The sequence below is a fragment of the Burkholderia sp. genome (assembly GCF_018375725.1).
In the GTDB taxonomy this organism is placed as follows: domain Bacteria; phylum Pseudomonadota; class Gammaproteobacteria; order Burkholderiales; family Burkholderiaceae; genus Burkholderia.
Window position 1 is genome coordinate 1 of the sequence record NZ_JAHACR010000003.1, and the last position, 57,671, is coordinate 57,671.

A 57,671-nucleotide genomic window follows, 5' to 3' on the forward strand; every position below is an offset into this window, starting at 1 on the left:
GTTCCTTCTTCTCGAATTCGAAGCCGATCTTGCCGTCCGTCTGCTTCACCAGATACGCCTTGAAGCTGCGGCCGGTGCGCGCCGACTTGAAGCCGGGCAGCAGGTCGGTGCGGCCGTCGGCGAGCAGCTTGCCCATCTGCTCGCGCGTGATTTCCTGCTGAAGGATCACCTTGCCCGAGCGGAAGTCGCAGGTCTTCGGGTTTGCGACCGAATGCTCGCAGACATAGCTCATCCCATGCTCGAATACGCGGCCCTTGCATTTCGGGCATGCGCCGACCGGCTCCTGCGCGGAAAAGTCCGGCGCTTCGCCTTCCTCGCCGCCCTGATCCTGACCGAAGTCGAATTCGAGCTTGTAGTTCTTCGTCTCGTCGTCGAAGGACAGCTTGAGGATGGCCGAGAACGGCCGGCCCATCTTGCTGCGGAAACCGGACAGCGGGCCGATTTCCTTCTTCTGCAGCAGTTCCTCGACTTCCGGGATTTCGAACTGACGGCTGCCCGGGATCTTCGAGATCGAGAACTCGCACTTCGTGCACGCAAAGCGGCGATAGTTTTCCTTCACCTGGCCGCCGCAGTTCGGGCACGGCGTCTCCAGCGACGCGTAATCGCCGGGGATCGTGTCCGAATCGTATTCTTTCGCGCGCTTGACGATCTGCTGCGTCATGCGGGCGATTTCCTGCATGAAGGTATCGCGTGCGAGGTTGCCGCGTTCCATCTGCGACAACTTGTATTCCCATTCGCCGGTCAGTTCGGGTGCGGTCAGTTCCTTCACGCCGAGCCCGCGCAGCAGGGTCATCAGCTGGAATGCCTTCGCGGTCGGGATCAGCTCGCGGCCCTCCCGGAGCAGATATTTCTCGCCGAGCAGCCCTTCGATGATCGCCGCGCGCGTGGCCGGCGTGCCGAGCCCCTTCGCGGCCATCGCCTCCCGCAGTTCGTCGTCCTCGACCAGCTTGCCGGCGCCTTCCATCGCGGACAGCAGCGTCGCCTCCGAATAGCGCGCGGGCGGCTTGGTCGTGAGCGCGTGGGCGGCGATCTCGTCGGTCTTGACCTTCTCGTCCTTCTGCACCGGCACGAGGTTCGCGTCCGCGCCTTCGGCATCGCGGCCGTACACCTGCAGCCAGCCCGGCTCGACGAGCACCTTGCCCTCGGTCTTGAAGTGATGGCCGGCCACTTCGGTGATCCGGGTCGTCACCTTGTATTCCGCGGCCGGGAAGAACACGGCGAGGAAGCGCTTCACGACGAGGTCGTACAGCTTCTGCTCCGGCTCGGACAGCGATTTCGGCGCCTGCAGCGTCGGGATGATGGCGAAGTGGTCGCTGATCTTCGAATTGTCGAAGATGCGCTTGTTCGGCTTCACCCAGCCCTTGTCGAGCACCTGCTTTGCGTGCGGCAGGTAGTTGTTGCTCTCCTTGAGCATCTCGAGCGTCGACTTCACGGTGCCGATGTAGTCTTCCGGCAGCGCGCGCGCGTCGGTACGCGGGTAGGTCAGCACCTTGTGCTTTTCATACAGCGCCTGCGCCAGGCCCAGCGTGTTCTTCGCGGAGAAGCCGAAGCGGCTGTTCGCTTCGCGCTGCAGGCTCGTCAGGTCGAACAACAGCGGCGACAGTTGCGTCGACGGCTTCGATTCCTCGGTGACCGTGCCGATCTGGTCGCGGCAGGCCGCGACGATCGTTTCCGCAGCCGGCAGGCTCCACAGACGCGAATCGCGCTTTTCGGGATCGAACTCGTCGCGCTTGAATTTGGGGTCGAACCATCGGCCTTCGTAGAATCCGGCCGCGCACGCGAATTCCGCCTTCACTTCCCAGTAGTCGCGCGGAACGAAACGGCGGATTTTTTCTTCACGTTCGACGACGATCGACAAAGTTGGCGTCTGAACGCGACCAACCGTCGTCAGGAAAAAGCCGCCGCCCTTGCTGTTGAAGGCCGTCATCGCGCGGGTGCCGTTGATCCCGACGAGCCAGTCCGATTCCGAGCGGCAGCGCGCGGCATCGGCGAGCGGCTGCATGTCCGCGTCGCTGCGCAGGTGCGCGAAGCCGTCACGGATCGCCTGCGGGGTCATCGACTGCAGCCAGAGGCGCGAAACGGGCTGCTTCGCCTTCGCGTGCTGCGCGATCAGGCGGAAGATCAGCTCGCCTTCGCGTCCCGCGTCGCACGCGTTGATCAGGCGGTCGACGTCCTTGCGCTTCATCAGCTTGGTGAGCACCTTGAGGCGCGATTCGCTTTTTGCGATCGGATTCAGGTCGAAATGCGGCGGAATGACGGGCAGATGCGCGAAGCTCCATTTGCCGCGCTTGACCTCGTATTCTTCCGGTGCGGCGATTTCCAGCAGGTGGCCGACAGCCGACGAAAGGACGTACTCGTCGCTTTCATAGTATTCGTCATGCTTGGTAAAGCCGCCCAAAGCGCGCGCGATGTCGTTCGCGACAGAAGGCTTTTCCGCAATGATCAGTGCTTTGGACATGACAGATATGTGTTGGTAGACCGGGTTCGCCGGTTTGGGATCCCTTTTACGACGGCTTTATAGCACACGGCGCCGGGACGGCGGGGCGGCGTGTAAAAAGCGGCCCATCATAGTGGGGGGCCGCAGCGGGGGCAAGCGCCCGGCGCGGCCGCCTGCACAAGTTACTGGAAATGCCCGCACCGCGGCAGCCGGCTCAGGCTTCGACGTCCAGCAGGTTGCGCAATTTCGGCGCATGCGTCGCGCCCGGCACGGCGGACAGGTCGGCCAGCATGCGCTCGACGATCGCCGCGTGCGGCAGCACGGTGCCGAAGAAGCGCGCCGCGTTGGCGTCCTCGATCAGGATCGTGGGGAAATTCTCGACGTCGAGGTCGTCGAGGCGATCTGCATGCGTCTCGATGTCGATCCAGACGAAGCAAGCATCGGGGTGTGCATCGGCAAGCTGGTCGAAGGCTGAGCGGTAGGTGCGGCACGTGCCGCACCATTCGGCGCACAGACAGGCGACGAGCAGCGCATCGGGATGGCGGATGCGTTCGGCGATCCGATCCGCATCCGTGTCGAGATTCAGCGCGGGCATGGTGTTCCTTGCATGTCGGCAGGCGGCGCGGCCGCCCCTATGCGCCGGAATGTAGCACGCCGTGTGCATCGCGCGCTGGCTGCGGCGCGGATGGCGTGTCGAGCCTGGCGAAGCGCCCGCCCGGCAGGCTGGCGATGCGGCCGGCCAGTTCGAGCGCGAGGAGCGCTCCGTGCAGTGCCTCGTCGGACAGGCCGGCGCGCTCGGCCAGCCATTCGTATGTGACGGGGCCATATCCCAGTGCGGCGATGACGGATTGTTCCGCGGCTGTATCGGCCGATGGCGGGCCTGCGTCGGCGTTCCCGGTTTCCGTCATGCCGGCCGGCCGTTCGATTGCGCCAAACTCATCGAGAATATCCTCCGGCGTCGTGGTGAGCTTCGCGCCGTCGCGGATCAGTGCGTGACAGCCTTGCGCGAGCGGCGCATGAATCGAGCCGGGAATCGCGAATACGTCGCGTCCCATTTCATTCGCGAGACGCGCGGTGATCAGCGACCCGGAGCGTGGCGCCGCCTCGACGACCAGCACGCCGCTCGCCAGGGCGGCGATCAGCCGGTTGCGCTGCGGGAAATGCGCGGCACGCGCCGGCGTGCCGAGCGGCCATTCCGACACGATCGCGCCGCGCGCGGCGATCTGGTGTGCAAGTGCACGATGCCGGGCCGGATAAACGAGGTCGGCGCCGGTGCCGATTACGGCGATCGTGCCCGCCCGGCCGTCGAGTCCGCCCTGATGCGCGGCGCCGTCGATGCCGAGCGCGAGGCCGGAGACGATCGCGAAACCGGCGTCGGCCAGATGACGGGCGAAGCGTGTCGCGTCGGCAAGGCCTTGCGGTGTTCCGTGGCGGCTGCCGACGATGGCGATGCCGTGCGTGTGCAGCAGCGCCATGCGGCCTTTTACATATAGCAACGGCGGCGGATCGTGAAGATGGAGCAGCCTTGGCGGGTAGACAGGGTCGCCGAGCGTGACGATGTGGTTGCCGGGTTCGGCGTGCCACGCGAGCGCCGTGTCCGTGCGCGCGTCCAGGTCGGCCTGCACGCTGCGCACGGCTTGCGCGGCAGCGGGGCTGCTCGCGGCGGCGATCGCGTCGTCCGGCGCTGCCAGGAGCGCGGACGGTGAGCCGAACGTGTCGAGCAGGACGCGCAGCACGGCGGTCGGCAGGCCCGCCGTGCCTGCGAGCTGAAGCCATGCGCGCAGTTCGCTGCGGGTCAGCGTACGCGGCGACATGAGGCATCCGTCGAACGCGACGGGCAGCGAGGCATGCGTCGCCATGTTAAAATTTTCATCATCCGAAATAAACTTGACGTGGCCGCGCGCGCAAGCGCGCAGCCGGTTGCTGGAGGCCGGTCCGCGGGCGTTGATTCCCCGCGCATCCGCCTCATCTTCATTGCATCCTGGCGGCTGCGCCAGTCGGCCGGATGGCCGATGCGCGGCAAGCCGATTCACCGATTACCGAACGCCATGGCTTCGCTCAACATTCTTCATTACCCCGACAAGCGTCTTCACAAAGTCGCCCAGCCGGTCGACAAGGTCGACGATCGCATCCGCAAGCTCGTCGCCGATATGGCCGAGACCATGTATGCCGCGCCGGGCATCGGTCTCGCCGCGACGCAGGTCGACGTGCACGAGCGCGTGATCGTGATCGACATTTCCGAGGAAAAGAACGACCTGCGCGCGTTCATCAATCCGGAAATTGTCTGGTCGAGCGACGCAAAGCAGGTGTACGAAGAGGGCTGCCTGTCGGTGCCGGGCATCTACGACGAAGTCGAGCGCCCCGACCGGGTGCGCGTGCGTGCGCTCAACGAGAAGGGCGAGCAATTCGAGCTGGACTGCGAAGGTCTGCTGGCCGTCTGCATCCAGCACGAGATGGATCACTTGATGGGCCGCGTATTCGTCGAATACCTGTCGCCGCTCAAGCAGAGCCGCATCAAGACGAAAATGAAGAAACTCGAACGCGCGATGTGACGCGCGCTCACCCTGCCCGACCGTTTTCATGACACATTCGTTGCGCGTCATTTTTGCCGGTACGCCGGAATTCGCCGCGGCGGCGCTCGCCGCGATCCATCAGGCCGGGTTTCCGGTGCCGCTCGTCCTCACCCAGCCGGATCGTCCTGCAGGGCGCGGGATGAAGCTGCAGGCGAGCGCCGTCAAGCGCTACGCCGTCGAACACGGTTTGCCGGTCGCGCAGCCGCCGTCGCTGCGTCGTGAAGGCAAATACCCTGCCGAGGCGGCGGAAGCGATCGAGCAGCTGCGCGCGACGCCACACGACGTGATGGTGGTGGCCGCGTACGGCCTGCTGCTGCCGCAGGAGGTGCTCGACATCCCGCGCGACGGCTGCATCAACATCCACGCATCGCTGCTGCCGCGCTGGCGCGGCGCCGCGCCGATTCACCGCGCGATCGAGGCGGGCGACGCCGAGACGGGCGTCACGCTGATGCAGATGGACGCCGGGCTCGACACCGGCGCGATGCTGCACGAGGCGCGGATCCCGATCGCGCCCGCTGATACGACCGCGACGCTGCACGACAAGCTCGCCGCGGATGGCGCGCGGCTCATCGTCGATGCGCTGATTCAACTCGAGCGCACCGGCAACCTGCCGGCGACGCCGCAGCCCGCCGAGGGCGTGACGTACGCGGAGAAGATCGGCAAGCACGAAGCCGCGCTCGACTGGCGCAAGTCCGCCGACGCGCTCGCGCGCCAGGTGCGTGCGTTCGATCCGTTTCCGGGCGGCGTCGCGATGCTCGACGGTGCCGCCATCAAACTGTGGGCGGCCGAGCCGGCGGCCGCGCGCGGCGATGCGGCGCCCGGCACGATCATCGAAGCGGGGGCGGATGGCGTTGTCGTTGCGTGCGGCACTGGGGCGCTGCGCGTGACGCAACTGCAGAAGCCGGGCGGCAAGCGCTTGCCGGTGCGCGAATTCCTGGCCGGGTCGCCGCTCGCGGCCGGCCAGCGCTTCGCGTTGCCCGACGCGTCCTGACCGTCAGTAGACGCGTTCGGCCGATGACACGCAATCGGCCGAACGGCCAGGTCGCGTGGCGCGGCGGGCACGCGTAGAATTTCCCAGCGCTCAACCGGTTCCGAGGTTCCCATGCTTGGCATCACGCATTTCGGTTTCTTTCTCGTTGCGGTTTTCCTGCTGAACGTCACGCCGGGGCCGGATACCGCCTATATCGTCGGCCGCAGCATTGCGCAGGGGCGCGGGGCGGGGCTGATGTCCGCGCTCGGGATATCGGCCGGCTGTTGCGTGCATGCGCTCGCGTGCGCATTCGGGCTGACGGCGCTGCTCGCCGCATCGGCCACGGCATTCACCGTGATCAAGCTGGCCGGCGCCGCGTACCTGATCTATCTCGGTGTACGGATGATCGTCGCGAAGCAGTCCGCCGGAGCGGACGCCGCGCAGGCGGTGCCGTGCGCCACGGCGGCCAAGCCGTTGTACCAGCTGTTCCTGCAGGGCTTCTGGACGAATGTGCTGAATCCGAAGGTCGTGCTGTTCTTCGTGTCGTTCTTCCCGCAGTTCGTGTCGGCCGACAGTCCGCACAAGGTGCTTGCGTTCCTGGCGCTTGGCACGGTGTTCGTCGTGATGAGCACGATCTGGAACAGCATGGTCGCGTGGGTCGCCGGCAGCGTGACCCGGCACTTTGCAGGCAAGCCGGGCATCAGGAAATGGCTCGATCGGAGTGTCGGCGGCGCGTTCGTCGGGCTCGGCCTCAAGCTGGCGACGTCGCAGCGCTGAGATTGAATTTTTCCGACACGCACTTATCTAACAGTTCGCTTACAATTTTCCGCCGTGCCCGGTGAGGTGTGGTGGAATCCCCAGACGGATAAGGAGTGGGTATGTTCAATTGGGTCAAAACGGCGATGCTGATGGCCGCGATCACGGCCCTGTTCATCGTGATCGGCGGCATGATCGGCGGATCGCGTGGCATGACGATCGCGCTGCTGTTCGCGCTCGGCATGAATTTCTTTTCGTACTGGTTCTCGGACAAGATGGTGCTGCGCATGTACAACGCGCAGGAAATCGACGAGAGCACCGCGCCGCAGTTCTACCGAATGGTGCGCGACCTGGCGACGCGTGCGAACCTGCCGATGCCGCGCGTCTACCTGATCAACGAGGACGCACCGAACGCATTCGCGACCGGCCGCAACCCGGAGCACGCGGCCGTCGCTGCGACGACCGGCATCCTGCGCATCCTGTCGGAGCGCGAAATGCGCGGCGTCATGGCGCACGAGCTGTCGCACGTGAAGCATCGCGACATCCTGATCTCGACGATCACCGCGACGATGGCCGGCGCGATCTCGGCGCTCGCGAATTTCGCGATGTTCTTCGGCGGCCGCGACGAGAACGGTCGTCCGACCAACCCGATCGCCGGCATCGCGGTTGCGCTGCTTGCGCCGATCGCCGGCGCGCTGATCCAGATGGCGATTTCGCGGGCACGCGAGTTCGAGGCGGATCGCGGCGGTGCGCAGATTTCCGGCGATCCGCAGGCGCTGGCATCGGCACTCGACAAGATTCACCGCTACGCGGCGGGCATTCCGTTCCCGGCGGCCGAGGAGCATCCCGCCACCGCGCAGATGATGATCATGAACCCATTGCACGGTGGCGGCCTGCAGAACCTGTTCTCGACGCACCCGGCCACCGAGGAACGTATCGCGCGCCTGATGGAAATGGCGCGTACCGGCCGCTTCGAGTAAGTACGACACGCGTCCCTTGCGCGCGACCTTCGTTGCGTCGCGCGTTCGAATCGCCCCGCATGCTCCGCGCTGCGGGGCGATTCGTTTCCGCATCTCGAAAGAGGCTGCCGGGTCACACGCTACAATGCTCGGTTTGGGATTGAGGCGGCCGCGCGGTCGCCCCGGCTCCCGCTGCCCGCCGACGCCTCGCACCGATGACACGAACCCGTTCTCCCGCCAAATCTTCTTCCGCTCGTCCGGGCCGCCTGTCCGCGCTGCACCTCGCGCCCGATTCGCTTGCGTTCGCGCTCGATGCGGCCGCCCAGGCGGTCGATGCGGTCAAGCGCGGCACCGCGCTGCCGGCTGCGCTGGCCACGGTGTTCGCGGGCATGGCGTCCGGCGCGCAGAGTACGGCGCGCGGTGCCACGCAGGATGTCGCATACCGGACGATGCGCCGTCTTGGCAGCGCGGACTGGCTGATTGGCCGGCTCGTCAGCAAGGCGCCGCCCGCGCATATTCATGCGCTGCTCGCTTGCGCGATCGCGCTGCTGCTTGATCAGGCGGCCGACGCCGCGTATCCGCCGTTCACCGTCGTCGATCAGGCCGTGACCGCAATCGGCGCGCGGCGTGAGTTCATGTTCGCGAAAGGGATGGTCAATGCGGTGCTGCGGCGTTTCCTGCGCGAGCGGGACACGCTCGTCGCGGCGATGCAGGACGATCCGGTCGCGCACTGGAACTACCGCGCATGGTGGATCGATGCCGTGAAGCACGCGTGGCCGGATCATTGGCAGGCCATGCTCGCGGCGGGCGACCGGCCGGGCCCGCTGACGTTGCGCGTCAATGCACGACGCTCGACAGTCGACGCCTATCTCGAGACGCTGCGCTCGCACGGGATCGACGCGACGGCGATCGGTACGCATGCGGTGCGACTTGCCGCGCCGCTGCCGGTCGATCGCATTCCCGGCTTCGCGGAGGGTGTGGTGTCCGTTCAGGATGCGGGCGCGCAGCTTGCCGCGCAGTGGCTCGGCGCGCGCGACGGCATGCGCGTCCTCGATGCGTGCGCGGCGCCCGGCGGCAAGACCGGGCACATCCTCGAACTGGCCGACGTGGATGTCGTTGCGCTCGAAAGCGATGCGGCACGCGCTGCGCGCATCGGCGAAAACCTTGCGCGTTTGTCACTGGCCGCGGACGTGCGCGTCGGCGACGCCGGTGCGCCTGCTCAGTGGCACGACGGCCAGCTGTTCGATCGCATCCTTGCCGACGTGCCGTGCTCGGCGTCCGGCATCGTGCGCCGTCATCCCGACATCCGCTGGCTGCGCCGCGCGACCGACATTCCGGCGCTCGTCGAGGAACAGCGTCGCATCCTGTCGGCGCTGTGGCCGCTCGTGAAACCGGGCGGCGAACTGCTCTACGTCACCTGCTCGATCTTCCCGGAGGAAGGCGAGCTGCAGGCGCGCTGGTTTGAAGCGGCCTGTGAAGATGCGGTACGATTGGACGCGCCCGGCCAGCTGGTGCCGCATGCTGTCCCGGGCGGGCCGACGGGGAGCGCGAGCGCGGGCTTGCCTGAACAGAACACCGATCACGACGGATTTTTCTACGCGCGGTTTCAGAAACGGTGACGATCAAACACCTTTTTCCACTCCGGCTCGCGACCGTACTCATGGTCGCGCTGACGCTGTGCCTGGCCTTTGCGATGCCGGCGCGCGCCGAATCGATCGCCGTGCAGCGCGCGTCGCTGCAAGCCGACGGCAACGGCTGGAGCCTCGATGCGCGCTTCGACTTCGAGCTGAACAACAGCCTCGAGGACGCGGTCAACAAAGGCGTGCCGCTTTACTTCACGACCGACTTCGAGTTGAGCCGCGCACGCTGGTACTGGTTCGACGAGCAACCGGTGTCCGTGTCGCAGACGATTCGCCTGTCGTTCCAGCCGCTCACGCGCGAGTACCGCGTGTCCACGGGCGGCTTGCAGCTCGGCTTCGGCACGCTGAAGGACGCGCTCTCGGTCATCAAGCACATCACGTCGTGGCACGTGATCGACAAGAACCAGGTGCGCCCGGGCGAGGCATACACGGCCTCGGTGCGCATGCAGCTCGATACGGCGCTGATGCCGAAGCCGTTCCAGGTCGACGCGGTCAACAACCGCGACTGGACGCTCGCGTCGGACTGGAAGCGCTTTACCTTCACGGTGGCCGAACGTGCTAAATAAAGTGCGCCGCGCGACCAGCGGGAAGAGCCTCCTCGTGCGCGTGATCGTGTTGACGGTCGCGCTGACCGCGCTGCTGCTGCTCGTGCTGCTGGCGGCCGCGAGCGCGAACACCGAGTTTTTCGATCGCTACTACTCGTGGCTGTACGCGATGAATATCGTCGTCGCCCTGGTGTTCCTGCTCGTCGTGCTCGGCCTGATCGGCATGATCCTGGTGCGCCTGCGCAAGGGCAAGTTCGGCACACGGCTGCTTGCCAAGCTGGCGATATTCTTCGCGCTCGTCGGCGTGGTGCCGGGCGGCATCATCTACATCGTTTCGTACCAGTTCGTGTCGCGCAGTATCGAGTCGTGGTTCGACGTGAACGTGGAAACCGCGTTGACCGCGGGCCTCAACCTCGGCCGCGGGATGCTCGACGCGTCGCTGTCTGACTTGCAGACGAAGGCGCGCCTGATGGCCGACCAGCTCGCGAGCGCCGATACCAATACGAACGGCACGACGCTGACGCTCCTGCGTCTGCGCGACCAGTTCGGCGTGCAGGATGCGACGATCGTGGAGCCGTCGCGCAGCACGTCGGGCGCCGCGCCCGATCTGCGCATCGTCGCGCAGGCGTCGGGCAATTTCGCCGGACTGATTCCCGACGATATGCCGAGTTCGCTGATGCTCAGCCAGGCGCGCGAACATGGCGCGTACGCGGCGATCGAAGGCGAGGTGGACGGCGATCCGCATGCGCACGGGGCGAAAGGCGCGCTGCGCCTGCGCGTCGTGCGGCGCATCCCCGACGCAAGCACCTCGCTGCTGCAGCCGGCCGAGCGCTACCTGCAGCTGACGCAACCAGTGTCGCCGACGCTTGCGCACAACGCGGACGCCGTGCAGCGCGCCTATCGCGAGTACCAGGAGAAAGCGCTCGGCCGCACGGGCCTGCGCAAGATGTATATCGGCACGCTGACGCTCGCGCTGTTCCTGGCGACCTTCATCGCGATGATGCTTGCGCTCGCGCTCGGCCAGCAGCTTGCGCGGCCGCTGTTCCTGCTCGCGCAGGGGACGAAGGAGGTCGCGGAGGGCGACTACACGCCGAAGCGCGAGATCAAGACGCGCGACGAGCTCGGCTTCCTCACGCAGTCGTTCAACGCGATGACGCGTCAGTTATCCGAAGCGCGTCTCGCCGTCGAGAAGAACCGCATCGCGCTCGAGCATTCGAAGGCGTATCTCGAGAGCATCCTCGCGAACCTGACGGCCGGCGTGTTCGTGCTCGACCGCCAGTTCCGGCTGACGACCGCCAACCGCGGCGCCGAGCGGATCTTCCGCCAGCCGTTCAATGCGCTGATCGGCACGGCGCTCGACCGGATCGGCGTCGTGGCGGAATTCGGCGCGATGGTGCGCAAGGCGTTCGCCGATAGCGAGGCGGCGTCCGACAGCGGGGATCATGGCCACTGGCAGCTGCAGTTCGCGGTCGACGTGCCCGGCGAGGCCGATCCGTTGACGCTGCTCGTGCGCGGTACGCGTCTCGTGTCGACAGTCGAAGGACAGGCCGCGGATATGCAGACGTCCGGCTATGTCGTCGTGTTCGACGACATTTCCGACGTGATTTCCGCCCAGCGTTCGGTGGCGTGGGGCGAAGTCGCGCGCCGGCTCGCGCACGAGATCAAGAATCCGCTCACGCCGATCCAGCTGTCGGCCGAGCGCCTGCAGATGAAGCTGTCGGACAAGCTCGCGCCGTCGGATGCGGATGTGCTCAAGCGCGGCGCGACCATGATCGTCAACCAGGTCGCGGCGATGAAGCGAATGGTCGACGATTTTCGCGAATACGCGCGCACGCCGCCTGCCGTGCTCGGCAATCTCCAGTTAAACGAACTGGTCAGCGAAGTGCTCGGGCTGTACGGCGTCGGCGAGGGCAAGAGTCCGATCGTCGCCGAGCTCGCGCCGCTGCCGGTCATCCGCGGCGATGCGACGCAACTGCGTCAGGTAATTCACAACCTGCTGCAGAATGCGCAGGATTCGGTCGCGGATGTCGAGCATCCGCGTGTGTTGATCGAAACCAAGACAGTAGAATATGGCGATCCCGACGCCGAGGGCAAAACGCGCGTCGCGGTGCGTCTTACTGTATCCGACAACGGTCCGGGCTTCCCGGCGCGGATCCTCACCCGTGCATTCGAGCCTTATGTCACGACGAAGGCGAAAGGCACCGGCCTCGGGCTGGCTACGGTAAAGAAGATCGTCGACGAGCACGGCGCGCGGATCGATCTGCGCAATCGCATGCACGGCGAGGCCGTCGAGGGTGCGCAGGTGTCGATCGTGTTCCTGCAGATGGCGAGCGATGCGCCGGGCGATGAGAGCGGCGCGCAGGGCGCAACGGCACCCGCAAAGACAAAAGCAAGTGTGCAGACAAAGGCAGCGTAAATGGCAACCATCCTGGTGGTAGATGATGAAATGGGCATCCGGGAATTGCTCTCGGAGATCCTCAGTGACGAAGGTCATGTCGTCGAGGTGGCGGAGAATGCGCAGGCCGCGCGGGAGTACCGACTCAATCAGGCGCCCGATCTCGTGCTGCTCGATATCTGGATGCCCGATACCGACGGCGTGACGCTGCTCAAGGAGTGGGCGTCGCAGGGGCAACTCACGATGCCCGTGATCATGATGTCCGGGCACGCGACGATCGACACGGCGGTCGAGGCGACGAAGATCGGCGCGCTCGACTTCCTCGAGAAGCCGATCGCCCTGCAGAAACTGCTGAAGGCGGTCGAGCACGGACTCGCGCGCGGCGCGGCGCCGGTGCCGGTGAATGTGTCGGCGAAGCCGGCGGCGGGTGGTCCGATGACGGTCGCGTCCGCGGTGGCGCTGCCGGCGCTCGGTGACGAGATGGTCGCCGACCTCGGCTTCACGGGACAGGCCGCCGCCATTCCGTTCGACATCCCGTTGCGGGAGGCGCGCGACGCGTTCGAGCGCGCGTACTTCGAGTATCACCTCGCGCGGGAGAATGGCAGCATGACGCGCGTCGCGGAGAAGACGGGTCTCGAGCGCACGCATCTGTATCGCAAGCTCAAGCAGCTCGGTGTCGAACTGGGCAAGAAGCCGCCGGAAGGCGTTGCGTAAAAAATTTTACGAAAACGCTTGAGTGGTTCAGAAAACCTCGATATAATTTGTTTCTTCGTTGGCCCGGTAGCTCAGTTGGTAGAGCAGCGGATTGAAAATCCGCGTGTCGATGGTTCGATTCCGTCCCAGGCCACCAGCCGTATCCAACCCCAAGAATCGTCAGGTTCTTGGGGTTTTTCGTTTGTGGCGGACATGGCCGTGCCGCGGTGGCAGTCGCAGCGGCATGATAAAATCCGAGCCCGCTCAATGACTTAGCCGTTGGATGGCTGGCGCGGCGAATGCATCCGTTGCGCAAGCGGTGCTGGCGCCGCGCCGATGTCGCGCGACGGATGGGATGACCGTCCCGCTGTCTTCGCGGCGAGCATCGCTGCCGGCGCGGCCCATCCATACGACGCATGCCGGCACGTGTCGGGCCGCCGGGCCGAATCGGCCGCCCCGGTCGCAGCGCGACGCGAGCCTACTATTCACGGAGTATCACGGTGATTCGGACAGACGCTAAAGATGGCGCGCTCGTGTTGTTTTCCGGCGGGCAGGACTCGGCCACGTGCGTGGCGTGGGCGCTCGAACGCTACAGGACAGTCGAGACCCTCGGCTTCGACTACGGCCAGCGCCACCGTGTCGAACTGGAGTGCCGCGACAGTGTGCGCGATGCGCTGAAGCACCAGTTTCCCGCCTGGGCCGACCGGCTCGGCGACGATCACATGATCGACCTGTCGGTGCTCGGCGCGATCAGCGACACGGCGATGACGCGCGCGATCGAGATCGAGACATCGGCGAACGGCTTGCCGAACACGTTTGTGCCGGGCCGCAACCTGCTGTTCATGACGATCGCCGCGGCGATCGCCTACCGCCGCGGGTTGCGCGTGCTGGTCGGCGGGATGTGCGAGACCGATTTCTCGGGTTATCCGGATTGCCGCGACGATACGATGAAGGCGTTGCAGGTTGCGCTGAACCTCGGCATGGATACGCGCATCGTGCTCGAGACGCCGCTGATGTGGCTCGACAAGGCCGACACCTGGCGTCTCGCGGAGCAACTGGGCGGCACGAAGCTCGTCGAGCTGATCCGCGTCGAGACGCACACGTGCTATGTCGGCGAGCGTGCCGAATTGCACGACTGGGGTTTCGGCTGCGGCGAATGCCCGGCCTGCAAGCTGCGCAAGCGCGGCTACGAGGCGTACCGGAAGGGCGAGCAGGTGACCGAAGCGCCGCTGTGACGCATTTGCGCCAGCGGCGCACAATGGATGAATTGATCGACAACGAGCGGCAACTGCCGGACGAAGGACGATGACTTACGCGGTCAAGGAAATTTTCTACACGTTGCAGGGCGAGGGCGCGAACGCCGGTCGTCCGGCCGTGTTCTGCCGGTTCGCCGGCTGCAATCTGTGGTCGGGCCGCGAAGAAGACCGCGCCGAAGCGGTGTGCCGCTTCTGCGATACCGATTTCGTCGGCACCGACGGCGAGAACGGCGGCAAATACAAGGACGCCGATGCGCTCGTCGCGAAGATCGCCAGCCTGTGGCCGGACGGCGAGGCGCATCGCTTCGTCGTCTGCACGGGCGGCGAGCCGATGCTGCAGATCGACGAGCCGCTCGTCGATGCGCTGCACGCGGCCGGCTTCGAGATCGCGATCGAGACCAACGGCTCGCTGCCGGTGCTCGAGTCGATCGACTGGGTCTGCGTGAGTCCGAAGGCCGACGCGCCGCTCGTCGTCACGAAAGGCAACGAACTGAAGGTCGTGGTTCCGCAGGACAACCAGCGCCTCGCCGACTATGCGCAGCTCGACTTCGAGTATTTCCTCGTCCAGCCGATGGACGGCCCGTCGCGCGATTTCAACACGAAGCTCGCGATCGACTGGTGCAAGCGTCATCCGCAGTGGCGCCTGTCGATGCAAACCCACAAATATCTGAACATTCCCTGAGCTCCGGCTCCTGACATCGTGCTGATTACCCGAAAACTCGAATTCGACGCGGGCCACCGCATCCCCGATCACCGCAGCCAGTGCCGGAACCTGCACGGGCACCGCTACGTGCTCGAGATCACGTTGCGGGGCGATCTCGTCGATACCGAGGGCGCGCCCGATCGCGGCATGGTCATGGATTTCGCCGACGTGAAGGCGCTGGCGGTCGAGCATCTGGTCAGCAAGTGGGATCACGCGTTTCTCGTCTATGCGCGCGACGAGGTCGTGCGCGGGTTCCTCGAGAAGATGGCCGATCACAAGACCGTCGTGCTCGACCGGATTCCGACCGTCGAAAATCTCGCGGCGATCGCGTTCGATATCCTCGCGAACGTCTACGATGCGCATTACGGCGTCAATCTGCGCCTCGAGCGCGTGCGGCTGTACGAGACCCCGAACTGCTGGGCCGACGTCGAACGCTGAGTCTTTCCGTGGCGGCTGCCGGCTCGCCGCCACGTTCTGCTGTTTCCCGCCGCTTTCCGTCGCCGCATTCGCGCCACGCCATGCGCAACGTCGCGCTATGATCGTTTCATCGCGACGCGAAACGCCTGCCCGCCGGACATCCGCCGCGCGCTGTCCTGTCTGTTGCTTGTCCTTTTCGTCTGCCTATCCGCCAGGAGGCCGTTTCGATGAGCACGCTCACCAATTCCCTCAAACAACGTCTGCACGACGGTAGCGAGCCGCTGTATGGCCTGTGGCTGACGCTCGCGAGCGACGCCGCCGCGGAAGCGCTCGCGCACGCCGGCTACGACTGGCTCTGCATCGACATGGAGCATGCGCCGAACGACAGCCACGACGTCGCGTCGCAATTGCGGGCGATCGCTGCCGCGCATCTGCCGAGCGAGCCGGTCGTGCGCGTGCCGGCGCGCGAGCCGTGGCTGGTGAAGCGGGCGCTCGATGCGGGCGCGCGCACGCTGATGTTTCCGGGCATCGAATCGGCCGACGAAGCGGCGCATGCGGTCCGGCTCACGCGCTACCCGTCGCCGGAATCGCCGGACGGACAGCGCGGCGTCGCGGGCATGGTGCGTGCGGCGGCGTTCGGAATGCGGCGCGACTACGTGCTGAGCGCGAACGCGCAGATCGCGGTCGTCGTGCAGATCGAGTCGGCGCGCGGAGTCGATCAGGTCGAACGGATCGCCGCGACGCCGGGCATCGACTGCCTGTTCGTCGGTCCGGCCGATCTCGCGGCGAGTCTCGGCCATCTGGGCGACGCACGGCATCCGGATGTCGAGGCTGCCATGGCGCGCGTGCTGGCGGCGGGCCTGCAGGCGGGCGTCGCGGTCGGTATCTTCGCGGGCGATACGGCGCTCGCACGGCAGTATCGCGACGCCGGCTATCGGATGATCGCGCTGTCCGCCGACGTCAGCTGGCTGCTGCGCGCAACGCGGCAGGCATTGCAGGAGATCCGGTCATGAACGGCACCGACGATGCGTGTTGCGGTGCGATCGCGCGCGCGGTGCGCAGGAGCGGCGCGGCGCTCGGCCTGATGGCGGCATGCGGCGCGGCCTGCGCGCAGGCGGCTCCGCGGGTGCAGCCGGATGTGGCGCGCGAGACGGCAGCGGCGGTTGCGGACTACAACGCCGGCAACTATCGCGCGGCGCTCGTGCAGTTTCACGACGCGGCGGAGCGGGGTCATCGTCTCGCGCAGTTCAATTACGCGATGATGCTGATCACGGGCGAGGGCGTGACGGCGAATGTGGACGAAGGGCTGCGCTGGCTGAAGCGCGCGGCGGACGCGAACATGTCACACGCGCAGTATGTGTATGGCCGGATGCTCGACGATGGCGAGTTCGTCGCGCGGAATCCGGCCGAAGCGCATCGCTGGTTCCTGAAAGCGGCGCGGCAAGGGCACGTACAGGCGGAACTCTCGCTCGCGAACCAGTTCCTCGACGGGCGCGGCACGCCGCGCGACAACCGCCAGGCCTTCGTCTGGTACAAGCAGGCCGCTGACGCGGGCGAGCCGACCGCGCAATATGTGACCGCGTCGTTCTACGAGCGCGGCGGCGACGGTGTCGCGCAGAACCTGAACATCGCGCGCGCTTATTACGCAGCCGCGGCGGCCCAGGGCGACGAGACCGCCGGCCTGAAGTTCAGGGAATTGAGCGAGCGAGTGAAGGCCCAGGGCGGCGCGGCCGGTAGCAGTCCAGGCGCAGCATCGCAATGAAAAAGCGGCGCACAAGGCGCCGCTTCGATTGACTGCCGGATGCGGATATCCGCGTGCCGCTGCGGGCCGCCCCGCCGACGTCAGCTCTTCATCAGCCGCTTCTGCCGGCCGACGCTCATGATCATCCCGATTGCGATACCGAGCGTCGCGAGTGCGGTGCCCCCATAGCTCATGAACGGCAGCGGCACGCCGACGACAGGCAGCACGCCGCTCACCATGCCGATGTTGACGAACGCATAGACAAAGAATCCGAGCGTGAGCGACCCGGCGAGCAGCCGCCCGAACAGCGTCGCGCCCTGCGCGGCGATGATGAGGCCGCGCGCGATCAGCGCCATGTACAGCGTCAGCAGCACGAGGCCGCCGGCGAGGCCGAACTCCTCGGAGAACACCGCGAAGATGAAGTCGGTGTGTTTTTCCGGAATGAACTCGAGGTGCGCCTGCGTGCCTTTCAGGTAGCCCTTGCCGAGTGCGCCGCCGGAGCCGATCGCGATCACCGCCTGAATGGTGTGGAAACCCTTGCCGAGCGGATCGGAGGTCGGGTCGAGCAGGGTGCAGACGCGGTGCTTCTGGTAGTCGTGCATCAACGGCCATTGCACTTCCGGCTGGCAGATCCGCTCTTCGAATACCGCGATCGAGCCGATCGCGATCACGCCCGCGACAAGCACCGGCACGATCAGCTTGAACGACAAGCCCGCGAGGTAGATCACGAAGATGCCCGCGGCGAACACGAGCACGCCGGTGCCGAGGTCGGGCTGCTTCGCGATCAGGCCGACCGGAACCATCAGGATGGCGAACGCGGCGACGAAGTCGTACCAGCGCACGCTGCCTTCGCGGCGCTGGTAGTACCAGGCGAGCATCAGCGGCGTCGCGATCTTGAGAATCTCCGACGGCTGGATCACGACGCCGACGTTCAGCCAGCGTTTCGCACCCTTCTTCGTCATCCCGAACAGCGCGACGGCGATCAGCAAGGCGACGCCGAACGTATAGAGCGGCACGGCGAAACGCATCAGCGTCTGCGGCGGGATGTTCGCAATCCCCCACATCAGCACGAATGTCAGCAGGATGTTGCGCAGCTGGTCCTCGACCCGGCCCGGCATGTCGCTGCTCGCGCTGTACAGCGTGACGATGCCCACGCACAGCAGCAGGAACACGATCAGGGCGAGCGGGCGGTCGAAGCCCGCGAACATCTGCCTGACCTTGTCGAGCCAGGCGCGCTTGTCGAATTGCATGCCCTTCTCCGTTATTGAGCGGTGCCGGCGTCCGCGGCCTTCGCGGCGGACGTCGTGCGGTTGTCGTCCCGCGGTGCGGTGGCCACCGGCTGCGCGTCGCTTGCCGGCGACCGGTGCGGCCTGCGCGACGGCAGGCGGCGCGCGGGCGGCGCGCTCGCGGCGCTGGCGGGCGTTGCGACGTTGGTCGATGCGGCCTGGGCCGCGCCCGCCGCCGGCGCCGATGCACTCGTGGCGGAAGCCGCGGACGCCGCATCGGCCGCGCTTGCCGCGGCCGGCACGACCGGCTGCGGCAACGCCTTGAAGCCGGCCGCGACGGCGATGCTCTTCGTGCCTTCACCGATCACCGGCGCGTTGATCGGCTCGGTCGCCGACGCTGCCGCGGCGACGGCGGCTGCCTCGTTCGACGCGTTCTTGCGATCGACGAGATAGAAGTCGAGCACGCGGCGCGCGATCGGCGCGGCCGACTGGGCGCCCCAGCCGCCGTTCTCGACGATCAGCGCGAGCGCGATCTGCGGGTGGTCGGCGGGCGCATACGCGATGAAGAGCGCGTGGTCGCGCAAGTGCTCGGCGAGCAGGTGGCCCTTGTAGTTGCCGCCCTGCAGCGAGAACACCTGCGCGGTGCCGGTCTTGCCGGCGGCGGTGTACGGCGTGCCGCGGAACAGCTTGTACGCGGTGCCGGACGGGTTCTCGATCACGTTTTCCATGCCGCGCTTCACGACATCGATGTCCGCCTGCTTGAGCGGGATCGTGGCGCTTTCCTTCGGCACGGTCAGGCGGCGGCCGCGGGAGATCGGATCCTCGATTTCCTTCACGAGGTGCGGCTTCATCACGACGCCGTCGTTCGCGAGCGTCGCGGTCGCGTGCGCAAGCTGCAGGATCGTAAACGAGTTGTAGCCCTGGCCGATCCCGAGGCTGATCGTCTCGCCGTCGAACCACTTCTGCTGCGCGGCCTTCTTGAAGGTCTTGCGCTTCCATTCCGGCGACGGCAGGATGCCGCGCGCCTCGCCGGGGATGTCGATGCCGGTGATCTGGCCGAAGCCGAGCGGCTTCATGAAGTTCGCGATCGCGTTGACGCCGAGGTCGCGGGCGAGCATGTAGAAATATGTGTCGTTCGACACCATGATCGCCTTGTTCATGTCGACGAAGCCCTGCCCCGAGCGCACGTCGTTGCGGAACGTGTGGCCGCCGAACGTGAAATAGCCCGGATCCTGGATGCCCCAGCTGGGCGTGCGCTTGCCGAGCGTCAGGCCCGCGAGCGCCATGAACGGCTTGTACGTCGAGCCGGGCGGGTAGGTGCCGTGCAGCGGACGGTTCAGGAGCGGCTTGTCGGACGAGTTGTTCAGTTCATCCCAGGTCTGCTGGTCGATGCCGTCGACGAACGAGTTCGGGTCGAAGCTCGGCGACGACACGAACGCGAGCACGTCGCCCGTCTTCGGCTCGATCGCGACGAGTGCGCCGCGCTTGCCGGCGAACGCCTGCTCGGCGACCTGCTGCAGCCCGATGTCGAGCGACAGCACGAGGTTGTTGCCCGGCGTCGCCTGCGTATGCGACAGCGTGCGCACCGGCCGGCCGCCCGCCGTCACCTCGACCTCCTCGAAACCGGTGATGCCGTGCAGGTCGGTTTCATAGCTCTGCTCGACGCCGATCTTGCCGATGTAGTCGGTGCCCTTGTAGTTGTTCGCGTCGCGGCGCGGATCGTAGTGTTCCGGATCGCTGTCGTTGTCGTCGCTCATCTCGTCGATGCGGTCCTGATCGCGCTTCGAGATCCGGCCGATATAGCCGATCACGTGCGCGGCCGTCGTGCCGAGCGGGTACTGGCGGAACAGTCGGGCGCGCACGTCGACGCCGGGGAAGCGGAAGCGCTGTGCGGTGAAGCGTGCGACCTCGTCGTCGGTGAGGCGGGTGCGGATCGGCAGGCTTTCGAAGTTCTTCGAGTCTTCCTGCAGCTTCTTGAAGCGGCGGCGGTCGCGCGCATCGATCTGGACGATCGCGGACAGCTTGTCGATCGTGTTTTCGAGCGTGTCGGTGAGCTTCGACGGCGTGATTTCGAGCGTGTACGCCGAATAATTCTTCGCGAGCACGACGCCGTTGCGGTCGGTGATGATGCCGCGGTTCGGTACGATCGGCGCGACCGAGATGCGGTTTTCCTCGGCCTGCAGCGCGTACTTGCCATGCTGCCAGAGCTGCAGATAGAAGAAGCGGCTCGCGAGCAGCCCGAAGCAGACGAACACGAACACGCCCGCCGCCGCGACGCGCAGGCGGAACTTCGAGAGCTGCTGTTGAGTGTCGTTGAATTCGGTCATGCGGTTACGGTCGATCGGATCCGGGCGCGGCGAACGCTTGCGGGTGTGGCGCCGCCCCGGGGCGCGGCGCGCGGCGGACGAAAGGGCGGCCGGGGTTCAAGGCGGTGCTCAGATGGGGCGCGTGTCGTCCGGGTCGACCGGACGGCGCTGCGGCATCAGCAGCAGATGGCTCGCCGCCGGCCACATCGCGGCCTCGACGAAGCCGTCGATCAGATAGCGCCAGCCAGGGAACGCGGCGCCCATGATCAGGCGGATCAGGAACGGGACGAGTTGCGCGCCGACGAGCAGCGGCGTCACGTACAGCACCTGCACGCCGAGCGGCATCCACAGCACGCGGCGGTGGATCGTGATCGCGCCGTACGACAGCAGCGTGTAGGCGAGCGCGTGCTCGCCGAGCAGGCTGGCGTCGTGCACGTCCATCAGGATGCCGAGCGCGAACGCGACGCCGATCCCGACCTTGCGTGGCTGATGGATATTCCAGAACAGCAGCACGAGCGCGACGAAGTCGGGGATGCCGGGCAGGCGCCCCCACGGCATCAGGTTCAGCAGGAACGCGGCGGCGAGGCTGAAGATGATGAAGTAGGGATTGACCGGCTGCAGGATGTATTGCGGGCGGTTCATCGCTGGGCTCCTGGCTGCGCGGCGGCGGGCTTCGCGGGCGCGGCGGCGGGTTTGGCCGGCTCAGGCTTGGCCGCGGGCGCGGGTTTGCCCGCCGATGCGGATGCGGGCGCGGGGCCGGCGGCAGGCGCGGCTTTCGCGCCGGGCTGGGTCGCGCCGGCCTTGGCCGTCGCATCGCTGGCGTTGTCCGCTTTGTCGGCCGCTTTCGCCGCGGCCTTGGCGCCCTTCTTGCCACCCTTCGCGTTCTTTTCGGCGGCCGGATCCGGCTCGGCCGGGCGTGGCGGGGCGTCGTTCCGGTAATGGAGCGCCAGCATCTGCCGCGCACCGCGCACGGCCGCGATCGGCGCGCAGGTCACGCGCGCGAACGCGGTATCGGCGAGCTTGTCGACCCGCACGACTTTCGCGACCGGCAGGCCGGGCGGATAGACACCGTCGAGGCCGCTCGTGACGAGCTCGTCGCCGACGACGACGTCGGAACTCGTCGGCACGAAGCGCAGGTCGAGCGAATCGCCCTTCGGCGTGCCGTAGATCACGCTGCGCAGGCCGGTGCGCAGCATCTGCACGGGAATCGCGAGGTCGCGGTCGGTGATCAGCGTGACTTCGGCCTGCAGCGGGAACACGCGCGTGACCTGGCCGACCACGCCATCCTCGCTGACGACGGGCGCACCGTCCTGGATGCCTTGCCGCGAGCCTTGCCCGATCACGATCTTCTGCGTGAACGGATCGGCGGTGTCGTACTGGATCTCGACCGGCGTGGCCTGTGTCGCGATGTGCTGGCGCAGTTCGAGCACCGCGCGCAGGTGCGCGTTTTCCTGCGTGAGCACGGCGGCCTGATTGGCCAGCGTCGACAGCTGCAGGTTGCGCGTGCGCAATTGCTGGTTCTCGTGGCGCAGCGAAGCGCCGGTCGACGCGATGTCGGCCGCGCCCATGAGCAGGTCGCGCGGCACGAGCGCGACGCGCTGCAGCGGGTACAGCACCGTGCCGAGCACGCCGCGGACGATTTCGAGCGTGTTGAAGCGCGCGTCCGACACGAGGAGCGCGATCGCCACGGCGACGAAAAAGATGAGCCGCGCGAGCGCGGGAGGGCCTTGCTTGAAGAGGGGCGGCGGACTGTATTCCATGGTCGGCGCCGGGCGCTTGATCGGTTAAATGATGCTCAGACGCGCAAACGGCGCGGCGGTTCGTTCTGAGCGAGCGAGCCGGCCACGCCGCGGGTGCGCCATATGAGGACTGCTCAGGCGATCACTCGTACGAGAAGATGCTGCCGAGCTTGTCCATGCGCTCGAGCGCCATGCCCGAACCGCGCACCACGCAGGTGAGCGGATCTTCGGCGACGAGCACCGGCAGGCCGGTTTCTTCCGCGAGCAGGCGATCGAGGTCGCGCAGCAGTGCGCCACCGCCTGTCAGCATCATGCCGCGCTCGGCGATGTCCGCACCGAGTTCCGGCGGCGTCTGCTCGAGCGCGATCTTCACCGACGACACGATCTGGTTCAGCGGATCGGTCAGCGCTTCGAGGATTTCGTTGCTCGAGATCGTGAAGCTGCGCGGAATGCCTTCCGACAGGTTGCGGCCCTTCACTTCCATCTCCTTGACCTCGGAGCCCGGGAAGGCGGAACCGATTTCCTTCTTGATCGCCTCGGCGGTCTGTTCGCCGATCAGCATGCCGTAGTTGCGGCGGATGTAGTTGACGATCGCCTCGTCGAACTTGTCGCCGCCGACGCGCACCGAGCCCTTGTAGACGATGCCGCCGAGCGAGATCACGCCGACTTCGGTCGTGCCGCCGCCGATGTCGACGACCATCGAGCCGGTCGCTTCCGACACCTGCAGGCCTGCGCCGATCGCGGCCGCCATCGGCTCTTCGATCAGGTAGACCTGCGACGCGCCGGCGCCGTGGGCGGCTTCCTTGATCGCGCGGCGCTCGACCTGGGTCGAGCCGCACGGCACGCAGATGATGATGCGTGGCGACGGCGAGAACATGCGCGATTCATGGGCCGTCTTGATGAACTGCTTGATCATCTGCTCGGTGACCGTGAAGTCGGCGATCACGCCGTCCTTCATCGGGCGGATCGCCTCGATGTTGCCGGGCACCTTGCCGAGCATCTGCTTGGCTTCCTTGCCGACCGCCTGGATCGTCTTCTTGCCGTTGGGGCCGCCTTCCTGGCGAATCGACACGACGGAAGGCTCATCGAGCACGATGCCCTTGCCGCGCATGTAGATCAGGGTGTTTGCGGTGCCGAGGTCGATCGCCAGATCGTTGGAGAAGTAGCTGCGCAAAAAACCGAACATTCAGAATCCTGTTTCGCTCTGGGCCGGCCCTGCGACGCGAGTGCTCGGGGCGGCAGCGGAAAAAATAACAGCCTCGGATCGTGGCGGAAGCGGCCGCCGCGGCGCACGAAGCTGCGAGTGAAATCTACCGGGGGCGCACGTAGCACGCACGGCTTGCCGGAATGGGCGAAACGGTGCGGCAAAAGGCTGCCGGGTTTGGGTCGAACGCGTAATGATACCTTATAATTTCTCGGTATTTGAATCGAAACGGACGGTATTTTTCCCGCTTCGTACCCGATTTTTGAGGGTGGGATCGCACCCTCCAACCCCCTGCGGCAGCAGCGGTTTTTCCGTGCTGCGCAATCTCGATTTTTTCCGGTGACCGCATGGCCCTGACCCTGACCGATGTGAAACGCATCGCGCACCTTGCGCGGCTCGAAATGGCCGACGCCGACGCCGAGCATACGCTTGGCCAGCTCAACGAATTCTTCGGCCTCGTCGAGCAGATGCAGGCGGTCGACACCGCCGGCATCGCGCCGCTCGCCCACCCGATCGAACAGATCCAGGAAGTGGCGCAGCGGCTGCGCGCCGACGCCGTCACGGAGGTGGTGAACCGCGACGACAACCAGCGTCCGGCGCCCGCCGTGCAGGATGGCCTCTATCTCGTGCCGAAGGTGATCGAGTAAATATCCGGCTACCCGGCGCGCCGGCCATCGGCCGTGGCGCGCGACCCAGAATTCCCAGGAAAACCACTCAATGCACGCAAAAAGCCTGACCGAACTGCGCGCCGCGCTCGACGCCAAGGAATGCTCGGCCGTCGAGCTCGCGCAGCACTATCTGAAACGGATCGACGCCGCACGCGGCCTGAACGCATTCGTCCATGTCGACGGCGACCTGACGCGCGCGCAGGCGCAAGCCGCCGACGACGCCCTCGCGCGCGGCGCGGCCGGCCCGCTGACCGGCCTGCCGATCGCGCACAAGGACGTGTTCGTGACGCGCGGCTGGCGCTCGACCGCCGGCTCGAAGATGCTCGCGAACTACACGAGCCCGTTCGACGCGACCGTCGTCGCCCGCCTGCAGGCGGCCGGCATGGTCACGCTCGGCAAGACCAACATGGACGAGTTCGCGATGGGCTCGTCGAACGAGAACTCCGCGTTCGGCCCGGTGAAGAACCCGTGGGACACGAACGCGGTGCCGGGCGGCAGCTCGGGCGGCAGCTCGGCCGCCGTCGCCGCGCGTCTCGCGCCGGCTGCGACCGGCACCGACACCGGCGGCTCGATCCGCCAGCCGGCATCGTTCGCCGGCGTCACCGGCATCAAGCCGACCTACGGCCGCGTGTCGCGCTACGGGATGATCGCGTTCGCGTCGTCGCTCGACCAGGGCGGCCCGATGGCGCAGAGCGCCGCCGATTGCGCGCTGTTGCTGAATGCGATGGCGGGCTTCGACGAGCGTGACTCGACGAGCCTCGAGCAGGCGGACGAAGACTTCGCGCGCCATCTCGGTCAGGCCTGGACGTCGGGCAACGATGCGGCCAAGCCGCTCGCGGGCCTGCGCATCGGCCTGCCGAACGAATACTTCGGCGACGGTCTGGCCGACGACGTGCGCGCGGCGATCGACGCGGCGCTCAGGCAGTACGAGGCGCTCGGCGCGACGCTGGTGCCGGTGTCGCTGCCGAAGACCGAGCTGTCGATCCCGGTCTACTACGTGATCGCGCCGGCCGAGGCGTCGTCGAACCTGTCGCGTTTCGACGGCGTGCGCTACGGCCATCGCGCGGCGGAATACCGCGATCTGCTCGACATGTACAAGAAGTCGCGCGCCGAAGGCTTCGGGCCGGAGGTCAAGCGCCGCATCCTGGTCGGCACCTACGTGCTGTCGCACGGTTACTACGACGCGTACTACCTGCAGGCGCAGAAGATCCGCCGCATCATCGCGCAGGACTTCCAGGAAGCGTTCAGGCAGTGCGACGTGATCATGGGGCCGGCATCGCCGACCGTCGCGTGGGACATCGGCGCGAAGGGCGACGATCCGGTGCAGATGTATCTCGCGGATATCTACACGCTGTCGGTGAGCCTCGCCGGCCTGCCCGGCATGAGCGTGCCGTGCGGCTTCGGCGCGGGCGCGAACGCAAAGCGCCCGGTCGGTCTGCAGATCATCGGCAACTATTTCAACGAAGCCCGGATGCTGCAGGTCGCCGATGCGTTCCAGCGCGTGACCGATTGGCACAAGCAAGTTCCGGCGGGGGGAGATGTCGAGCCCCCACACTCACTTCGTTCGTTGCCCCCCGAGGGGGCGCATGCCTCCCTCGAGGCGGCTCGGCGGGAGGTATGAGCATCATGACGCAATGGGAAGTTGTTATCGGTCTCGAGACGCACGCGCAGCTGTCGACCGTCTCGAAGATCTTCTCGGGCGCGCCGACGCAGTTCGGCGCGGAACCGAACACGCAGGCCTGCCCGGTCGATCTCGCGATGCCGGGCGTGCTGCCGGTGCTGAACCGCGGCGCGGTCGAACGGGCGATCCGCTTCGGCCTCGCGATCGGCGCGACCGTCGCGCCGCGCAGTATCTTCGCGCGCAAGAATTACTTCTATCCGGATCTCCCGAAGGGCTATCAGATCAGCCAGTACGAGATTCCGGTCGTGCAGGGCGGCCAGATCACGATCCAGGTGCCCGCCAATGAAAAGGCCGGCAAGGACGCGTATTCGAAGACGGTCAACCTGACCCGCGCGCACCTCGAAGAGGATGCGGGCAAGTCGCTGCACGAAGACTTCGCGGGGATGACGGGCATCGACCTGAACCGCGCGGGCACGCCGCTGCTCGAAATCGTCACCGAGCCGGAAATGCGCAGCGCCGCCGAGGCGGTCGCGTATGCGAAGGCGCTGCACGGCCTCGTCGTGTGGCTCGGCATCTGCGACGGCAACATGCAGGAAGGGTCGTTCCGCTGCGACGCGAACGTGTCGGTGCGTCCGGTCGGCCAGGAGAAGTTCGGCACGCGCGCCGAGATCAAGAACCTGAACTCGTTCCGCTTCCTCGAGGAAGCGATCAACTTCGAAGTGCGCCGCCAGATCGAACTGATCGAGGACGGCGGCGAAGTCGTGCAGGAAACCCGCCTGTACGACCCGGACAAGCGCGAGACGCGCTCGATGCGCAGCAAGGAAGACGCGCACGACTACCGCTACTTCCCCGATCCGGACCTGATGCCGCTCGTGATCGGCGCGGACTGGGTCGAGCGCGTGAAGGGCGAGATGCCCGAGCTGCCGGCGGCGATGCAGCAGCGTTTCGCCGGGCAGTACGGCGTGTCCGCGTACGACGCCGGCGTGCTGACGTCGAGCAAGGCGATGGCCGCGTACTTCGAGGCCGTGGTCGCGAAGGCCGGCGCGGCGAACGCGAAGATCGCGGCGAACTGGCTGATGGGCGATGTGTCGTCGCAGCTGAACCGCGACGGCATCGACATCGACGCATGCCCGGTGTCGGCGGCGCAGCTCGCGCTGCTGCTGCAGCGGATCGCGGACGGCACGATCTCGAACAAGATCGCGAAGGAAATCTTCGCGACGATCTGGGACGAGAAAGCGACCGACGACGCGGCAGCCGATCGCATCATCGACGCGAAGGGCCTGAAGCAGATTTCCGACACCGGCGCGCTCGAGGCGATCATCGACGAGGTGCTCGCGGCGAACGCGAAGTCGGTCGAGGAGTTCCGCGCCGGCAATGAGAAGGCGTTCAACGCGCTGATCGGCCAGGCGATGAAGGCCACGAAGGGCAAGGCGAACCCGCAGCAGGTCAATGAACTGCTGAAGAAGAAGCTCGGCTAAGCGCGCGAACCGCGCTTAGCCGACGGGCCGCCGCCGAACCGCAGTTCGAGGCGGCCCGTTTCACTTGATGCGAACGCGGCTGCGCGCGTCGCACTTTCACACGGAGGATCGCATGGCGAAGCAACCGTCACTCGACGACTACCGGGTGCCGTTCCACGCGCATGAGAAGGAAGCCGCCGCGTTCAGGCTCGATGCATTCGATACGTCCGCGAAGCCGTTCTCGTCCGGCGCGAAGGAAACCGACCGCGAACGGTTGTCGGTGATCTCGATGGAGCTCGACATGCAGCAGGAACGGCTGCATACCCAGCCGAGAAAGCGCGTGCTGCTGGTGCTGCAGGGCATGGACACGAGCGGCAAGGACGGCACGATACGCGCCGTGTTCCGCGACGTCGATCCGCTCGGCCTGCGTATCGTGCCGTTCAAGGCGCCGACGCCGGTCGAGGCCGCGCACGACTTTCTGTGGCGCGTGCATGCGCAGGCGCCGGCGGCGGGCGAGCTGGCGATCTTCAACCGCAGTCATTACGAAGACGTGCTCGTGCCGCGCGTGCTCGGCACGATCGACGAAGCCGAATGCGTGCGCCGCTACCGGCAGATCCGCCAGTTCGAGGACATGCTCGCCGAAAACGGCACGACGATCGTCAAGTGCTTCCTGCACATCTCGAAGGACGAGCAGCGCGAGCGCTTGCAGGCGCGTATCGACGATCCGACCAAGCACTGGAAATTCGACATCGCCGATCTCGACGCGCGCGGGCACTGGGATGCGTACCAGGCCGCGTACCGCGACGCGCTTGCCGCGACATCGGCCGAACATGCGCCGTGGTATGTGATCCCGGCGGACTCGAAGACGCACCGCAACGTGATGATCGCCGAGTTGCTGCTGCGCACGATGACCGACATGAAGCTGGAATTCCCGCCGCCGAAACCGGAACTCGAAGGCGTGAAGATCCGCTAGATGGCGCTGCCCGGATGCGGCCGGCGAGGTGCGGCCGGCGAGGTGTGGCCGCCCGGGCGCTACGATACGAATCAACGAACTCAGAACGGAAACCCAATCGACATGCTGCGTGTAATTACCGCCAACCTGAACGGCATCCGCTCCGCCGCGAAAAAAGGTTTCTTCGACTGGCTCGGCGAGCAGGAAGCCGACTGCGTCTGCGTGCAGGAAATCAAGGTGTCGGCCGACGACCTGCCGGCAGAATTCATCGAACCGCACGGCTACAGGAGCTACTTTCACCATGCCGCGAAAAAAGGCTACAGCGGTGCGGGACTGTACAGCCGCCGCGAGCCGGACGATGTGATCATCGGCTTCGGCAGCAGCGAGTTCGATTCCGAGGGACGCTACGTCGAAGCGCGCTACGGCAATCTGTCGATCGTGTCGGTGTATGTGCCGTCCGGTTCGAGCGGCGACGAGCGGCAGCAGGCGAAATACCGCTTCATGGACGCGTTCATGCCGCACCTTGCCGAGCTGAAGGCGAAGCGTGAAGTGATCCTGTGCGGCGACGTGAATATCGTCCACAAGGAAATCGACATCAAGAACTGGAAGAGCAACCAGAAGAATTCGGGCTGCCTGCCGGAGGAGCGCGCGTGGTTGACGAAGCTGTTCGACGACGTTGGTTATGTCGACGTATTCCGCACGCTCGATCCGCGTCCCGAGCAGTACACGTGGTGGAGCAACCGCGGCCAGGCGTATGCGAAGAACGTCGGGTGGCGGATCGATTACCAGATCGCGACGCCGGGTATCGCGGAAACAGCGAAAAGCACGTCGATCTTCCGCGACATCAAGTTCAGCGATCATGCGCCGCTGACGGTGGATTACGACTACAAGACGTGATTCGCGCCGTGCGCGGCGTACGTCGAATGCAAGACGGGCTGAGAGGTGAGCTGAATCCCTGAAGCGGGACGGTTCAGCGGCGTCAGGCCGACAAGGGCTGAGTTCTGTGCGGCACAGGACTCAGCCCTTTTTGCTTGGCGATCGCACGCTCAATGCCGTGCGATCTTGTGCCGCTGCGCGCTGATTCCCGCGTAATCCGGCAACGTGTCGAGACGCTTGCCGATCGCCTTCGCGTACAGCGGCATCAGATCCGGCAGGCGGTTCAGCAGATCCTGACGGCGCGCGTTGCCGTACGGATGCGTGTAGATGAACCCCGTGTCCTTGTTCCTGCGCGTCGCGACTGCGAGCTTGTCCCACAGCGTAAGCGCCGCACGCGGATCGAAGCCGGCGCGCGCGGCGATGTCGCCGCCGATCACGTCGGCCTCGGTTTCGTCGGTCGGATCGTAGCGCAGCGTTTGCAGGCGATTGCCGAGATTGAGCGGCTGCGGCAGCGGATCGCCGACGCCGAACAGCGGCGGCAGCGACGCGGCGCGCAACGACGTCTGCGACGGATCGCTGAAGCCGCCGCGCGCATGTTCGCGCAGCGCGTGCGCGATACCGTGCGCGAGCAGCACGCCGAGTTCGTCGTCGTTCAGGCGGACGCGGTCGAGCACACCGCCATAGACGAGGATCTTGCCGCCGGGCAGGCACGACACGCGGATATCGCGCGAGCGGATCGCGTTCACGGCCCACGTCCAGTCCTTGACGCGCTCGTTCCACTTGACCGAATACGGCGCCAGTTTCGCGACGATCTCGCGCACGCGCTTCACGCGCGGCTGGTTTGCCGGGAGCAGGCGGTTGCTCTGCGCGGCGATCTCCACGATCTGCGTGTATTCGTTCGCCGTGAGCTGCTCGAGCAGCGGGGACGGAATCAGCGTACGGAATGCGATCGCCTTGCCGAGGCGGACCTGTTGCGACGTCGACGCACCCGGCTGTGCGGGCGTCGCGGCGCCGGGCACTGCCGCGGCATTGCCCGCCGGAACCGATGTGGACGAGCCGGGCGAAGCCGGTGCGTCCTCTTCGGCGGCATGGGTCACGGGCGCGCCCAGCGTGGCGACGCCGAACGCCAGCACCGCGGCCGCGCGCGCCGCGCGGCGCAGGACGTCATTGCGCACGGGCGACCTCGTCGTTGCGCGCGTCGCCGTTCCACGGCGCGACCTTGAACAGCAGCAGCATCCCGGGAATGCCGAGTGCGGCGCACAGCAGGAAGTAGTCGAACCAGCCGATCTGCGCGACGATGAAACCGCTTGCGGCGGATGCGAGCGTGCGCGGCACCGACGCGAGACTCGTAAACAGCGCGAACTGCGTCGCCGTGTAGCGCGGATCGGTGGTGCTCGCGATGTACGCGGTAAACGCGGCGAGCGTGAGGCCCGTCGAGAACGTCTCGAAGCCGTACACCGCGCCCATCAGCACCGGTTGCGCGCCGGCCTTCGCGAGCCATGCGAAGCCGAGCGTCGACACGATCTGCAGGATGCCGAAAATCCACAGCCCGCGCGCGATACCGATCTTCATGAGCCAGACGCCGCCGACGATGCCGCCCGCGAGACTCGCCCAGAATGCGGTTGTCTTCGCGATCACGCCGATCTGTGTCTTGTTGAAGCCGATATCGAGGAAGAACGACGTCGACAGCGTCGTCGCCATCGTGTCGCCGAGCTTGAACAGGAAGATGAACGCGATGACGAGCAGTGCGCCGGCCCAGCCGTCGCGCTGGATGAATTCGCGGAAGGGCAGCACGACTGCGTCGCGCAGGTTGCGCGGCGGCGCGCCGGTCACGGCCGGCTCGCGCACGAGGAGCGTCATCACGATGCCCGGCAGCATGAACGCGGCGGTGAACGCGAACACGGCGTCCCACGGCAGGTGATCGGAGAGGATCAGCGACAGCGAGCCGGGAATCAGCGCCGCGACCTTGTACGCGTTGACGTGCACCGCGTTGCCGAGGCCCTGCTCGGTGTCGCGCAGCAATTCGCGGCGATACGCGTCGATCACGATGTCGGCGCTCGCGCCGAAGAATGCGACGAGCGTGGTGAGCGCGGCGACCGTCCAGATCGAATCGCGCGGCGACACGAAGCCGAGCGCGGCGATCGCGCCCGCGACGAGCACCTGCGTCAATAGCATCCAGCCGCGGCGGCGGCCGGGCCGCCACCCGGGCAGCCGCGGGATGTAACGGTCCATCAGCGGCGCCCACAGGAATTTCCACGTGTACGGGAACTGGATCAGCGCGAACAGGCCGATTTCCTTCAGGTTCACGCCTTCCGAGCGCAGCCATGCCTGCACGAGATAGACGAGCGTGAAAAGGGGCAGCCCGGACGTGAAGCCGAGAAACACGCAGATCAGCATGTGCGTGTTCAGGAAGGCTCGCCAGCCGGGGTGATCCTCGTGAGCGGTGAGTGCAGGCGCCTCGTGTGGCGTTTTCGACATGAACTGGAACTGGATAGCGTTGACGTTGGAGCGGGGCGGCAGCGTACCGCGCCGGCCCGGGCGGCGCGCGGCGAGCGGCGCCGTGCGTCAACGGCTTTCCGGCTCAGCTGCGCTTGACGCGATAGACAGCAAGACTACCACGCCAGTTCGCTCCCCATCGAATCGGCTGGCCTTCATGCAGCACGACGCGATCGAGGATCGTGACGCCGACTTCGGGCGCGAGCGCCTCGAAATCCTTGATCGTCAGCACACGGACGTTCGGCGTGTTGTGCCACTGGTACGGCAGCGACTTCGACACCGGCATCCGGCCGCGCAGCACCGACAGCCGATGCGCCCAGTAGCCGAAATTCGGGAACGACACGATGCATTCGCGGCCGACGCGCGCCGTTTCGCGCAGGATCGCGGCGGTCTGGTGAATCGTCTGCAGCGTCTGCGACAGGATCGCGAAGTCGAAGCTGTGGTCCTCGAACAGGCGCAGGCCGTCCTCAAGGTTCTGCTGGATCACGTTGATGCCGTTCTTCGTGCTCGCGAGCACGCCGGCATCGTTCAGCTCGACGCCGTAGCCGGTCACGTCGAGTTCCTCCATCAGCAGCGACAGCAGCGAGCCGTCGCCGCAGCCGAGATCGAGCACCGTCGAGCGCGGCTCGACCCAGCGGGCGATCGCGCGAAAATCCGCGCGCGCGGACAGGGAGTTCAGCGCTTGCTGGTTCATGCACCCACCTCGTTGGCGATCCGGTCGTAATAGGCGCGGATCAGGTTGTGATAACGCGCGTCGTCGAGCAGGAACGCGTCGTGGCCGTGCGGCGCGTCGATCTCCGCGTAGGTCACCGTCCGCTTGTTGTCGAGCAGCGCCTTGACGATCTCGCGCGAGCGCGCGGGCGCGAAGCGCCAGTCGGTCGAGAAGCTCGCGATCAGGTATTTCGCCTGCGTCTGCGCGAGCGCGGCGGTCAGGTTGCCGTCGAATGCCTTCGCCGGATCGAAATAGTCGAGCGCGCGCGTGATCAGCAGGTAGGTATTCGCGTCGAAGTAGTCGGCGAACTTGTCGCCCTGGTAGCGCAGGTACGACTCGACCTCGAACTCGACGTCGAAGCTGAAGTTGTACGCGTCGAGCGCACCGTCGGCGCGGCGCAGCGCGCGGCCGAATTTCTCGGCCATGTCGTCGTCGGACAGATACGTGATGTGGCCGATCATCCGCGCGACACGCAGGCCGCGCTTCGGCTTCACGCCATGCGCGTAGTAGTCGCCGCCATGAAAATCGGGATCGGACAGGATCGACGAGCGCGCGACCTCGTTGAATGCGATGTTCTGCGCGGACAGCTTCGGTGTCGACGCGATGTCGATGCAGTGCGCGACGCGCTCCGGATACATCAGGCTCCACGCGAGCGCCTGCATGCCGCCGAGACTGCCGCCCATCACCGCGGCGAAGCGCTCGATGCCGAACGCATCGGCGACGCGCGCCTGCGCGTGCACCCAGTCCTCGACGGTCACGACGGGAAAGCGCGCGCCGTACGGTTTGCCGGTGGATGGATCGATGCTCATCGGGCCGGTCGAGCCGAAGCACGAGCCGAGATTGTTCACGCCGATCACGAAGAACCGGTTGGTGTCCAGCGGCTTGCCGGGGCCGACCATGTTGTCCCACCAGCCGGTGCTGCGCGGATCGTCCGCGTAGACGCCGGCGACGTGGTGCGACGCGTTGAGCGCGTGGCAGACGAGCACCGCGTTCGAACGCGTGGCATTGAGCTCGCCGTATGTCTCGACGACGAGTTGATAGTTGCCGATCACGCTGCCGCTTTGCAGGCGCAGCGGTTCGGCGAAATGCATGGTCTGTGGAGCGACGATGCCGATCGATTCCATTCGTTCCGCCTCTTGGTCACTGGGCGGCTAAATGGTGTCGGCGATGCGCGGAGTCGAAAAAGCGCGGCTGACGACCTCTTTAGCCGCATTTGTAGTGAACCGCCGGGATCGATGCCCCGGCCGGTTCGCGCGCCCGCAATCGAGTCAGCAAATCGGCGCGCTTCCGACATGCCGCCAGGGTGGCGGCAGTCGGCAGAGTATAGCGGAAAATGCCGGCGCGGGAAGCAGCCGCCCCCGGCAGCGGGCGGTGCCGCTGCCGGGGGCGGCCCGATGCAGGCGATCATTTCCAGCGATATTTCGCTGCGAGCTGACCTCTGAAGACGGCGTAGTTCGCCAGATTGGACTGCACGCCGATACTGGCCGAGACGGCCAGATGCCGGGTGAGCTGCCCCGTTGCGCCGACCTTGATTTCGGCGCGATCGCGCGGCAAGCGGAGTTCGAACGGATTGCCGTCGACCGTCAGGGTGTGCGACCCGGGGCCGTGCCACCAGCTGGCCTCGATGAATGGCCGCAGCTCCTGAGTCGGCGTGACCGACGTGACGCCATGCACGCGCACGCCCAGACGCGTCAGCACGTCGTTCGAGCGCTGCACGCCGATGTAGCCGCCCGGCGAGTGGTGCCCGACCGCATGATAGTGGGCGTATACGATCTGCGCGCCGGGTTCGACGAAAAAGCGCGAGTTGCCGTCGCTGTGGATGCCGAACGAATAGCCGGCCTCGATCGACGCCGCGACCGTTCTCGACCGGTAGCTGTCTCCGGGCAGGCTGCCGCCGACGCTGTTGTGGTAGGCGCCGTACATCAGCCAGGTGTCGACATGGGGGCCGGTCAGGATGTCCCGGTTGCCATACCACGTTCCGTACAGGCCGACGTTGTAGCCGTCGACGCTGCCGCGCGCCGTGGCCGATGCGTAGCGTTGCGCATTCGGATTCCAGAGCGGGCGGGTCGACCAGGTCGTGTTGCTCCCGTACATGCCCATCGTGCCGATCCGGACGCTGCCGCCACGGCTGTCTTCGAACCGAAGCAGATCCGCGCCCGCGTGAATCAGGCGGCCATTGCCGCTGACGCTGCGGCCGCCGAACGAAGTCGATTGTCCTTCCGCACGCAGCCAGACGGCGCCGTCGAGCCGCTGTCCGTCCGTCTCGGTGCGCAGCGTCTGATCCTCGCGCTGATGCAGCGTATGAATCGGCATCAGGATTGCCGCGTCCGTGTTGGCGAGGTAGGCGTCCGGTTCCGGCGCAACGGCGCGCAAAGTGGGCGGCGACGGGGGCACGGTCTCGGGTTCGATCGGTTCGGGTGGCACGGGCTTGGCCGCGGAAACGAGATACCAGTCGTCCGCATGGCCCGCACGGCCGCCACGCGTCAGCATGTAGTCGTAGCCGCCCGCCGAAATCGTGCCGACATCCTGGCGATAGCCGTCGGACGCGGCATCGAGCACGAAGGCCTTTGCATCGGTCGTGCCGCCGTTGCGGGTTTCGACGAGCGGAATGCCGATGGTCGTCGCGGCGCCTTCGCCGCCGGAGCGCTTCACGATGAGCCCGGTATTGCCGGAAGCATGGCCGGCGTCGATCACGAGTGTGTCGGTCGGCGAAAGATCGTCGCCGTACGTCGTGTGCAGGACGACTTTGCCGTTGTGCGCCGCGTAGTCGCCCTGAACGACGAGCTGCTTGTGGGTGTTGCCGATGGGCGGGGCGAATGCGATCGTGGAATCGTCGAGCGTGAGCGATTGCACGGTCGAGTCGCCGGTGATGCGCCACAGGCTGCCCTGCTCCATCGACAACGCATTAACCGTTTGTGTCGCACCTTGCCACGCGGCGCCACGGGACATCGCCAGGTCGGTCACGGCGGGTGTCACGCTGCCGTCGTCGGTGGGCAGATTGACGATGTTTCCGCTGGCGCTGGCGGCATGGTCGAGCGTCAATTGCACTGGCTGGGCGTCCTCGGCGTCGACAGCCAGCAACGTGCCGTTGCCGCCTTCGATGCGTGCGCCGTTCGTCGCATGGATGACGCCCGCGTTCGCGATGATCGCATTGCCTTGCGCGCTGACGATTGAGCCGCCGTCGAGGCTCAGCTCGCTGCCGAGGACGACTGCGCCCGCCGCTTCCGAGCCTTCCGTCCGGACGTCCGTATTCCGCAGGTCGAGCATGCCGCCGTAGCTGGCATAGATGCCGTGCGCGCGGGCGCCCTTCGTGGCGACCGTGCCGTCGACGATACGCGTGGTCGTGTCCTTGCCGACGGTCACCACGCCGATGGCCTTGTCGCCGCCGGTTTTGATGCCGCCGCGTTCCAGTGCGACCCGGGCGCCGATACGCACGAACGCGCCGACCGCGCCGAAGCCGGACGTGGCAATGTTCGAGTCGACCATGTCGACCGAGGCGGGGCTGTCGTACTCCTTGAATACATAGAGACCGTGCCCGCTTTCCCCGCTTGTCATCACGTCGGTGCGCGCCATCTTCACGACGCCTTCGCGCACGTTCAGGCCCGGCGCGATCTTGCCGTTCGTGCGCAGCGTCGAGTCGGTGATCGCGATCGTGTTCTTCCCCGACAGGTTGATCGCCGACGAATATTCGCCTTCCGCCGTGACGTCGATCCGGTCCAGCGTGGAGCGGTTTCCGTCGTAGTCGGACGCGATGCCGTGCGCGAACGGGCCGACGGTGCGGATCCGCGTATCGGCGATCGCGATGGAGGATCCCGGGCCGGGGCCGAGGTAGACGCCGTGCGCCTCCTTCCCGAGCGTGTCGATCGAGCCGCCGGACATGTCGATCCGGCCGCCGGGGCCGTAAATGTAGACGCCAGTGGCGTACTCGCCGAGCGTGTTGATGGTCGAGTGCTCGAACAGCGCGCTCCCGCCGTTGAAAAGGCGGATGCCGTAGGCGACATCCCCGGTCGTGTGGATCTCGCTGTCGTGCAGTTCGATGCGGGCGCCCGCGGCTTCGGCCAGCATGCCGTTTGCGCCGATCCCCTTCGAGAACACGCGCACCGGCCCTTTGGCTGTCAGCAAGCCGCCCTGGCTGGCATTCAGGACATGCTGCGTGTGGTCGATGGTGGCGTAATCGCCTGCGGCGATTTCGAGGTGCGTGCCGATTGCATGCTGCGGGTTGTTGACGACTTGGGCGCCCGCGGACAGCGGTGCCATCATCGCGAGGATCCATGCGGAACAGGCGGATTTCGGCACCGGGGGCGTCGTGCTTCGCATGTCGGGCATTGCACGGGGGCCGAATCTGGCACGCCGTCCTACGGCATGCGCTTTCCGGTTGGGCTGGCTCGATTCATTCATGGGTGTGGGTCGGAAGTGTGAAAGATAAAATTAAACGTATTGGGATAATTTGGAGCAATAGGACGCGTCTGTTTTGCGCGTGCCGGGAAGCGCGGTGACGGCAAGGGAGCAAACCGGTGGCGCAGTCGGGCGTGCGCAAATCGCGTGCGATGCGCGGGTGTCGCGCAGCGGGGCGGGGCCGCACCGGGTTGCATGCCCGGGTTCGGGCTGGCAGGCGGCGCACGGATGCGCCGCGAGCGCCGGTATGGCACAGGCCGAAGCGGTGTCGGTTGACTATCTAGGGATTAGGGATGCGAACGGATTCTGCGTGAGGCGGAAAAGTGGTGCCCCGGTCGGGGCGGCTGCCATCGAGTGCGGCCGGATGCCGGGCAGCGATGCGGTGCCTCTTCCACGTTGCCGTCGTACGCCGGCAACGTCCGTGATCAAGCCACGTTGCCGGCATGCGTCAGGCCATTCACAGGCATCCTGCGTGCCCAAATCGCTTCAGGCGCAGGCTGTCGAGCTGGATCGTTATTGATACACGATCGAGTACAGGGCGGACGTCTTGACCGTACCCGTCGTCGCCGCGCCGCCCATCGCCACGTATTGGGCGAAATAGGAGAGCGTGGCCGCCCCGTTGTTGAGCGCGACCGGCTTCGAATTCTCGGCGTCCATACCCAGCTTGATGATGCTCATGTCCGGGTTGTTCAGCAGGCTCACCTCGACGTTCGATGCAGTGCCCTCCTTGTTGAGCAGGTTGCCGCTGGACGCGTTGATGGTCGCGCTGGGCTCGAAGTGCGTGTACACGTTGCCCGCGGCAGGCGTGCAGTTCGACAGGCTGATATAGAACGGCGTGCGGCCGGCCGTGGTGCCGCCTTGCGCCAGTGACGACGTCGACACCTTCGGCAGCGTGACGAGGAAGTTAGCGCCGCCCGTGCCGTTGCCGTTGATCTTGCACGTCTGGGCCCCGATCTTGCCCGTGAACGTGATCGAGCCGTCGGCGGCATGCGAAATCGACGGGGCGAGCGATGCGAGCGCCGCCACGGCGACGAGCGAGCGAAGGGTGGCTTTCATATGTTCTCCAAATGGATATTGATGAGTGAATGAAGCGAAGTGGCCGGCTCCGCGTTCCGAACACGGTCGAACCGGTTTCCGGAAATCCGCGTCACCGAGAGCATCCGGATGCTTCTCCAGCGGAAGCGCCCGGAAACAGGTTGTCGACCGGCGTGGAAACGATGCCGGGCGAGCGTTTTGCCGGACGCGCGCGATGCGCGCGCCGCTGCTGGCCGGCGTTCACTGGTAGTTCAGCGTGAACGACGCCAGCCCCTTGACCACGCCACCCGTCACGGGGCCGGTCGAGATGTACTGGGCTGTCAATGGAATGCCCGTCGTGCTGGACGATGGACCGACGTACCACTGGTTTGGATTGCCGGCCGAGGCGCTGTCCGGCCCGAAGCTGACCGGCACGCCGTTTGGCCTCAACAGGCGAAGCCGGACGCCGGACGCGGTGGAGCCCGTGGCGAGCGACAGCTGGTCGGTCGTATTACCGGGGTTCGTGAGATCGGTCAGCGTGACGAAGACGTTCGTCCCGGCCGAGCAGGACAGGCCGACATGGAAGGGCGTATCGCCCGCCGTCGTGTTGGGCGCCGGCAATTCGGACGTCCAGATTTTCTTCAGCGGCACGTTGGTGGTTTGCGACGTGACCCTGCAGCTCCGCGGTACCGGCCTGATACTCATTCCGACAGACGTCCAGTAGATGTTGGACGACGTGTAATAGTTGGGGTTGCCGTTGTTGATAACCCTGAAATCCCCGAACAGTATGGATCCCTGCCAACCGGCCGATGGCTGGTTGTAGATCAGGTCGTTGAGTTTCACGAGTTCGAATTTGACATCCAGCGTTCCGGAGACCGGTGCGGATCCCGTAATGGGTGGCATCCACTGCGCGAGTCCATAGCTCAGATCGTTTTTCATTTGCTGGCCGGTATTCAGGTTGGTCACCCGGATCGCCAGGCCGTTATTGCCGGTGGAGGAGTACAGATCGCCCTGGACGTCGGGGGAGGGCTTGAAGAGGGCGCGATAGGTGAAGCTCCAGCCGGCCGGACTTCTCATGCCCGGACAGGTATAGCTGACGGACACGGTCGTCGCGGCCAGCACGGTTCCGTTGGGCGCGCCGATCGGTACGGAAACCGACGCCGGAAAGCCGAAATAGACGGGTACCGGCGAGAGGCGGCAGTTGGTCGCCACTTGCGCGCTGGCCGGAGCGGCCCATGCCAGGGCCAGCGACATGGCGCACAGCCCAAGGACAAAGTGTCTGCATTGCGCTGATCGGGTCATTGCGAAATATCCTGGAATTGAGATGGGCCGCCGTCGGCATGCCGCGTCGAAAGGGAGGCATGGCTGTCACCGTCTTCGGTCACCCGGTCGGTCAGCGGGATCGCGTATGACGGCGCGTCGGCAAACGCGCCGTGCCCGCAGGTCGCATCGATGCGGGTGTAGCCCGTGTTTTTCTGCGGTGCGGACGGAAGCCGGTAGGAAAATGAGCAGGCATCCTGAGGACCGTTACCCCATTTCGCCGTCAGGACGCCGGCATCCGGAATGCCCCTGACGAACAGGTAGCTGCTTTGGGCGATCACACCGACGTTCGTGCCGTTGCTGTCGACCACGCTGGCGCCGAACGGGAGCGGCTTGCCATTCGGAAGGCGTGGTGTGATGAGCGCCGCGCGGCCGGTGGCCGTCGCGAAGCGCACCGCCACCAGGGTATTCGCGCGCGGCACGACCTGGCGGCTGGTCGATTCCAGTTCGACGTCGAGCGGCATGCCCTTCGGGTCGATGTTGATCGTATTGATCGTGTACGGCGACAGATTCGGAACGATCGCGTAACCGCGGCCGTCGATGCGTACGCCCGCGGCGTTCGTGATGGATGCGCCTTTCGCATCCTTGGCCTCGACGAGGCCGGCCGTATCGCCGAGGTCGTTGGCCAGCGTCACGCCGCCGGAATGCGCGACGAATGCGCCGGACAACCCCGCCGAGAACTGCGATTGACCGACGCCCGCCGTCGCACTCGCGGACAAGCTCGCATACGGGCTGCGGTACTGCACGGTTCCGCTGCCGTCGCGCGAGCCGGACGTGCGATTGACCGTCACGCCATACGAGAATTCGCTGTTCTCGCCGGCGGAGCCTGTCAGTCCGATCCGCTGGGATGCGCCGCCGCGAGTATCCTGCGACAGCGACGCCGACAGGGTCGGCGCATTCGCACGCCTGCCGAGCGGAATAGACAGGTTGGCGTAGATCTGGTTGTTGAAGTCGCGCGAAAACCCGTCACGCTGCCGTGAAAACGACAGGTTGTAGTTCAGGTCGTGACCCGCGATCCTCAGCGTATTGTTGTAGCCGAGCTGAAGTTCGGCCGACGTGCCCTGGCGATTCCAGTAGTTGTGCATCGAGCCGATCGCGTACGCGCTGCCCCAGCGCGTGCCGAGATTCTGATTCAGCGTCAGCTGGATCTGGCTGCGTTCGCGATTGAGATCGTCCGCGCGGGCGCCGGACGACACGCGGCTGCGCGCATACATCGCGTTGCGGGCCGTCCAGAAGCCGCGCGACGAATAGCGGTACGCGGCGATGGCGATATTGGTGTCGGTCGACGGCACCAGTTTGCTGTAGGTGAGCCGAACGCTCTGGCCGCTCGTGGCGGACGCCCCGGGAATCTCGGCCTTCGCCTGGGTGAAATCGACGGCAAATGCGCCCCACGGCGTATTGAGCGCGGTGCCGACCAGCCCGGCCACATAGCCGCGTGCGGCGATCGCGCCCGCGTAGCCGGTGAAAAGATTGCTGAAACCGTGCTGGATCGTGGCCTGCGCGAGGTTCGGGTGCGCGTCGATCGGATCCTCGCGCACTTGGCCGAGCGCAGCGCTGAAACGCGTGATGCCCGCCCGCAGGGACTGCGCAACGGACGCATACGGCACGGTGAAGCTGCGGGTGCTGCCGTTCGCCTCGGTGATCGTCACCAGCAGGTTGCCGCCGTAGCCGGTCGGGTAGAGGTCGTTGATTTCGAATGCGCCGGGCGGCACGTTGGTTTCATACAGCGTGTTGCCGTTCTGTGAAACCTTCACGTGCGCGTTGCTGTTGGCCACGCCGCGAATCAGCGGCGCGTAGCCGCGCTGCGAGTCGGGAAGCATGCGGTCGTCGCTGGCGATCGTGACGCCCCGGATGCCGATGCTGTCGAAGATCGAGCCATCGGTGAATACCTCGCCGAGCGTGATCTGGCTGCGCAGCGCCGGCAAGTCGCGCTGAACGTAGGTCGCGACGGTTCGGTAGCTGGCGGCGCTGCCTGAACTCCACGCATACGATCCGCTGTGCCGCAGATGCCAGCCGGCCACATTGATCCCGCCGTTCAGGCCAAGATAGACCTGCTCGTTCGTATAGCCGGAGGACGACGAGCGATAGGCGTTGAAGTTGTACTTGAGCGTGGCCGATGGAATCCCCGCGTCCCACAGCTCGGGGCTGACATACCCGCGTGGATTGCGCTGCAACGCGACTTGCGGAATGGTGAGCTCGAGCCGGAAATCGGCCATGTCGAAACGGTATGACGCGCCCTCGGTGAGCCGGGAGAGATCGCCGCACTCACCGGCGCGGATCCTTGCCAGTTCGGCGCGGCCGGTGTCGGACAGCGCGGTGTCGGACAGCGCGAAACGCGTCGCGAGCGATGCGTCGACACACAGCGACGCGCTGTCGCTGCCAGGCTGGCCGACGAACCGGACGGTCGAGCGACCGATCCAGTTGTCGTTCAGCACGATATCCACCAGGTATTCGCCGGGCGCGACCGGGTTGCCGCGCGCGAACCGCGATAGGTCGATGCGTTGGTCCTTGCCTTTCAGCAGCAGCGCATCGCTGAAGCGCACTTCGGTGGCCGGCGATGCCTCCGACGCGGCCGCCGAACCGGCATCCATGGCGGCGAGACTGCCGAGCGCCGCCAGCACGCATGCGTGACTCGGCTTGAGCGCGGACTGCAATCGCGCGCGCGACTTGATTGACTTGCGCATCCTGTCGAGGACCCCGTTGGTGATGAATTTCCGTGTGTTCGACTGCGTGGTGACCCGTCGGGTGGGCGCGATCTATCGGGAGGGTTGCGGCGTCGCGTGGCCTGTCACGCCCGTGCCGTAATCGTCGAGAAACGTGTAGTCGACCTCGAGCGGACCGGCCGGCACGGCCGTCAGGCCGTCGATGCCGAACGTGGCGGTCGCGCCGGGGGCGATCATGCCGCCGACCGAATTCGTCCGAACGGCGTCACGCGTCTTGATCGCGACGCGGCTGAACGTGACGTGGTAACGCGTGGGGTTGTGTGCCTCGAGGCCATAACGGCCGCCGTCGATGCGCGCGAGCTTCCAGGTCACTTGCGACGGCGCGTCGGCCACTTCGCCTTGCAGCGCGGCGGGCCTGAAGAACAGCTTGATGCGCGTGCGGAACGCAAGCTGCAGCGCGTTCGGCTGTGCTTCGTCGCTTTCCACCTGAGGCGGCACTTCCAGCACGTTGAGCCAGAACAACGATTCCGTGTCCTGTGCGAGCGGCTCTTTCGTGTAGAGCAGGCGCAGGCTCTGGCCCTGGTTGGGATCGATGCGGAAAAGGGGCGGCGTCAGGATGAAGGGCGTCTTGGTGTCGTCAGGCAACGCGTTCGGATTGCCCGAGTCGATCCATGCCTGAACCAGCGCCGGGTGCTTCCCGTCATTGGTCAGTCTGACCGTGACTTCGCGGTCCTTTTCCTGGTAGATCACGCGCGTGGTGCCGATGACGACGCTCGCGTGACCGTTTCCGGCGCCGAGCAACGCCGTCGCTACTGTGGCGAGCATCCACGCTTTCCATTTTCGGGATTTTCTTGTCATCTGCATTTGGGTCGAACGGAATGACTGGCTGGGGGAAATTCGGCGACCGGAATATTCGAGATGAGCGAATCCGATCGCCGCGATCTGCCGACGTTTATTGGTAAATGAGCGAATAAAGGACGGATGTATTGACGGTGCCTGAGCCGGCGCCGCCGCCCGAAGCGACGTATTGCGCGTAGTACTCGAGCTTCGCCGAGCCCGACGCGATCGGCACATATTTGGAGTTTTGCGCCGGATGCGCGGAGCCCAGCTTGATCGCGCTCTTGTCCTTGTTGAGCAGGCCGATTTCGACGTTCGCCGCCGTGCCCGAGGTGTTCTTCAGCTGGCCGGTTGCCGTGTTGATCGTCGTGCCGGGCTCGAAGTAGGTCGACACGTTGCCCGAGCCCGGCGTGCAGTTCGACAGCGTGATGTCGAAGGCGGTGGCGCCGGTCGTCGCACCGTCGGAGCCGAGCGACGAAGCGACGATGTCGGGCAGCTTCACGGTGAAATCCTTGCCGCCGCCATTGCCGGAAATCGAGCACGTCTGGCCGGAAATTTCTCCCGCCAGCGAAATGGTGCCGTCAGCGGCATGCACGGCCGGCAATGCGCAGATGCCGGCCGTCAGCAAGGCGGCGCGCAGCGCCCGGGATAATTGTTTTGACGAAAATTGACCCATCATTCTGAATCTCACAAGTTGGTTATGAGCGAATTTGAAATGTTTCAATCATTTTTCATTCGAGTGCTCCGGAATTTTCAAAATGAAAGAAAAATTTCTGGGAAATCATCACCGGATCAACGTGATCTAATCAATTGGTCGAGTACGAAAAATTTTGAATGAATAGGTCTTATTCGATGTTCTGATTGATTGAGCTGAGTTATCTTGATTTGTTTATTTGAAGATAATCGCGCAGTTATTTTTTGATAATGGGGATGCGCGCACGGTATGCCGGCCGCGGACGCAGAGCATGCGACCGGGAATGGGACGCTGTGAGGATCGGCGAGAGGAAGGCGCGGCGACGGTGTCGCGAGGCGGTATGGCGGTCAGGCGAGCGGCATGCCCGCTTGCGTGGCCCGGTGCGTGCTAGGTCTGCAGGGTGTCGATGAAATGCCGCGTCATCGCGCGGGCGAGATCGGCAGCGGTCGCGTGCGACGCGTGGCGGCGGGTCATCGCCACGCCGGCACGCCGGCACGACAGCACGCCGGCACGACGGCACGACGGTGCGTGGCCGCCGTGCGGCGTGCGTTACTGCAGGATCAGTTGCAGTTTCTCGTCGGCGCGTTCGCCGGGCGGTTTCGTGAAGCCGCTGCGCGTGTAGCGCTGCCATGCGCCGAGCACGTAGCCGACGAGCAGGCTCGCGCGCACGGCCGGGTCGTAGCCGTCCGGGAGGGGCCCGGCGCCGCCGGGGCCGGCCGCATTGCGCTCGAGCAGCCCGACGCGCAGGCATTGCCGCACCGACGCCTCGATCCGCTCCAGCATCCGGTCGACGCGTTCGGCGAGCCGTTCGTGCTCGCCGACGAGCGCTTCTCCAGTCAGCACCCGCGTCATGCCGGGATTCTTCGCCGCGAAATTGAGCAGCATCAGCGCGATCGCGCGCGCCTGCTGCACGCCGTCGGGCTCCTTGGTGGCGATCTGGTTGATCAGGCCGAAGAACGTTTCCTCGATGAACTCGATCAGCCCCTCGAACATCTGGGCCTTGCTCGCGAAGTGGCGGTAGAGTGCCGCTTCCGATACGTCGAGCCGGGCCGCGAGCGCGGCCGTCGTGATCTTCTCCCGCTTCGGCGCCTCGAGCATCGACGCGAGCGTCTGCAGGATATGCATGCGGCGCTCGCCCGGCTTCGGGCGCGCCCGCGCCCGGGTGGGCGTTGTCTGGCTTTCCGTTACGGCTTGGTCCTGCGAGTGAGTCGGCTGCATTTCTGTCGCCCCGATCGAGTGCCCAGTCGCAGCGATTTTAGCGAACGAATGCGCTGGTCGACATAGTGCGGGCGGCCGGTGCCCGGCAAATGGCCCGGCAGATGCCCGGTGATCCAGATCGTGCCGATGCCGAGCTGCTTGTAGCGCTTCAGGTGGCTGCGCGTATCCTCGACGAGGATCGCGTCGGCCAGCCGCGCATTGGCGGCGCGCAGCGTCCGGCGCAGCATCGTCCTGTCCGGCTTCGCGCGCCATGCGCGGCGGTCGCGCATGTGCTCGATCGCGATCACGCGCTCGAACAGCCGCTCGATGCGCAGCTCGCGCAGCACCGCGCGCGCGTAGTCCTCGGGCGCGTTGGTCAGCACGAACTTGCGGCCGGGCAGCGCGGCGACGAGGCGCGCCAGGCCGCGCTCGGCGCGCAGTATCGCGGGCAGGTCGTCGAACGTGTGGACGGCGCGCAGGAAATCGTGCGGATCGATCGGGTGATGGCGCGTGAGGCCGAGGAGCGCCGCGCCGTAGCGCTGCGTATAGCCGGTGCGCAGCCGGTCGGCTTCGGCGCGCTCGACCTTGAGCGCGTCGATGATGTATTGCGTCATCGCACGGTTGATCTCGGGAAAGACCGCGTGCGATGCGTGGTGGAGGGTGTTGTCGAGATCGAAGAGCCACACCGGCGCGCCGGCGCGGGGCCGGCTGCGCGACACGCGCCGGCGCAGCGTCGGATGCTGCTGGCCTGGCGCGGAGGGCGGGCGGCGGGTGTTCAATGCGAGCGGATCATCGTGCCGAACGGCTGGTCGGTGAGGATCTCGAGCAGCACCGAATGCTCGATGCGGCCGTCGACGATGTGCACCGACTTCACGCCGCTCTTCGCGGCGTCGAGCGCCGACGAGATCTTCGGCAGCATGCCGCCCGAGATCGTGCCGTCCGCGAACAGTGCGTCGATCTCGCGTGCCGACAGATCGGTGAGCAGGTTGCCGTCCTTGTCCATCACGCCCGGGATGTTGGTCATCATCAGCAGCTTTTCGGCGTTCAGCACCGTGGCGAGCTTGCCGGCGACCAGGTCGGCATTGATGTTGTACGACAGGCCGTCGGCGCCGAAGCCGATCGGCGAGATCACCGGAATGAACGCGTCGTCCTGAAGCGCCTTCACGACCGCCGGATTGATCGCATCGACCTCGCCGACCTGGCCGATGTCGATATACTCGCCCGGATTCTCGCGGTCCGGCATCAGCAGCTTGCGCGCATGGATCAGGCCGCCGTCCTTGCCCGTCAGGCCGACCGCGTGGCCGCCGAAGTGGTTGATCAGCATCACGATGTCCTGCTGGACCTCGCCGCCCAGCACCCACTCGACGACTTCCATCGTTTCTTCGTCGGTGACGCGCATGCCCTGGATGAAGGTGCCCTGCTTGCCGATCTTCTTCAGCGCCTGGTCGATCTGCGGGCCGCCGCCGTGGACGATCACCGGGTTGATGCCGACCAGTTTCAGCAGGATCACGTCGCGGGCGAAGCCTTGCTTGAGCCGCTCTTCCGTCATCGCGTTGCCGCCGTATTTGATGACCACGGTCTTGCCGTGGTAACGGCGGATGTACGGCAGCGCCTCCGCGAGGATTTCGGCTTTCAGCGTGGGGGCGATCTGCGAGAGGTCGATAGGCTCGGACATGACGGCGGCTCTGGCTGGGAACGGTTGAAACACGGCGAATTGTACAGGAGTGGCGAAGCGCAGCATCGGGATTTTGGGACGGCCGGCAGGCACGCCCGGCGAGCACCTGCCGGCGATTGACGATGATTGCCGCCCGCGCCCGGCGCAGTCAGGCGGGCCTGCCCTGCAGGATCCGGCCGTCGCGCTATCCTTGAACCGTTGGGCGCCGCAGCGCCCGCCGTCCCCTGTTTCTCCATGACCGAATCCACCGACGACCGCCGGCCCGATCCGGGCCGCGCCCGTTGCCCGCGCTGTGGCCGCAGTTTCGACTGCGGCGCGCATACGCGCCCGTTCGACTGCTGGTGCGCGTCGATGCCGGCGATGCCGCCCGGCGCGCAGCCGGCGCGCGGCGCGCGTTGCCTGTGCCCGGAATGTCTCGCGGACGATATTGTCCGGCACGTCGCGGCAGACCGTGAAAAAGACGGTCAATCGGGGGCGCATGGCTAGGCACTTCGGCTTGGCGCCCCGGTTAAACAGGTAAACTGCGCGCATGCAACGAATTACCACTACGGGCCGCGTCAATCTGGGCCACCTTTTCTGGCTGCGCAATCTGGCGATCATCGGCCAGCTCGTGACGATCGGCGTCGTCGAGACCTATTTCGGCGTGCATCTGCCGTTGCCGGCGATGCTGATGATCATCGCGCTCGAGATCGTGTTCAACGGGCTGACATGGGTGCGCGTGCTGCGCGCGCGGCCGGAGACCGATATCGAGCTGCTCGGCCAGCTGTGGGTGGATCTGGGCGCGCTGTCCGCGCTGCTGTTCCTGTCGGGCGGCACGACGAATCCGTTCGTGTCGCTGTACCTGCCGTCGCTCGCGATCGCCGCGGCGGTGCTGCCGTGGCACATGATGATCTGGCTCTCGGCGTTCGCCGTCACGTGCTATGCGGCGCTGGGTTTCGATTCGGTGCCGCTCAACCTGGACAATCCGGCGAACCTGTTCGACTACTATCGCGCGGGGATGTGGGTGAACTTCATGGTCAGCGTCGGCCTGATCGCGTGGTTCGTCGCGCGCATGTCGAGCGCACTGCGCCAGCGCGACGCCGCGCTCGGCGAGGCGCAGCAGCACCTGTTGCGCGACGAGCGGGCGGTGGCGCTCGGCGTGCAGGCGGCGACCGTCGCGCACGAGATGGGAACGCCGCTGTCGACGATCGCGATGCTGACCGAGGAACTGCGCGACGCCGCGCGCACCGACGCGGGACTCGGCCGCTACGAAGCCGATCTGAAGGTGCTGGAGGAGCAGATGATGCTGTGCACGTCGGCGCTCGCGCGGCTGCGCAGCCGCGCCAGTGCGCCGCCGAGCCGCCAGCCGGTCGACGACTGGCTCGACACGTTCGTCGAGCACTGGCGGCTGCGGCATCCGCACGTGCAGTTCGAACTGCTCGGTGCGCGGCCGGCGGGGGCCGAGCTTCATGATCCCGTTGCGGCTGGCCAGATCCTGACGATCCTGCTCGACAATGCCGCGCGCGCGAGCCCGCAGTATGTGACGCTCACCGCCAAGATCACGCGCGACGGCGCAGGGAAAGATATCGAATTCGAAGTATGCGACGACGGTCCGGGCATTCCGGTCACGCTGCGCGACACGCTCGGCAAGATGCCGGTCGACAGCACCCAGGGCGGGCACGGGGTAGGCCTGTACCTGGCATTCAGCGCGACGGCGCGGCTCGGCGGAAAAATCGAGCTGTCCGACGCGAAGCCGCGCCCCGCGGGCGCGCGTTCCGCGGACACCGATTTCAGGCGCGGCACGCGTGCCGTACTGCGTCTGCCGATCGCGCGCCCCGAAGCCTGGACCAAGGCCTCACCCAACACCTAGACGGAGAAATCTCATGAGCGACAACAACTTCCTGGTGATCGACGACAACACGGTGTTTGCGGGCACGCTGGCGCGCGGCCTCGAGCGCCGCGGCTACGTCGTCCAGCAGGCCCATGACAAGGAGGCCGCGCTCAAGCTTGCGGCGGCGGAAAAATTCCAGTTCATCACCGTCGACCTGCATCTCGGCAACGATTCGGGGCTGAGTCTGATTGCGCCGCTGTGCGATCTGCAGCCGGATGCGCGGATTCTCGTGCTGACCGGTTACGCGAGCATCGCGACGGCGGTCCAGGCGGTGAAGGAAGGCGCGGACAACTATCTGGCGAAGCCGGCGAACGTCGAGTCGATCCTCGCGGCGCTGCAGACCAACGCGAGCGAGGTGCAGGCCGACGAAGCGCTCGAGCATCCGGTCGTGCTGTCGGTCGACCGGCTCGAATGGGAGCACATCCAGCGCGTCCTCGCGGAGAACAGCAACAACATCTCGGCGACCGCACGCGCGCTGAACATGCACCGCCGCACGCTGCAGCGCAAGCTGGCGAAGAAGCCGGTGCGGCAGTAAGCGGCATCCTGCTGCGCGGACGGCGCCGCCGGTGCGCCGTTCGCGATACGACGTCCGTGCCGCGATGCTCAATCGTTGTGCGGATCGCGTGGCAAGACCCAGAGCATCGTCGCCACCGCCTCGGCCTGGGTTCGCGAGCGGGTTTTCTCATAGATCGCTCGCAATTGGGTGCGGATGGTGGCGAGCGATACCCCCGCGGCAGCGGCGCACTCGTCGGGTGTCTTGCCGCTGATCAAGGCTTCCGCGACCGCCGCTTCGGCGCTCGACAGGCCGAACGCCTGCCGGATCTGTTGCGCGGCAACGAGCGGGCGCGCGCTGCGCCGCCGCGCCGTGATCATCAGCTTCTCACCGCCAAACGCCGTCTGCATCGATTGTCCGGACAGCGTAAAGATGCTGAGAAAAACGTCGTGGGCGTGATTCAGTGATTGCTGCAACGCCAGACTTTCGCCTTTCCGGGTTTTCGCCACGCGCGCCATGGCCGCTTTCAGCGCGTCGTTCTGAGCCGCAACCGCCGCGCTCAGATGTCCGTGCTCCAGCTTGAGACAGCTCGTCGAGCGCAGCATCGATTCGGCGCTCTGGTTGACGGAGACGACGCGCGAATGCCGATCCAGCGCGAAGACGGCGAGCCCGAGATCCGCCATCAATTCGGCGCCGAGCGCGGCGTCGCGATGCAGCACGCTGGCGTCCTGCCAGAGGTTGATCGCGCGCTGCAGGTGTCCCGTCATGCCTTCCATGGCGGCGCGTTCGTCGGATGAATAAGGTGTCCTGCCATGGGACCGGAGTAATCCGAGCAGGATGTCGGCGCCGCCGGGCCGCGCGAAGCGTACGCCCATCAGATAGCGAATGCCGGACGGGATCTGGAAATCCTGAAAGAACTCGCTGCGTGCGACGTCCTCTTCGGTCAGGTAATCCTGGCAGCAGACGAACTGGCCGATCGGCGCGTTCTCGACGAAGCTGCGACGCGGATCGAGTGCACCGTAGTACTGATCGTAGCGGGCGATGATGTCGTCCAGTTCGGCATGCGGGGAATAGATCGAGAACTGCGGCGCATTGCGCGCCGTATCCCAACTGAACATGTGAAAAACGTTTGCGCCCAGCGTTTCGATAACTTCGTGGAAGACGTCGAGAAAGCGTTCGGGGTGAAACGCGGCTTCGTACAGATTCCCGATAAGTTGATCGCGTGACACTGTGGTTCTCCTCGAAGCATGACGAGTCAGTTGCCGGGAGCTTTTTGTCAGACCAATGTTTTTGATTCGAACCGCGAAGTGTTGTGCAGGCTATCACAGGTCAATGACCGAAAACGCTCTGCATTTTCCCGATTTTCATCCACCTGGATGATGCGCGGGCAAATCGGCATTGCGAGAATCCGCCCATTCAGCGTGCATCTGCCTCAGGTGTCACGCACTAACCAGAAGTGTCTTCGGGGGATGAAAAATGAAGCTCGCACCTGTCGTGCTCGGTATGACCGCGCTGGCGTTGTCTGCCTGCGGAGGTGGCAGCAGTTCGTCGTCGGGCGGGAGCGCGCCGCCCGCCGCGCAGACCGTCAGCGGCGTCGCGGCGACCGGCGCGGCCATGCAGGGCGCGACGGTGACCCTGGTCGACGCGGCGGGCAAATCCGTCGACTGTCCCGCCGATGCCACGACCGGCGCATTCCATTGCACGGTGACCGGCATGACCGCACCGTTCGCACTGTCCGCGTTCGGCAACGTCGCCGATTCGCAGGCGACGCTGATCGCGGTCAGCGCGACTGGCGGGACGCAGACGATCAACATCACGCCGATCACGAATGCGATCGCGGCCACCCTCATCGGCGATAACCCCACGAAATTGATGGGTAACACCGGGTTGCTGCAAACCAAGGTCACGACGCAGGCCGTGGCCGGCACCGAACAGGCCTACGCTGCCGCGCTGGCCGATTTGCTGGCTGCGACCGGCAACACGGGTGTCGACCTGATTTCGGGCCCGCTCACAGCGGGCGGGCCGGGACTCGACAAGTTGCTCGATCAGTTGAAGATCAACGTGCTGCCGGACGGCGGGGTGCAGATCAGTTCGGTGGCGGGTGCGTCCAGCGATACGCCTGCGCAGCTTCAGCTGGCACCCGGCGTCGCGCCGCAGGCCAGCGACAAGGCGAGCCTGCCGGCCGTCGCCACCATCAATGGCGTCGCGGTATCGAACCTGCCGAGCGCGAGCGATCTGGCCGGGTTGCAGACCGCCCTCAATCAGTGCTTTGCCGGGTCGACCGGTGCATCGCGAGTGGCCGGCAACGTGCCGGCCTGCGCCGGGATTTTCGTCGACGATGTCGCGTCCGGCGCATTGAATGCAGGCGTGCTGTCCACCTATCTCAACAACGGGATGTCGGCTGAACAGGAGTTCGGCTCCTCACCCGGCGGCACGCCGGGCATCGTGGCGGACAATGCGATGAACAACGCCAGCTTCAGCCTGCCGGAGGTGATCCGCGTCACGGCGAGCGACACGATGTGGGTCAAGCTGGCGTGGACGCGCACCGACGGCATTCGAGACGGCATGCAGCAGCACGTGCAGCTGGCCGTGCAGGCAGGCAGCCGCGCGAGCGGCGACACCGGCTGGCGCGTGGTCGGCAACCAGCGGGCGGTGCTGAGCAAGGTGAATGCCAATGCGCAGCGGTGGGACTGGCTGAATCCGGCGAATCAGTCCACTGGCACCAACGCGTTCGTCGACTCGATGAACCTGCAGGTCGGCGTCGTCGATGCCGCGGGCGTCGCCGTGGACTTCGCGATCGTCAATGGCCCGGGCTTGCGCAACGGCGTGTTCCTCCAGCCGTCGGCGGGCACGTGCGACACGCTCAACATTCGTGCGCAGATCGCGAGCGGGCAGACGCCGGCCCAGCTTGCCGCATTGACGAAGAGCAACCAGTGCCGCAACAACTATCGCCTGGCAGGCGTCGCGCAGGATCCGGCCAACGAGGGCGCATTCACGTGGCCCGGCGATGCGCCGCGCAACAACACCGCATGGGCGAAGCCGCAGTTGAGCGCGACCGAGCTGGCGGACATCAAGCCGTTCAGCGCCTATACGGTCGACATCTACCAGAACGGCAATACCGCGGCACCGGCGAAGCACTATACGGTGCGGCTGCGCACCCCATCGCCCGCACCGGAACAACTGCGCCAGTATCAATGGCAGCAGCCCGCGCAGGCATCACGCGACCGGCTGTCGCCGGGGACGGCCAGCACGTTTGCGGGCGGCGCGACCTTCCCGTTGAGCTGGACGTCGCAAGCCGGCGTGCCGTTCGTCAGACATGCCAATGTGCAGGTTCGCGCGACGGCGTCGGGCCAGCCGTCGGCCGTTTTCGTCAGCGGTTCCGCGCGGCCTGCGCCGACGCAGCCGGGCGCGACGGTGACGCTCGACGTGCCGGGCGATCAGGGCGTGGCATTTCCTTCGGTGGCGGGCTGGACGGGCAGCACGGATTTCTCGTACGCCAGTCTGTCCTGGACGGATCCGTTCGACATGTTGTTCACCACGTCGGTCGAATATGACCGGTGACGGGCACGCCTGAACGGATGAGGCCGACGCGCGCCGGCCTCGCTTCCAGGCATCGATGAAAAAAATGGGCGGCTCCATCGGTGGAGCCGCCCATTTTTTCTTGACGCTGCGCGCCGCGTTACAGCACGTAGCGCGACAGGTCCTCGTCCTGCGACACTTCGCCGAGCGCACGATCGACATACTTCGCATCGATCGTCACGCACTCGCCGGCGTGATTGCCCGCCGCGAACGACACTTCCTCGAGCAGCTTCTCGATGACCGTGTACAGGCGCCGCGCGCCGATGTTCTCGGTCTTCTCGTTGACCGCATAGGCGATCTCCGCCAGTCGGCGAATGCCGTCTTCGGCGAATTCGAGCTGCACGTCCTCGGTCGCGAGCAGCGCCTGATACTGCTTGACGAGGCTCGCGTCGGTCGCGACGAGGATCGCTTCGAAATCCTTCACCGACAGCGAATCCAGTTCGACGCGGATCGGGAAGCGGCCCTGCAGCTCCGGAATCAGGTCGCTCGGCTTCGCGAGATGGAACGCACCGCTCGCGATGAACAGGATGTGATCGGTCTTCACCATCCCGTACTTCGTGTTGATCGTCGTGCCTTCGACGAGCGGCAGCAGGTCGCGCTGAACGCCCTGGCGGGACACTTCGCCGCCGCTGCCTTCGTTGTTGCGCGACGTGATCTTGTCGATCTCGTCGAGGAACACGATGCCGTTCTGCTCGCAGTTCTGCACGGCCTTCGTCTTGATTTCCTCTTCGTTGACCATCTTGGCCGCTTCCTCGTCGGTGAGCAGCTTCAGCGCTTCCTTGATCTTCACCTTGCGGCGCGTTTTCTTGCCGCCGCCGAGGTTCGAGAACATCGAGCGGATCTGCTCGGTCATCTCTTCCATGCCGGGCGGCGACATGATGTCCATGCCCATCGTCGGCTGCTCGAGGTCGAGTTCGATGTCCTTGTCGTCGAGCTGGCCTTCGCGCAGGCGCTTGCGGAACGTCTGGCGCGTCGCGTTGTTGTCGTCGTTCGCATGATCGGCGTTCGCGCCGAAGCCGACCGCGCGCGGCTGCGGCAGCAGGATGTCGAGAACGCGGTCCTCGGCCTGGTCGACCGCCTTGCTGCGCACCTTGCGCATTTCCGCTTCGCGCGTCTGCTTGACCGAGATCTCGATCAGGTCGCGCACGATGCTGTCGACGTCGCGGCCGACATAGCCGACTTCGGTGAACTTGGTCGCTTCGATCTTGATGAACGGTGCATCCGCGAGCTTGGCGAGACGCCGTGCGATTTCGGTCTTGCCGACGCCTGTCGGCCCGATCATCAGGATGTTCTTCGGCGTGATTTCCTGGCGCAGCGGATCGGCGACCTGCTGGCGGCGCCAGCGGTTGCGCAGCGCGACCGCGACCGCCTTCTTCGCGTTGTTCTGGCCGATGATGTGCTTGTCGAGTTCCGAGACGATCTCGGCGGGGGTCATGGTGCTCATTGCGGGATCCTCACTCGATGGTCTCGATGATGCGGTTGTGATTCGTGTAGATGCACATGTCGCCGGCGATTTCGAGCGATTTTTCGACGATCTCGCGCGGCGACAGGTCGGTGTTCTCCGCGAGCGCGCGGGCCGCAGCCTGCGCGTACGAGCCGCCCGAGCCGATCGCGCAGATGCCGCCTTCGGGATCGAGCACGTCGCCGTTGCCGGTGATGACGAGCGTCGTGGTCGCGTCGGCCGCGATCAGCATCGCTTCGAGGCGGCGCAGCATCCGGTCGGTGCGCCAGTTCTTTGCGAGTTCCACGGCCGCGCGCGTCAGGTTGCCCTGGTGCTTCTCGAGCTTCGCCTCGAAGCGGTCGAGCAGCGAGAACGCATCGGCGGTGCCGCCGGCAAAACCGACCAGCACCTGATTGTTGTAGATCCGTCGCACTTTCCGCGCGCCGCCCTTCATGACGATATTGCCGAGCGTCACCTGGCCGTCGCCGCCGAGCGCAACCTTGTCGCCGCGCCGGACGGACACGATGGTCGTGCCGTGAAATTGCTCCATCTTCGTTCCTTGAGAAAAACGGGGAAGAGGCGGCGACGCGCCGCGTCGCCGCGTGATTCGCGGTGCGCCGGGGAGCGGCCCGGCGCGCGTTCGTTTTATTTTAGGGCGGGCGCGGGGATATCAAGGGCGCGGCCGGGAATTCGTCCGGCCGGAAAAAAAGAAAGCGCGCGGCAGGCCGCGCGCTTTCGTGAAGCAGCGTGTCTTGGCGGAGCGCCTTCTGCTTAGTCGCCGAACAGCTTCTGGCGCAGCTCGCGGCGCTCTTGCGCTTCGAGCGACAGTGTGGCGGTCGGCCGCGCGAGCAGGCGCGGAATGCCGATCGGCTCGCCGGTTTCTTCGCACCAGCCGTATTCGCCGGACTCGATGCGGGCGAGCGACTGCTGAACCTTCTTGAGCAGCTTGCGCTCGCGATCGCGCGTGCGCAATTCGAGCGCGTGCTCCTCTTCGATCGTCGCGCGATCGGCAGGATCCGGCACGATCACCGTCTCACGGAGGTTCTCGGTCGTCTGGCCCGCGTTGTGGAGAATTTCCGCCTGCAATTGTTCGAGCCGAGCTTTGAAGAAGGCGAGCTGATCCTCATTCATGTAATCCTTGTCGCTCATCTTCAGGATTTCGGCTTCGGTCAAGAGTTTCTTCGTCATCTGCTTGCTTCTTCAATGTGCGGCAAACCAAACATATTGCCTGCACTTTGGGATTACCCGCAACTGCACTTGCAATCATTTGCGATTTGCCGATGCGGGGCCGAAAGCCTCTGGAAAACCGGTTCTCAAATACCAGAATATGCCTGGCGCCAACTTGCGCGCGCGGCTAACCGGTGTGCTGCGTGGCAGGTCGCATCGGTCGCGGCCGGGCCCGATTCGGGGCGTTTGCGATTGCCTGTTATGCGTTCTGCTAGAACCAGCCCTGTTTTGCCATACTCCAGCGGGCACGTATTGTAACTGAATCGCAAGTCTGCGCCGTATCAGGTCGATCCCCGTCGGCAGCGCCGATATCTTAAAAATATAACCCGCAAAGCGCGAAAAAGCGATGACGCCAAAACCCGCGTCCGAAATGGCATGCCGCCGCCGACGCTTGTACGGCGGCCGGCGGCGAAACGCGCCGGATACGCGTCGTCAGGCGAGGCAGGCGTCGAGGCCGTCGCTGATCAGGTCTTGCGGCAGATCGACGCCGATGAACACCATCTTGCTGGTCTTTTTCTCGGCCGGCAGCCACTTCGCGGCGAGATCGCTGCCCATCATCTGGTGCACGCCCTGGAACACGACCTTGCGGTCGACGCCCTTCATGTACAGCACGCCCTTGTAACGCAGCATCCGTTCGCCGTAGATCTGCAGGATGCCGCCGAGGAAGTCCTCGAGCTTGTTCGGATCGAACGGGCGGTCGTTGCGGTAGACGAACGACTTGATCTTGTCGTCGTGATGCGCGTGGTGATGGCCGTGCGCGTGATCGTGGTCGTGGTCGCAATGACCGTGGTCGTGATCGCAGTGCGCATGGTCGTGATCGTGGCCGTGATGCGCGTGGTCGTCCTCGGCGAGGAAATCCGGATCGATCTCGAGCTTCGCGTTCAGGTTGAAGCCGCGCAGGTCGAAGATCTCCTTGATGTCCGCGTCGCCGAAGTTGACGACCTTGATCGTCGCGCGCGGGTTCATGTGCATGAGGCGGTGTTTAAGGTCGGCGAGCGTCTGGTCGTCGACGAGATCCGATTTCGTGATGAACAGGCGATCGGCGAAACCGACCTGGCGCTGCACGACTTCGTGCTCGTCGAGCTGCGCGTCGGCGTGCTTCGCGTCGACGAGCGTGATGATCGCGTCGAGCAGGAAGTCGTCGGCGATCTCGCTGTCGATGAAGAACGTCTGCGCGACCGGGCCCGGGTTCGCGAGGCCGGTCGTTTCGATCACGACGCGGTCGAAGTCGAGCTTGCCGTCGCGCTTCTTCGCGGCCAGCTCGCCGAGCGCGCGTGCGAGGTCGCCGCGGATCGTGCAGCAGATGCAGCCGTTGCTCATCTGGATGATCTGTTCCTGCGTGTCCTGCACGAGGATCTCGTTGTCGATGTTCTCTTCGCCGAACTCGTTCTCGATCACGGCGATCTTCATGCCGTGCTGTTCGTTCAGGATGCGCTTGAGCAGCGTTGTCTTGCCGCTGCCCAGGAAGCCGGTGAGGATGGTGACGGGAATGGCCATGTCGGTCGCCTGTGGTTCGTGAATCGGGGTCAAAACCAGGATGAGTTCGCGCCCTCGGTGGGGCGCAGAATCATCCATTGAAACATATCTATCCGGCTGCCGCCTTTCGTCCGGACGACGGGCAGGCGCGGCTGGCCGCCCAGATCGGGGCGATCAGACGATTTGCAACAGCAGGCCCTTCAGATATTCGCCTTCCGGGAAGGCGGCCAGGAGCGGATGGTCGACGCCCGCGCCGAGCCGCTTCAGGATGCGCGCATCGACCTTCGCGTCGGCGGCCGCGCTCGCGACGATCTTCTGGAACAGATCCATGTCGATCGCGCCGGAGCACGAATAGGTGAACAGCAGGCCGCCCGGACGCAGCAGCTTGAAACCGCTCAGGTTGATGTCCTTGTAGGCGCGCGCGGCGCGATCGACGCTGTCGCGTGTCGGCGCGAACTTCGGCGGGTCGAGCACGATCAGGTCGAAGCGCTCGCCTTCGTCGACGAGGCGGCGCAGCGTCTTGAACGCGTCGGCGTCGAGCCAGGCCGCGCGCGTCGCATCGAAGCCGTTCGCGACGACATTCTGCTGCGCGAGCGCCAGCGCCTCGCCCGACGAGTCGATCGACACGACCCGCTTGGCGCCGCCCTTCATCGCCGCGAGCGAGAAGCCGCCGGTATAGCAGAAGCAGTTCAGCACGTCGCGCTCGCCCGCGTATTGCGCAACGAGCGCGCGGTTGTCGCGCTGGTCGATGTAGAAGCCGGTCTTGTGGCCGTTCGGCACGTCGACGTGGTAGCGCACGCCGTTCTCGTTCGTGATCAGCGTGTCGGGCGGCGGATCGCCGGCGAGCACGCCGGTCGTCTGCTCGAGGCCTTCCTTCTCGCGGATCGACACGTCCGAGCGTTCATAGACGTTCGGGCAGCCGGTCGCGCCGACCAGCGCGGCGACGATCGCGTCCTTCCACGCTTCGACGCCGGCCGCCATGAACTGGCAGACGAGCTGGCCGCGCGGCGATGCCTCGGCGGTGTCTGCCACGTAATGATCGACGATGAGCCCCGGCAGCCCGTCCGCCTCGCCGAACACGAGCCGCACCGCGCCGGTGCCGGTGACCATCGTCTTGCGATGCGCGACCGCGCGCTGCACGCGCCGCTTGAAGAACGCGTGGTCGATCGGTTCGTTCTCGTCGAAGCTCCAGACGCGCACGCGGATCTGCGATTGCGGGCTGTATGCGCCGCGCGCGAGGAAGCGGCCGTCGTGTGCGCGCACGATGACGGTCGCGCCGGACGCGGGCTTGCCGTCGACCCGGTCGATCGCGTTGGCGTAGATCCACGGATGGCGGCGCAGCAGCGATTTTTCCTTGGACGGTTTGAGTGTGACGGTTTGCATGGCTTGATCGAAAAGGGCCGCGTGTGTGCGCGGCAAACAAAATCGGGGAAGCGCGTCAGTCGCGC

At 65.9% G+C, this 57,671-nt stretch carries 51 protein-coding genes and 1 tRNA gene (1 of these 52 running past the window's edge); 24 read left to right on the plus strand and 28 right to left on the minus strand.

Annotated elements, in window-relative coordinates:
• The 3 genes from KH616_RS01665 to dprA form a co-directional block, all read right to left on the minus strand.
• A partial coding sequence (locus KH616_RS01665; protein ID WP_292233106.1) for a DNA topoisomerase III occupies positions 1 to 2,458 on the minus strand: 2,458 nt, incomplete at its 3' end.
• Positions 2,459 to 2,651: 193 nt separating this feature from the next.
• The gene (locus KH616_RS01670) at positions 2,652 to 3,032 is read right to left on the minus strand and encodes a thioredoxin family protein (RefSeq protein ID WP_292233109.1); all 381 of its coding nucleotides are present in this window, start codon (positions 3,030 to 3,032) and stop codon (positions 2,652 to 2,654) included.
• Positions 3,033 to 3,069: 37 nt separating this feature from the next.
• Positions 3,070 to 4,251 (minus strand): DNA-processing protein DprA, encoded by a 1,182-nt coding sequence (gene dprA / locus KH616_RS01675; protein WP_292233111.1) that lies wholly within the window; start codon positions 4,249 to 4,251, stop codon positions 3,070 to 3,072.
• A 234-nt stretch (positions 4,252 to 4,485) separates the two neighbouring features.
• On the opposite strand from dprA, the gene def reads away from it, so the two are divergent.
• From def to KH616_RS01745, 14 genes are all read left to right on the plus strand, one after another.
• A complete protein-coding gene (gene def / locus KH616_RS01680; protein WP_292233112.1) occupies positions 4,486 to 4,989 on the plus strand; it encodes a peptide deformylase in 504 nt (167 codons plus the stop codon).
• Between the two features lie 28 nt (positions 4,990 to 5,017).
• On the plus strand, positions 5,018 to 6,001 hold the full coding sequence (gene fmt / locus KH616_RS01685) for a methionyl-tRNA formyltransferase (protein WP_292233113.1): 984 nt from the start codon (positions 5,018 to 5,020) through the stop codon (positions 5,999 to 6,001).
• Positions 6,002 to 6,112: 111 nt separating this feature from the next.
• A complete protein-coding gene (locus KH616_RS01690) occupies positions 6,113 to 6,757 on the plus strand; it encodes a LysE family translocator (RefSeq protein ID WP_292233114.1) in 645 nt (214 codons plus the stop codon).
• A gap of 101 nt (positions 6,758 to 6,858) precedes the next feature.
• Positions 6,859 to 7,716, plus strand: a complete 858-nt coding sequence (gene htpX / locus KH616_RS01695) for a zinc metalloprotease HtpX (RefSeq protein WP_292233119.1) — start codon at positions 6,859 to 6,861, stop codon at positions 7,714 to 7,716.
• 194 nt (positions 7,717 to 7,910) lie between these two features.
• Positions 7,911 to 9,314: a 16S rRNA (cytosine(967)-C(5))-methyltransferase RsmB gene (rsmB, locus tag KH616_RS01700; protein WP_292233121.1), complete on the plus strand. Its 1,404-nt coding sequence runs from the start codon at positions 7,911 to 7,913 to the stop codon at positions 9,312 to 9,314.
• Positions 9,311 to 9,901, plus strand: coding sequence for a DUF4390 domain-containing protein (locus tag KH616_RS01705; protein ID WP_292233124.1), 591 nt, complete (start codon positions 9,311 to 9,313; stop codon positions 9,899 to 9,901). The genes rsmB and KH616_RS01705 overlap by 4 nt, the downstream gene beginning before the upstream one ends.
• Entirely contained in the window at positions 9,891 to 12,296 is a 2,406-nt protein-coding gene (gene esaS / locus KH616_RS01710; protein ID WP_292233126.1) for a sensor histidine kinase EsaS, read from the plus strand. The genes KH616_RS01705 and esaS overlap by 11 nt, the downstream gene beginning before the upstream one ends.
• Positions 12,297 to 12,989, plus strand: coding sequence for a response regulator transcription factor EsaR (esaR, locus tag KH616_RS01715; protein ID WP_292233127.1), 693 nt, complete (start codon positions 12,297 to 12,299; stop codon positions 12,987 to 12,989). It begins immediately after the preceding gene.
• Positions 12,990 to 13,049: 60 nt separating this feature from the next.
• Positions 13,050 to 13,125 (plus strand) — tRNA-Phe (locus tag KH616_RS01720).
• Positions 13,126 to 13,468: 343 nt separating this feature from the next.
• Positions 13,469 to 14,203 carry a 7-cyano-7-deazaguanine synthase QueC gene (gene queC / locus KH616_RS01725; protein WP_292233129.1) on the plus strand — a complete coding sequence of 245 codons (735 nt, stop codon included), beginning with the start codon at positions 13,469 to 13,471 and terminating at the stop codon, positions 14,201 to 14,203.
• Positions 14,204 to 14,273: 70 nt separating this feature from the next.
• A complete protein-coding gene (gene queE, locus KH616_RS01730) occupies positions 14,274 to 14,906 on the plus strand; it encodes a 7-carboxy-7-deazaguanine synthase (protein WP_292233131.1) in 633 nt (210 codons plus the stop codon).
• Positions 14,907 to 14,924: 18 nt separating this feature from the next.
• Positions 14,925 to 15,365 (plus strand): 6-carboxytetrahydropterin synthase QueD, encoded by a 441-nt coding sequence (gene queD / locus KH616_RS01735; RefSeq protein ID WP_292233133.1) that lies wholly within the window; start codon positions 14,925 to 14,927, stop codon positions 15,363 to 15,365.
• A 206-nt stretch (positions 15,366 to 15,571) separates the two neighbouring features.
• Positions 15,572 to 16,357, plus strand: a complete 786-nt coding sequence (locus tag KH616_RS01740) for an aldolase/citrate lyase family protein (RefSeq protein ID WP_292233135.1) — start codon at positions 15,572 to 15,574, stop codon at positions 16,355 to 16,357.
• Positions 16,354 to 17,106 (plus strand): tetratricopeptide repeat protein, encoded by a 753-nt coding sequence (locus KH616_RS01745; protein WP_292233137.1) that lies wholly within the window; start codon positions 16,354 to 16,356, stop codon positions 17,104 to 17,106. The genes KH616_RS01740 and KH616_RS01745 overlap by 4 nt, the downstream gene beginning before the upstream one ends.
• Positions 17,107 to 17,186: 80 nt before the next feature.
• Here KH616_RS01745 and rodA read toward each other — a convergent pair whose 3' ends face one another.
• From rodA to KH616_RS01770, 5 genes are all read right to left on the minus strand, one after another.
• Positions 17,187 to 18,335 (minus strand): rod shape-determining protein RodA, encoded by a 1,149-nt coding sequence (gene rodA, locus KH616_RS01750; RefSeq protein ID WP_292233143.1) that lies wholly within the window; start codon positions 18,333 to 18,335, stop codon positions 17,187 to 17,189.
• A gap of 11 nt (positions 18,336 to 18,346) precedes the next feature.
• Complete coding sequence (mrdA, locus tag KH616_RS01755; protein ID WP_292233145.1) at positions 18,347 to 20,638, minus strand: penicillin-binding protein 2; 2,292 nt, start codon at positions 20,636 to 20,638, stop codon at positions 18,347 to 18,349.
• 108 nt (positions 20,639 to 20,746) lie between these two features.
• Positions 20,747 to 21,259 (minus strand): rod shape-determining protein MreD, encoded by a 513-nt coding sequence (mreD, locus tag KH616_RS01760; RefSeq protein ID WP_292233148.1) that lies wholly within the window; start codon positions 21,257 to 21,259, stop codon positions 20,747 to 20,749.
• Entirely contained in the window at positions 21,256 to 22,377 is a 1,122-nt protein-coding gene (mreC, locus tag KH616_RS01765) for a rod shape-determining protein MreC (protein WP_292233150.1), read from the minus strand. Before mreC ends, mreD begins: the two co-directional genes overlap by 4 nt.
• Before the next feature lie 121 nt (positions 22,378 to 22,498).
• Complete coding sequence (locus KH616_RS01770; RefSeq protein WP_292233152.1) at positions 22,499 to 23,542, minus strand: rod shape-determining protein; 1,044 nt, start codon at positions 23,540 to 23,542, stop codon at positions 22,499 to 22,501.
• Positions 23,543 to 23,907: 365 nt separating this feature from the next.
• Here KH616_RS01770 and gatC point away from each other — a divergent pair, with 365 nt between their 5' ends.
• The 5 genes from gatC to KH616_RS01795 all read left to right on the plus strand — a co-directional run bounded on the left by gatC (position 23,908) and on the right by KH616_RS01795 (position 29,155).
• Positions 23,908 to 24,207, plus strand: a complete 300-nt coding sequence (gatC, locus tag KH616_RS01775) for an Asp-tRNA(Asn)/Glu-tRNA(Gln) amidotransferase subunit GatC (protein ID WP_292233154.1) — start codon at positions 23,908 to 23,910, stop codon at positions 24,205 to 24,207.
• 70 nt (positions 24,208 to 24,277) lie between these two features.
• The gene (gene gatA / locus KH616_RS01780; protein ID WP_292233157.1) at positions 24,278 to 25,849 is read left to right on the plus strand and encodes an Asp-tRNA(Asn)/Glu-tRNA(Gln) amidotransferase subunit GatA; all 1,572 of its coding nucleotides are present in this window, start codon (positions 24,278 to 24,280) and stop codon (positions 25,847 to 25,849) included.
• Positions 25,850 to 25,854: 5 nt separating this feature from the next.
• On the plus strand, positions 25,855 to 27,327 hold the full coding sequence (gatB, locus tag KH616_RS01785; RefSeq protein WP_292233403.1) for an Asp-tRNA(Asn)/Glu-tRNA(Gln) amidotransferase subunit GatB: 1,473 nt from the start codon (positions 25,855 to 25,857) through the stop codon (positions 27,325 to 27,327).
• Positions 27,328 to 27,439: 112 nt separating this feature from the next.
• A complete protein-coding gene (locus KH616_RS01790) occupies positions 27,440 to 28,279 on the plus strand; it encodes a PPK2 family polyphosphate kinase (RefSeq protein ID WP_292233159.1) in 840 nt (279 codons plus the stop codon).
• Between the two features lie 102 nt (positions 28,280 to 28,381).
• The gene (locus KH616_RS01795; RefSeq protein ID WP_292233161.1) at positions 28,382 to 29,155 is read left to right on the plus strand and encodes an exodeoxyribonuclease III; all 774 of its coding nucleotides are present in this window, start codon (positions 28,382 to 28,384) and stop codon (positions 29,153 to 29,155) included.
• A 149-nt stretch (positions 29,156 to 29,304) separates the two neighbouring features.
• Here KH616_RS01795 and KH616_RS01800 read toward each other — a convergent pair whose 3' ends face one another.
• The 10 genes from KH616_RS01800 to KH616_RS01845 form a co-directional block, all read right to left on the minus strand.
• Positions 29,305 to 30,309, minus strand: a complete 1,005-nt coding sequence (locus KH616_RS01800) for a M48 family metallopeptidase (RefSeq protein WP_292233163.1) — start codon at positions 30,307 to 30,309, stop codon at positions 29,305 to 29,307.
• Entirely contained in the window at positions 30,299 to 31,612 is a 1,314-nt protein-coding gene (locus KH616_RS01805; protein ID WP_292233167.1) for an AmpG family muropeptide MFS transporter, read from the minus strand. The genes KH616_RS01800 and KH616_RS01805 overlap by 11 nt, the downstream gene beginning before the upstream one ends.
• Before the next feature lie 103 nt (positions 31,613 to 31,715).
• Positions 31,716 to 32,324, minus strand: coding sequence for a methionine biosynthesis protein MetW (gene metW, locus KH616_RS01810; RefSeq protein WP_292233169.1), 609 nt, complete (start codon positions 32,322 to 32,324; stop codon positions 31,716 to 31,718).
• Entirely contained in the window at positions 32,321 to 33,466 is a 1,146-nt protein-coding gene (locus KH616_RS01815) for a homoserine O-acetyltransferase (RefSeq protein WP_292233173.1), read from the minus strand. The genes metW and KH616_RS01815 overlap by 4 nt, the downstream gene beginning before the upstream one ends.
• Positions 33,467 to 33,746: 280 nt before the next feature.
• Positions 33,747 to 36,602 (minus strand): autotransporter outer membrane beta-barrel domain-containing protein, encoded by a 2,856-nt coding sequence (locus KH616_RS01820; RefSeq protein ID WP_292233177.1) that lies wholly within the window; start codon positions 36,600 to 36,602, stop codon positions 33,747 to 33,749.
• Between the two features lie 648 nt (positions 36,603 to 37,250).
• Positions 37,251 to 37,793 carry a fimbrial protein gene (locus KH616_RS01825; RefSeq protein WP_292233180.1) on the minus strand — a complete coding sequence of 181 codons (543 nt, stop codon included), beginning with the start codon at positions 37,791 to 37,793 and terminating at the stop codon, positions 37,251 to 37,253.
• A 219-nt stretch (positions 37,794 to 38,012) separates the two neighbouring features.
• Positions 38,013 to 39,005, minus strand: a complete 993-nt coding sequence (locus KH616_RS01830; protein WP_292233182.1) for a fimbrial protein — start codon at positions 39,003 to 39,005, stop codon at positions 38,013 to 38,015.
• Positions 39,006 to 39,049: 44 nt separating this feature from the next.
• Positions 39,050 to 41,755 (minus strand): fimbria/pilus outer membrane usher protein, encoded by a 2,706-nt coding sequence (locus KH616_RS01835; protein ID WP_292233185.1) that lies wholly within the window; start codon positions 41,753 to 41,755, stop codon positions 39,050 to 39,052.
• Between the two features lie 72 nt (positions 41,756 to 41,827).
• Entirely contained in the window at positions 41,828 to 42,559 is a 732-nt protein-coding gene (locus KH616_RS01840) for a fimbria/pilus periplasmic chaperone (RefSeq protein ID WP_366834245.1), read from the minus strand.
• A 127-nt stretch (positions 42,560 to 42,686) separates the two neighbouring features.
• Positions 42,687 to 43,145, minus strand: a complete 459-nt coding sequence (locus KH616_RS01845; RefSeq protein WP_292233406.1) for a fimbrial protein — start codon at positions 43,143 to 43,145, stop codon at positions 42,687 to 42,689.
• Between KH616_RS01845 and KH616_RS01850 the strand changes: the two genes are divergently transcribed.
• Complete coding sequence (locus KH616_RS01850) at positions 43,057 to 43,242, plus strand: hypothetical protein (RefSeq protein ID WP_292234671.1); 186 nt, start codon at positions 43,057 to 43,059, stop codon at positions 43,240 to 43,242. The genes KH616_RS01845 and KH616_RS01850 overlap by 89 nt on opposite strands.
• 572 nt (positions 43,243 to 43,814) lie before the next feature.
• On the opposite strand, the gene slmA is transcribed toward KH616_RS01850, so the two are convergent.
• Genes slmA through argB form a run of 3 tightly spaced genes read right to left on the minus strand, consistent with a single transcriptional unit; the run spans position 43,815 to position 46,137 of the window.
• Positions 43,815 to 44,483: a nucleoid occlusion factor SlmA gene (slmA, locus tag KH616_RS01855; protein WP_292233190.1), complete on the minus strand. Its 669-nt coding sequence runs from the start codon at positions 44,481 to 44,483 to the stop codon at positions 43,815 to 43,817.
• Positions 44,450 to 45,241 carry a pyrimidine 5'-nucleotidase gene (locus tag KH616_RS01860; RefSeq protein WP_292233192.1) on the minus strand — a complete coding sequence of 264 codons (792 nt, stop codon included), beginning with the start codon at positions 45,239 to 45,241 and terminating at the stop codon, positions 44,450 to 44,452. Before KH616_RS01860 ends, slmA begins: the two co-directional genes overlap by 34 nt.
• Complete coding sequence (gene argB / locus KH616_RS01865; protein WP_292233194.1) at positions 45,238 to 46,137, minus strand: acetylglutamate kinase; 900 nt, start codon at positions 46,135 to 46,137, stop codon at positions 45,238 to 45,240. The genes KH616_RS01860 and argB overlap by 4 nt, the downstream gene beginning before the upstream one ends.
• A gap of 234 nt (positions 46,138 to 46,371) precedes the next feature.
• Between argB and KH616_RS01870 the strand changes: the two genes are divergently transcribed.
• From KH616_RS01870 to KH616_RS01880, 3 genes are read left to right on the plus strand one after another with little or no spacing between them, the layout of a single operon-like run.
• Positions 46,372 to 46,623 (plus strand): cysteine-rich CWC family protein, encoded by a 252-nt coding sequence (locus tag KH616_RS01870; protein WP_292233195.1) that lies wholly within the window; start codon positions 46,372 to 46,374, stop codon positions 46,621 to 46,623.
• Between the two features lie 43 nt (positions 46,624 to 46,666).
• A complete protein-coding gene (locus KH616_RS01875; RefSeq protein WP_292233197.1) occupies positions 46,667 to 47,986 on the plus strand; it encodes an ATP-binding protein in 1,320 nt (439 codons plus the stop codon).
• Between the two features lie 13 nt (positions 47,987 to 47,999).
• Positions 48,000 to 48,542: a response regulator transcription factor gene (locus KH616_RS01880; RefSeq protein ID WP_292233199.1), complete on the plus strand. Its 543-nt coding sequence runs from the start codon at positions 48,000 to 48,002 to the stop codon at positions 48,540 to 48,542.
• A 68-nt stretch (positions 48,543 to 48,610) separates the two neighbouring features.
• Here KH616_RS01880 and KH616_RS01885 read toward each other — a convergent pair whose 3' ends face one another.
• A complete protein-coding gene (locus KH616_RS01885) occupies positions 48,611 to 49,729 on the minus strand; it encodes a helix-turn-helix transcriptional regulator (protein ID WP_292233201.1) in 1,119 nt (372 codons plus the stop codon).
• Between the two features lie 247 nt (positions 49,730 to 49,976).
• Here KH616_RS01885 and KH616_RS01890 point away from each other — a divergent pair, with 247 nt between their 5' ends.
• Complete coding sequence (locus KH616_RS01890; protein ID WP_292233203.1) at positions 49,977 to 52,061, plus strand: hypothetical protein; 2,085 nt, start codon at positions 49,977 to 49,979, stop codon at positions 52,059 to 52,061.
• 118 nt (positions 52,062 to 52,179) lie between these two features.
• Here the strand turns inward: KH616_RS01890 and hslU are convergent, their stop codons facing one another.
• The 6 genes from hslU to xerC form a co-directional block, all read right to left on the minus strand.
• Positions 52,180 to 53,523, minus strand: coding sequence for an ATP-dependent protease ATPase subunit HslU (gene hslU / locus KH616_RS01895; RefSeq protein ID WP_292233205.1), 1,344 nt, complete (start codon positions 53,521 to 53,523; stop codon positions 52,180 to 52,182).
• A gap of 10 nt (positions 53,524 to 53,533) precedes the next feature.
• A complete protein-coding gene (gene hslV, locus KH616_RS01900) occupies positions 53,534 to 54,070 on the minus strand; it encodes an ATP-dependent protease subunit HslV (protein ID WP_292233207.1) in 537 nt (178 codons plus the stop codon).
• Positions 54,071 to 54,291: 221 nt separating this feature from the next.
• Positions 54,292 to 54,708 carry an RNA polymerase-binding protein DksA gene (gene dksA / locus KH616_RS01905; RefSeq protein WP_006402995.1) on the minus strand — a complete coding sequence of 139 codons (417 nt, stop codon included), beginning with the start codon at positions 54,706 to 54,708 and terminating at the stop codon, positions 54,292 to 54,294.
• Positions 54,709 to 55,179: 471 nt separating this feature from the next.
• The gene (locus tag KH616_RS01910) at positions 55,180 to 56,244 is read right to left on the minus strand and encodes a GTP-binding protein (RefSeq protein WP_292233336.1); all 1,065 of its coding nucleotides are present in this window, start codon (positions 56,242 to 56,244) and stop codon (positions 55,180 to 55,182) included.
• Positions 56,245 to 56,397: 153 nt separating this feature from the next.
• Complete coding sequence (locus KH616_RS01915) at positions 56,398 to 57,606, minus strand: class I SAM-dependent rRNA methyltransferase (protein ID WP_292233338.1); 1,209 nt, start codon at positions 57,604 to 57,606, stop codon at positions 56,398 to 56,400.
• A 55-nt stretch (positions 57,607 to 57,661) separates the two neighbouring features.
• Positions 57,662 to 57,671: the final stretch of a tyrosine recombinase XerC gene (gene xerC, locus KH616_RS01920; protein WP_292233340.1), read on the minus strand. 911 nt of this gene lie beyond the right edge of the window; only the last 10 of its 921 coding nucleotides appear in the window; the start codon falls outside the window, past its right edge — the gene reads right to left on this strand; its stop codon occupies positions 57,662 to 57,664.

Coding starts and splice junctions, on each gene's coding strand:
- KH616_RS01670 (WP_292233109.1), bottom strand. CDS start 3,032: ATGCCCGCGCTGAATCTCGACACGGATGCGGATCGGATCGCCGAACGC.
- KH616_RS01880 (WP_292233199.1), top strand. CDS start 48,000: ATGAGCGACAACAACTTCCTGGTGATCGACGACAACACGGTGTTTGCG.
- fmt (WP_292233113.1), top strand. CDS start 5,018: ATGACACATTCGTTGCGCGTCATTTTTGCCGGTACGCCGGAATTCGCC.
- gatB (WP_292233403.1), top strand. CDS start 25,855: ATGACGCAATGGGAAGTTGTTATCGGTCTCGAGACGCACGCGCAGCTG.
- queE (WP_292233131.1), top strand. CDS start 14,274: ATGACTTACGCGGTCAAGGAAATTTTCTACACGTTGCAGGGCGAGGGC.
- mreD (WP_292233148.1), bottom strand. CDS start 21,259: ATGAACCGCCCGCAATACATCCTGCAGCCGGTCAATCCCTACTTCATC.
- KH616_RS01890 (WP_292233203.1), top strand. CDS start 49,977: ATGAAGCTCGCACCTGTCGTGCTCGGTATGACCGCGCTGGCGTTGTCT.
- KH616_RS01850 (WP_292234671.1), top strand. CDS start 43,057: ATGTCGGGCAGCTTCACGGTGAAATCCTTGCCGCCGCCATTGCCGGAA.
- slmA (WP_292233190.1), bottom strand. CDS start 44,483: ATGCAGCCGACTCACTCGCAGGACCAAGCCGTAACGGAAAGCCAGACA.
- KH616_RS01740 (WP_292233135.1), top strand. CDS start 15,572: ATGAGCACGCTCACCAATTCCCTCAAACAACGTCTGCACGACGGTAGC.
- KH616_RS01770 (WP_292233152.1), bottom strand. CDS start 23,542: ATGTTCGGTTTTTTGCGCAGCTACTTCTCCAACGATCTGGCGATCGAC.
- KH616_RS01820 (WP_292233177.1), bottom strand. CDS start 36,602: ATGATGGCACCGCTGTCCGCGGGCGCCCAAGTCGTCAACAACCCGCAG.
- argB (WP_292233194.1), bottom strand. CDS start 46,137: ATGTCCGAGCCTATCGACCTCTCGCAGATCGCCCCCACGCTGAAAGCC.
- KH616_RS01815 (WP_292233173.1), bottom strand. CDS start 33,466: ATGGAATCGATCGGCATCGTCGCTCCACAGACCATGCATTTCGCCGAA.
- mrdA (WP_292233145.1), bottom strand. CDS start 20,638: ATGACCGAATTCAACGACACTCAACAGCAGCTCTCGAAGTTCCGCCTG.
- KH616_RS01825 (WP_292233180.1), bottom strand. CDS start 37,793: ATGAAAGCCACCCTTCGCTCGCTCGTCGCCGTGGCGGCGCTCGCATCG.
- KH616_RS01875 (WP_292233197.1), top strand. CDS start 46,667: ATGCAACGAATTACCACTACGGGCCGCGTCAATCTGGGCCACCTTTTC.
- KH616_RS01915 (WP_292233338.1), bottom strand. CDS start 57,606: ATGCAAACCGTCACACTCAAACCGTCCAAGGAAAAATCGCTGCTGCGC.
- metW (WP_292233169.1), bottom strand. CDS start 32,324: ATGAACCAGCAAGCGCTGAACTCCCTGTCCGCGCGCGCGGATTTTCGC.
- KH616_RS01745 (WP_292233137.1), top strand. CDS start 16,354: ATGAACGGCACCGACGATGCGTGTTGCGGTGCGATCGCGCGCGCGGTG.
- KH616_RS01870 (WP_292233195.1), top strand. CDS start 46,372: ATGACCGAATCCACCGACGACCGCCGGCCCGATCCGGGCCGCGCCCGT.
- hslU (WP_292233205.1), bottom strand. CDS start 53,523: ATGAGCACCATGACCCCCGCCGAGATCGTCTCGGAACTCGACAAGCAC.
- gatC (WP_292233154.1), top strand. CDS start 23,908: ATGGCCCTGACCCTGACCGATGTGAAACGCATCGCGCACCTTGCGCGG.
- rsmB (WP_292233121.1), top strand. CDS start 7,911: ATGACACGAACCCGTTCTCCCGCCAAATCTTCTTCCGCTCGTCCGGGC.
- esaR (WP_292233127.1), top strand. CDS start 12,297: ATGGCAACCATCCTGGTGGTAGATGATGAAATGGGCATCCGGGAATTG.
- dprA (WP_292233111.1), bottom strand. CDS start 4,251: ATGTCGCCGCGTACGCTGACCCGCAGCGAACTGCGCGCATGGCTTCAG.
- mreC (WP_292233150.1), bottom strand. CDS start 22,377: ATGGAATACAGTCCGCCGCCCCTCTTCAAGCAAGGCCCTCCCGCGCTC.
- KH616_RS01795 (WP_292233161.1), top strand. CDS start 28,382: ATGCTGCGTGTAATTACCGCCAACCTGAACGGCATCCGCTCCGCCGCG.
- htpX (WP_292233119.1), top strand. CDS start 6,859: ATGTTCAATTGGGTCAAAACGGCGATGCTGATGGCCGCGATCACGGCC.
- KH616_RS01805 (WP_292233167.1), bottom strand. CDS start 31,612: ATGTCGAAAACGCCACACGAGGCGCCTGCACTCACCGCTCACGAGGAT.
- KH616_RS01835 (WP_292233185.1), bottom strand. CDS start 41,755: ATGCGCAAGTCAATCAAGTCGCGCGCGCGATTGCAGTCCGCGCTCAAG.
- KH616_RS01690 (WP_292233114.1), top strand. CDS start 6,113: ATGCTTGGCATCACGCATTTCGGTTTCTTTCTCGTTGCGGTTTTCCTG.
- KH616_RS01830 (WP_292233182.1), bottom strand. CDS start 39,005: ATGTCGCTGGCCCTGGCATGGGCCGCTCCGGCCAGCGCGCAAGTGGCG.
- KH616_RS01910 (WP_292233336.1), bottom strand. CDS start 56,244: ATGGCCATTCCCGTCACCATCCTCACCGGCTTCCTGGGCAGCGGCAAG.
- rodA (WP_292233143.1), bottom strand. CDS start 18,335: ATGCAATTCGACAAGCGCGCCTGGCTCGACAAGGTCAGGCAGATGTTC.
- hslV (WP_292233207.1), bottom strand. CDS start 54,070: ATGGAGCAATTTCACGGCACGACCATCGTGTCCGTCCGGCGCGGCGAC.
- def (WP_292233112.1), top strand. CDS start 4,486: ATGGCTTCGCTCAACATTCTTCATTACCCCGACAAGCGTCTTCACAAA.
- dksA (WP_006402995.1), bottom strand. CDS start 54,708: ATGACGAAGAAACTCTTGACCGAAGCCGAAATCCTGAAGATGAGCGAC.
- KH616_RS01790 (WP_292233159.1), top strand. CDS start 27,440: ATGGCGAAGCAACCGTCACTCGACGACTACCGGGTGCCGTTCCACGCG.
- KH616_RS01840 (WP_366834245.1), bottom strand. CDS start 42,559: ATGCTCGCCACAGTAGCGACGGCGTTGCTCGGCGCCGGAAACGGTCAC.
- gatA (WP_292233157.1), top strand. CDS start 24,278: ATGCACGCAAAAAGCCTGACCGAACTGCGCGCCGCGCTCGACGCCAAG.